The following is a 57,671-nucleotide window of genomic DNA, read 5'->3' on the forward strand; positions in this document are numbered from 1 at the left end:
GTTCGGTGCGGCGGGACAACGCTGCATGGCGGCGTCGACGGCGGTACTGGTCGGCGAGGCACAGTCCTGGATCCCCGACCTCGTGGCGAAAGCGAAGACGCTGAAAGTCGGCGCGGGGAACGCGGCCGGCACCGATGTGGGGCCGTTGATTTCCCGCGCGGCGCGCGAGCGTGTGGAAGGTTTCATCGCCTCGGGTGTGGAGCAAGGCGCCACCCTCGAACTCGATGGCCGCAAGCCGCATGTTCCTGGCTTCGAACAAGGCAACTTCGTCGGCCCGACCATCTTTTCGGGCGTGCGCCCGGGCATGCGGATCTACGACGAAGAGATCTTCGGGCCGGTGCTGGTGATCCTCGCCGCCGATTCGCTCGACGACGCGATCGACCTGGTCAACGCCAACCCGAACGGCAACGGCACCGCCGTGTTCACCCAGTCCGGCGCCGCCGCACGGCGCTTCCAGGAAGACATCGACGTGGGCCAGGTGGGTATCAACGTACCCATTCCGGTGCCGGTGCCGCTGTTCTCGTTCACCGGCTCGCGTGCCTCGAAGCTGGGCGATCTCGGCCCTTACGGCAAGCAGGTCGTCATGTTCTACACCCAGACCAAGACGGTGACACAGCGCTGGTTCGACGACGACACGCTGCATGCGGGCGTCAACACCACCATCAGCCTCAAATGATGGCCAGCGACGAACAGCTGGCCTTTCGCGATGCCGCACATGCATTCGCCCTGGCGGAGCTCGCACCGCACGCGGCACGCTGGGATGCGGAGAGCGAGTTCCCGCGCCAGGCGATCGGCAAGGCCGGCGAGCTTGGCTTCTGCGGGCTGTATGTCGACGAGCAGGCCGGTGGCACGGGACTTACCCGCCTCGACGCGGCGATCGTCTTCGAAGAGCTCGCCGCGGTCGATCCTTCGACGGCGGCCTTCATCAGCATCCACAACATGGCGACATGGATGTTGACCGCGCATGCGACACCGCCCGTACGCGATACCTGGGGCCCGGCGCTCGCCAGCGGCAGCAAGCTCGCCTCCTATTGTCTCACCGAGCCCGGCGCGGGTTCGGATGCCGGTTCGCTGACGACCCGCGCCGAGCGCGATGGCGACTCCTACGTGATCAGCGGCAGCAAGGCGTTTATCTCGGGCGCCGGCGCCACGGACATGCTGGTTGTCATGGCACGCACGGCGGACAGCGGCTCGCGCGGGATCAGCGCCTTTGCCGTTCCGGCCTGTTCGCAAGGCATCGGCTACGGACGCAACGAGGAGAAGCTGGGCTGGCACAGCCAACCCACGCGCAGCGTGAGCTTCGACGGTGTGCGGATTCCGGCCACGCATCGGCTTGGCGCCGAAGGCGAAGGCTTCCAGATTGCGATGAAGGGGCTCGATGGTGGCCGCATCAACATCGCCGCGTGCTCGCTGGGCGCCGCGCAGGGCGCGCTGGACGCGGCGCGCCGCTACATGGGCGAGCGCAGGCAGTTCGGCAAGAAGCTGGGGGAATTCCAGGCCCTGCAGTTCAAGCTGGCGGACATGGCCACGCAACTGGTCGCGGCGCGACAGATGGTGCACACGGCGGCACGCAAACTGGATGCCGGCGACAGCGATGCCACCGTCTGGTGCGCGATGGCCAAGCGTTTCGCCACGGATGCCGGTTTCGCCATCTGCAACGATGCCCTGCAGATCCATGGCGGCTACGGCTACATCCGCGAGTACCCGATCGAGCGGCTGCTGCGCGATTCGCGCGTGCACCAGATCCTCGAAGGCACCAACGAAATCATGCGCGTTATCATCGCGCGTCACCTGCTCAATACCGAAGAGGAACTGCGATGAGCGACACCGCGACGCGCTACACCGGGCTTACGCTGGAGATCGACGGCCACGTGGCCGTGGTGACGCTATCCAACGCGCCGGCCAACGCCTGGACCCGCGACAGCCTCGTCGCGCTGCGCAACCTCGTCCACGACCTCGACGCCAATCGCGACATCTACGCGCTGGTCGTCACCGGCGAGGGCGAGAAGTTCTTCTCGGCGGGCGCCGACCTCAAGCAGTTCGCCGATGGGGACAAGGCCGTGGCACGAGAGGCGGCGCGGCGCTTCGGCGAGGCGTTCGAAGCGCTCTCCGCCTTCCGTGGTGTGAGCATCGCCGCGATCAACGGCTACGCCATGGGTGGCGGTCTCGAGTGCGCCCTGGCCTGCGATCTGCGCATCGCCGAAGCACAGGCGCAGCTGGCCTTGCCCGAAGCCGGCGTCGGCCTGCTGCCGTGCGCGGGTGGTACGCAGAACCTCGCCCGCCTCGTCGGCGAAGGCTGGGCCAAACGGATGATCCTGCTTGGCGAGCGGGTGGATGCGGCCACGGCGCAGCGCATCGGCTTGGTCGAAGAAGTGGTGCCGAAAGGTGAATCGCGCGCCCGCGCCATCGCCTGGGCGAGGCAAGCGGGCAAACAGAGCCCGACCAGCGTCGCGGCATGCAAGCGCCTGGTCCAGGCCACGCGTACCCAGAGCCATGCCACCGCCCTGGTCAGCGAGCGCGAGGCCTTCGTCGACCTGTTCGATAGCGACGACCAGAAGGAAGGTGTCCTTGCCTTCCTCGAGAAGCGTGCACCGACATGGAAGAACGCATGAGCGACGCACCGGTTCTTTTCGAAGAGCGTGTCACCGAGGGTGGCAGGCGCATGGGCGTCGCGACGCTCAACGCGCCGAAGACGCTCAACGGCCTTTCGCTGGAGATGGCGCGACGGCTCGACGAGCGGTTACGTGCATGGGCCGACGACGACACCGTGGCCGTGGTCGTGCTGCAAGGCGCCGGCGAGAAAGCATTCTGCGCAGGCGGCGATCTGCATAGCCTTTACCACGCCATGCGCGACTATGAGGCCTTGCGCAGCGGCGATGTACGCGACAACCGCTACGCCAGCGACTTCTTCTCGGTGGAGTACCGGCTCGATTACCTGATCCATACCTATCCGAAACCGATCCTTTGCTGGGGCCATGGCATCGTGATGGGCGGTGGCATCGGACTGATGGCCGGCGCGAGCCACCGCGTGGTCACCGAGCGCTCGCGGCTCGCGTTTCCGGAGATCGCCATCGGCCTCTATCCGGATGTCGGCGGAAGCTTCCTGCTGCATCGCGTGCCGGATCACGCAGGCATCTTTCTCGCCTTGACCGGCGCACCACTGAACGGCGGCGACGCGATCCACGCCGGCCTTGCCGACATACAGCTCCCCGCAGCGAGTCGCGAGGCGCTCGATACCGCCATGCGACTTGCCGCGTGGTCCGACGACAACCAGGCCAACCACGGCGTGCTCACGGAGGTGCTGGAACGCTTCGCCATCCCGCCCACGCCGGGTCCGCTGCAGGACCATGGCCCGGCGATCGCGGTCGCGTGCGCGCACGACGACATGGACGCCGTGATTGCGGCGATCCGGACCATGCCCGGCGACGATGCGTGGCTGGTCACGGCACGACAGACCCTCGACGCCGGCGCGCCGGGTTCGGCGCGGCTGTCGTTCGCGCTACAGCAGCGCGTCGCCGGACTCTCGCTGGCCGACACGTTCCGCATGGAGTACGTGGTTTCCCTGCATTGCGCCGCGCATGGCGATTTTGCCGAAGGCATCCGCGCCCTTCTGATCGACAAGGACCGCACGCCGCGGTGGCGGCCGGCGACGCTGGCCGAGGCGACGCCGGCATGGGCGGCACCTTTCTTCATCGAACCCTGGAGCGCCGGTGAGCATCCGTTGCGTGACCTGGGTACCGACAAGGCAGCGAGGCGTCAACGATGAGCCGCATTGCTTTCATCGGCCTGGGCAACATGGGCGGCCCGATGGCCGCCAACCTGCTCAAGGCCGGACACACGCTGCATGTTTTCGACCTGTCTGCCGACGCGGTAGCGCACGCCGCATCCCACGGTGCGACGGCGGCAGGCACGGCGGTCGAGGCGGTGCGCGACGCGGAGGTGGTGATCTCGATGCTGCCGGCCAGTCGCCATGTCGAGGGGCTGTATCTTGGTGAGTCCGGCCTGCTCCGGCATATCGCCGCTGGGGCGCTGGCGATCGATTGCAGCACGATCGCTCCGGCGTCCGCGAAGAAAGTGGCGACGGCTGCCGGCGAACGCGGCCTGGCGATGATCGACGCGCCGGTGTCCGGCGGCACCGCGGGCGCGGCCGCCGGCACACTCACCTTCATCGTCGGCGGCGAGAGCGACACACTGGAACGCGCGCGACCCATCCTTTCCGCCATGGGCAGGAACATCTTCCATGTCGGCGCCAGCGGTGCCGGCCAGGTGGCCAAGCTGTGCAACAACATGGCGCTCGGCGTCATCATGGCGGTGACCGGCGAAGCCATCGCGCTCGGCGTGGCGCACGGTCTGGATCCCGCCGTGCTGTCGCAGATGATGGCCGTGAGCACCGCCCGCAGCTGGGCGACCGAGGTCTGCAATCCCTGGCCCGGCGTGCTTGAGAACGCTCCCGCCTCGCGCGGCTACACCGGCGGCTTCGGCAACGACCTCATGCTCAAGGATCTCGGCCTGGCGGCCGAGGCGGCGATGGGCGTGGGCGCGTCCATTCCCCTCGGCGAACTGGCGCGCAATCTTTATGCGATGAACGGCCAGGCCGGCAACGGCGGGCTGGATTTCTCCAGCGTCGTGAAGCTGCTGACGAGGAACGGCCGAGTGTCGACGGATGGCGGGTGAGCCGATTAAGGCGTATATTCGGCTCATTTAGTGAGCCGAATAGCGTGACGATTCGGCTCAGCGGCGACGGGAAGCGACATGACCGATCCTCAATGGATATGGCAGCACCCTGACTGGCCGGCCTTTCGCTGGCAGGACGGGCGCCTGGCCGTTCTCCTGCGGGCCTGCCAGCTCGCCCAGGGCCGCTTGCTGGGCGCCATCGGCTCGGCGGGTGCCGAAGCCGGCCTCGAGACGGAACGGGACGCCCTCGTGCAGAACATCGTCGCGTCTTGCGCCATGGAGGGCGAACAGCTCGACACGGCCTCCGTGCGCTCCTCCCTGGCACGCCATCTCGGCCTGGACGACGACGCCGACGGACGGCGCACGCCGCGCAGCGAAGGCATGGCCGAGTTGATGCTGGACGCCACCCGACACTACGCGCAGCGGCTCGATCGCGAGCGCCTGTTTCACTGGCATCGCTTACTGTTCCCGATCCGCGAAACCCTGCTGCCCGTGCGCATGCGCGTTGGAGAACTCCGCGGCGAGGCACCGGTGCAGGTCGTATCCGGTCGCGTCGATAAACCCACCGTGCATTTCAAGGCACCGCCACGCCATGGCCTGGATGCGCAGGTCGACGCCTTTCTCGCCTGGTTCGAGAAGAGCGCGACAACCGGGACACTCGATCCGCTGCTGCGCGCCGGGATCGCGCACTTCTGGTTCGCCGCGCTGCATCCCTTCGACGACGGCAACGGACGACTCGCGCGCGCCATCACCGATCTGGCCCTGGCCCAGGCGGAGCGCCAGGCGATCCGTTTCTACACGATGTCCGCCAGCATCCTCGCCGACCGCGCCGGCTATTACCGCGTGCTCGAACAAGGCCGGAAGGGCGATCTCGACATCACCGCCTGGCTGTCGTGGTTTCTACAAACCCTGCTCGACAGCCTCGAGCAGGCGATGTCGCGCATCGAACGCGTGCTCGGCAAGGCGCGCTTCTGGCGCGCGCATGCGGAAGACGCTCTCTCGACGGAGCAGCGAAAAGTGATCAATCGCCTGCTCGACGGCGGCGAGCGCGGTGTCGGCGAAGGGATCAACGCGTCCCGATACCAGGCCATCGCGAAGGTCTCCAAGGCCACCGCCACGCGCCACCTGGGCGACCTCATGGAAAAAGGGCTCCTGCGACGGCTTCCCGGTGGTGGCCGCAGCACCCGCTACGAGATCGACTGGCCATGAGGACGACGACGAAAACGCCGCGCATGGCGACCTTCGGCTCCGCGGTTCGCCTCTGGTTCGGCATGCTGTGCGTGGCGATGGTCGCCGTGCTCGCCTCCGTCCTGCTCGGCGGCGGCGACTCGACACTGGCGGCATCCTGGCAGGGCCTGGTTTCTTCGGTCGACTCACCGATGCATTCGATCATCTGGGAACTGCGCCTGCCCCGCTCCATCGCCGCCTATGGCGTCGGCGGCCTACTGGCGATGTCGGGCTGCCTGATGCAGATCCTCGTACGCAACCCGCTCGCCGACCCCTACACGCTGGGCCTTTCCGGCGGCGCCTCCGTGGGTGCGCTCGGCGCGATGCTCGGCGGCCTGGGCGCGGTGCTCACCGCGATGGGCGCGGCCTCCGGCGCGTTGCTCGCCTGCGTGGCCGTGTTCGTACTGGGCCATCGCGACCTTCTCTCCAGGCAACGCGCGGCGCAGCGCGAAGATTCGACCGACCTGATCCTGATCGGCGTGATGCTGGCCTCGGGCTTCGGTGCCATCGTCAGCATGATGCTGGTGCTCGCACCGGACAAGAACCTGCGCGGCATGCTGTTCTGGATGATGGGCGACCTCAGCGGCGTGGCCAACCCGTGGTTGCCCGTCGTCGCTCTGCTGCTGGGTGTGCTGGGCGTCGTTCCCCTCGGCCGGCAACTCAACCTGCTCGGTCGCGGCGAGGAATCGGCCAGCGCGCTCGGTGTCCGGCCCAACGTGGTGAAATCCGCGATCTTCGTCATCGCCTCGCTGGCGACGGCCGTGGCGGTGACCACCGCGGGCACCGTGGGCTTTGTCGGGCTGGTGGTGCCACATGCCTTGCGGCGCGTCATCGGCAACGACCAGCGCGTACTGATTCCCGCATGCGCGATCGGCGGCGGCATCGTCGTCGTCGTGGCCGACACCATCTCGCGCATAGTCGCCGATCCCATCCAGCTACCGGTGGGCGCGGTGATGGCGGTGATCGGCGTGCCGACATTCATGTTCCTGCTGGTGAAGCGCCGATGAGCTGCGTCCTCGCCACCGAAGCAATCAGCCTTTCCGTCCGCGACCGCCTGCTCGTGCGCGAACTGAGCATGCGCGTCGAGCCCGGCCAGGTGTGGTGCGTGCTGGGCCCGAACGGCGCCGGCAAGTCGACCTTGCTGCGCACCCTCGCCGGCCTGCGCGAGCCCGAACTGGGGCGGGTCACCCTGGGCGGGCGCGACATCCACGCCTACCGGCCGATCGAACTGGCGCGCCTGCGCGGTTTCCTGCCGCAATCGATCGTCGATGCCTTCAGCCTTACCGTGATGGAGGCCGTGATCGCCGCGCGACATCCCCGTCTGCCGTTCTGGGCGTGGGGCGACGAGGACCTGGCGCCGGCGCAGCATGCGTTGCGTACCTTCGAGCTGGAAGCCCTCGCGGAACGCGATGTCACGACGCTGTCGGGCGGCGAACGCCAGCGCGTGAACATCGCCGCGCTATTCACCCAGGATGTCGAGGTGATGCTGCTCGACGAGCCGTTGTCCTCACTGGACCTGCATCACCAGATGAAGACCTTGCACGAGTTGCTGCGCACCGCGGCCCGCGACGGAAAGTCCGTGGTGTATACGGTGCACGATATCAACCTGGCCTTCCAGCATGCGACGCACGCTGTCCTGCTGGATGGCAACGGTGGCGCGCTCGCCGGCCTGAAGGACGCCGTGATCACCAGCGAGCACCTGTCCGCCGCTTTTCACCATCCCATCCACGGCGTAACGCTCGACGGCGAGCGGTTTTTCCGCGCCGGACGCCTCAACGGAAACGCCCCATGATTCGTTGCCTCGCCCTGCTCGCTCTTCTCGTGACGGGTATCGCCGGCGCCAGCGTCACCGTCACCGACGACGCGGGTCGCACGCTCACCCTGAAGGCGCCGGCGCGCCGCATCGTCAGTCTGGCGCCGAACATCACCGATGCCCTCTTCGCCGCCGGCGCTGGCGCCTACGTGGTCGGAACGTCGCGCTTCAGCGACCACCCGGCCGAGGCGAAGAAGGTAGCCATCGTCGGCGATGCGACGATGATCGACTTGGAGCGGATCGTTGGCCTCAAGCCGGACATCATCGTCGTCTGGCGCAGCGGAACGCCTGCGGCGCAGGTGGAAAAGCTCAGCCGGCTCGGCATCCCGATCTTCTATTCCGAAACGACACGGCTTGCCGACGTCGCCCCGGCGACCCGGCGCTTCGGCGTACTGGCCGGGACGCAGGATCAAGCCGAGAGGAATGCCGCCGCGTTCGACGCCGCGCTGGCACGCCTGCGTGACAGCTACGCGGGCAAGACGCGGCTGAAAGTCTTCTACCAGATATGGGACCGACCCCTGATGACCATCGGCCATGCCCAGATCATCGACGATGCGCTGGATCTGTGCGGCGGTGACAACATCTTCGGCGATCTCGCCCAGGCCGCGCCCACCGTCACGCGCGAGGCCGTGCTGGCCCGCAACCCGGATGTGATCGTCGGTGGCGACGGTGGCCACGACGCCCTGGCCGGCTGGCGCCGGAGCGGCTTCCTGAGTGCCGTGAAGCACGACAACGTGATCGCGATCGACGCACCGACCCTGGCGCTGCCCTCGCCGTCGATCCTGGGCAGTGTGGACCGGCTCTGCCATGCGCTGGACGAGGCCCGCGACAGAGGCAGGCACTGAGCCGTCACGGCGCCGCCCGGGCCTTGCGGTCGCCGTCACGTTTCGCTCCCTAGAATCCTTACGACGAGCCCTTTGGACCGGTGCCGATGATGTCACTTCCTCCTTCCCCGCCCAGCGCCGACGGCGACCTCTCCTGGCTCGACCGCGGTGGCGAGACCGGCGCGCTGATTCGCGCGTTCGACTGGACGCGGACGCCGCTCGGTCCGCTGGAAGCGTGGCCACAGAGCCTGCGCACCATCACCGGCATGTTGCTGCTTTCTCCCGTGCCGATCGTGCTGCTTTGGGGTGAGCTTGGCATCATGATCTACAACGACGCCTATTCGGTCTTCGCCGGCAGCCGGCACCCGCAACTGCTCGGCTCCGAGGTACGCAAGGGCTGGGCGGAAGTCGCCGACTTCAACGACAACGTGATGCGCGTCGGCCTCGCTGGTGGCACCCTGGCCTATAAGGACCAGAAACTCACCTTGGAGCGACACGGCAAATCCGAGCCGGTGTGGATGAACCTGGACTACTCGCCGGTGCTCGATGAGAGTGGCAATCCCGGTGGCGTCATCGCCTTCGTGGTGGAAACCACCGACCGTGTCCGCGCGGAAGAGAACGTTCGCGAAGGCGAGCGACGCTTCCGCGAACACCTCGAAGCCATGGTGGCCGAGCGCACGGTCGCGCTCGAGCGCAGCGAAGCCAACCTGCGCACGATCTTCGAGACGTCGCATCTTTACCAGTACCTGCTTTCGACCGACGGCAGCGTGCTGTATGCCAACGCGACCGCGCTGGCCGGTATCGAGGCCACGCTGGACGACGTGATCGGCCTTCCGTTCTGGCTGACACCGTGGTTCGAAGGCACCCCCGGCATGTCGCAGGCCGTCGAGGCGGCGACCCGGCGCGCGGCGGCCGGTGGAAGCGAAGACATCAGCATGGCGCTGCACTTGCCGACCGGTGTGCGCTCTTTCGATTTCTCCATGCGCCCGGTGGTCAACGAGTCGGGCGATGTCGTTGCGATGGTTCCCGAGGCGGTGGAAAAGACTGCCCGCATCAAGGCCGAGCAGGCGCTCCTGCAAGTGCAGAAGATGGAAGCGCTCGGCAACCTCACCGGCGGCATCGCGCACGACTTCAACAACCTGCTCATGGCCGTGCAGGGCAGCCTCGACCTGCTCCGCGAAAGCATGCCGCAGGAACCGCGCCTCGTGCGGCTGGTGGAAAATGCCATGGCCGGTGCCGAGCGCGGCAGCGCACTCACCCGGCGCATGCTCGCTTTCGCGCGGCGCCAGGAACTGAAGACCGAGAGCATCGACGTGCGTCACCTCGTCGAGGGCATGACCGAACTCCTGCGCCGCTCGCTCGGCCCGACGATCGTGCTCGAGACCTACTTCGGCGCGCGTGTCCCCGCGATCCGCGCCGATGCCAACCAGCTGGAAACGGCCCTGCTCAACCTCGCCGTCAACGCGCGCGACGCGATGGACGGCGTTGGCCGGCTTGTCATCACCACCGACGAGGCCTGGGTGCAGCACGGGGACGCTTCGCTGGCGCCCGGTCGGTACGTGCGCATTTCCGTTGCCGATTCGGGCGCCGGCATGGATGAAGCCATGCTCAAGCGTGCGATCGAACCGTTCTTCACCACTAAGGGTGTCGGCAAGGGCACCGGGCTGGGGCTTTCGATGGTGCACGGCCTGTCCGAGCAACTGGGGGGCGCCCTGGTCCTGCGCAGCCGCGTCGACGAGGGCACCACGGCCGAGGTCTGGCTGCCCGCGGCACCGGAACTGGGGGCGAACGCGCCGAGCGCGGCACGACGCGATCCGGCCGTGGCGCGATGCGCACCGGAAGCCGGCCTGCGCATCCTCACCGTGGACGACGACGATCTGGTTCGCACCACGACGGTCGACATGCTGGAAGCACTGGGCTACCGGGTCATTCCAGCACGCTCGGGTTATGAGGCCCTGCAGGTGCTCGAAGCGACCTGCGTGGACCTCGTCATCACCGACCACGCCATGCCGCAGATGACCGGCGCCCAACTGGCCGAACGCATCCGCGAGCGCTGGCCGGATCTGCCGATGATCATGGCGACCGGCTATGCCGACCTGCCCGCTGGTCCGCAGTTGGAGATCCCGCGCCTGGCCAAGCCCTACTCGCAGGCGACCCTTGCCGACGCCGTGCAGCGCACGGTGTCGCGCGTACGCTGAGGGCGCTTACTTTGCCGGCGTCGCTCCCGGCGGCAGGCGATAGCGCTGCTTGCTGTAGGCCCAGCTTGGCCAGAGCGCGTGCGCCAGCGCTTCTTTCTCCAGCGTCGGATCGACGGGCACCGGATTGAGCTTCTCGCCGTCGATCAGATAGTCGTACTGGGTAGCCGGCTGATCCGGGCGCAGCACGATGAGTCGATCGCCCTTGAGGTAACCGTAATTGTCGCCGTACTGCATGATGGCGCGGTCCGGATAGCGCTGGGTGAGGTCGGCGCCGAGCATGGGGTGCTCGCTGCTGATGCCGATAAGCGAAAGCAGGGTCGGCGCCAGGTCGATCTGGCTGACGATGTGATCGTCCTTCTTGACCGGCACGCCGGCGCCGAGGATCAGCGCGGGAATATGGAAGTGGGTGACCGGCACGAGGTTGGCGCCGAAGACGCGGGCGTCGTGATCGGCCACGATCAGGAAGACCGTGTGGTTCCAGTACGGCGACTGCTTGGCGCGATCGAAGAAGCGGCCGATGGACCAGTCCGCGTAGCGCACCGCGTTGGCGTTGCTGGCGGGCTCGCCTTCCGGCGTGATGCGGCCCTTCGGGTACTCCCATGGTGTGTGGTTGGACACGGAGAAGGCCACGGTTAACGTGGGTTTGTCGCCATCGTCGAGCAGACGCTGGTGCAGCTCGTTGAACATGTCCTCGTCGGACGCACCCCACGAGCCGATGAAGCCCGGCTTGGTCTTGAAGCTCGCACTGTCGACGACTTCGTTGAAGCCGTTGCCGAAGAAGAACGAACGCATGTTGTCGAAGTGCGCTTCACCGCCGTAGAGGAAACGCGTGTGGTACCCGAAGGTGTCCAGCAGCGCGCCGAGGGTGAAGAAGTCGCGCTGACTGCGCGGCAGCTTGAGCACCGCCTCGGCCGGCGTCGGCAGGAAACCGGTGGTGACGGCTTCGAGGCCACGCGCCGAGCGCGTTCCCGTGGCATAGGTGCGGGTGAGCCACCAGCCCTGGTTGGATAGCTTGTCCAGTTCCGGCGTGTAGCCATCGCCACCCAGGCTGCCGACGAACTGCGCGCCCAGGCTCTCTTCGAGAATGATGACCAGGTTCAGGGGCTTTTCGCCTTTCCGCGTCGCCTGCTGACGATGCAGGCTCGGGTAGGTTTCGTCGAGCGGCGGGCCATCCAGTGCGGCCGCCTGACGCACGATCGACTGCATCTCGTCGTCGGGCAGCTTGCCGTACACGGCCGAGGCGGAGCGTTCGTTACCCAGCGCCAGTGCGGCATTGAGCACGTTGTAGAGCGAATCGAGCGGCAGTGTGTTGACCATCGCGTCGCTGGTGAAAGCGACCTGCGAGGCGTTGAGCGGACGATGCTGCAGCGTGCCGCGGCCGGCAAGGAACAAGGCGACGAAGGCGACCACCGTGGCCACCGGGCGTATCCAGCCACGTAGCGGCTTGCGATCGGGCTGGCGCGTCGGCAGGAGGCGGAAGCCCAGCCAGCCGATCAGGGCGAACGCCACCAGGCCGAGGGCGACGGACAGCTTGTAGCCGTTCCAGAGCATCGATGCCACTTCGTGCGGGCTGGTCAGGTATTCGAAGTACAGGCGGTTGGGGCGGGTGTCGTATTCGACGATGAACTGCGGCGTGGACACTTCCAGCAGGACGAAGGCCAGCCACCAGAAACGCAGCCACCACGCGGCGATGCGCGTCGGCCAGGCGCGATGCCCGAGCCAGGGCGACAGCAGCGCCGGCAGGGCGACGATCATCGCGATCAGCGAGAGGTCGATGCGCCAGCCACCGGAGAGCACCGGCCAGAGGCCACCGGCCGTGTGGACGCGCGACCACTGCCATGCCGACAGCCCGAGCCGGGACAGTGTCAGGAAGACGAGGGCGACGACGATGAAACGCCAGGTGAGCTTGCGCACGATGGAGTGTCCGGTATCAAGAGGGGCGGTAACGACCCGAAGACTTTACACTGTGCACCCCCGGAAACGACTTACCGCAGCCTTTCAGGCGCCGCACGAGGACGAACGATGTTCAGACTGGCCGACGCCAAACCGATCGCCAACGGACACATCCGCGAGGTGTACCAGCATCCGGACGACGCCGACCTGTTGATCAAGGTGATCACAAGCGCCTCGATCGAGGAGCGCTGGAACCAGGCTCCGTGGTTCCGCCGCATCGCGCGCAGCGGTCCTTACAAGGACTTCGTGCGCGAGTTCAAGGAATACGTCACGAGCATCTATGTCGGTGCCTATGCCACCTCCCCGCTCGCCCGCATCGTCGGCCTGGAGATGACCGATATCGGGATGGGCCAGATCGTGGAGAAGGTACGCCGGCCCGATGGTCAACTCGCGCCGACGCTGCACAGCTGGGTCCAGTCGGAGGGCTTCAGCGAACGAACGCGGAGTGAGCTTGAGGAGTTCTACGCGCGCCTGCTCAGCCACAATGTCATCGCCGCCGACCTGCACGCGTGGAACGTGGTCTACGGCGAGGACTCCCGCGGTGGTCCACGACTGGTGATGATCGACGGTTTCGGCGAGAAGAACATCGTTCCGCATTGTTCGATGAATCGCGCGCATAACGCGTCGCGCACGAAGAAGAAGTACGAGCGCATGTTGAAGCGGACGATGGCGGAGGCGCCGAAGCGCTAGAGCATCGCCGCTGAAGCGGCTCCCACACAGAGCAGGCCTCTGCACTCTGGGCAGTCCTCTGCACTCTGGGCAGTCCTCTTCACCCTGGGCAAGCCTCTGCACTCTGGGCAGGCCTTTGCACTCTGGGCAGGCCTCTGCACCCTGGGCAGGCCTCTGCAACCTGAGCAGTCCTCTTCACCCTGGGCAGGCCTTTGCACCCTGAGCAGGCCTTTGCACCCTGGGCAGGCCTTTGCACTCTGTGGGAGCCGATTCATCGGCGATGCTTCTTGCTCCGCTTCTATTCCTGCGCCGGTGCCAGCGGCTCCGGCACGCAATCTGCCTTGCTTCCATCGCCCGGCAACAACACCGAGTGCACGCGATTGGCGACGCCCATTTCCACGACCTTCTCGCCGATCACGCAGCTATCGAGCGCATCCGCATTGAGCAGGATCCAGCGGTGCGCGGGATCCGCGCGCTGCCAGGCACGGGCGTCGACCATCTGCAGCGCGGCGTCGCGCGCGAAGCCGAATTCGGTCACCGGACGACGCGCCTGGTAAAGCACTTCCTCTCGCCAGGAAACGAGGCCGAGCTGTCCATCGGCACCGATCCGTGCGTCGGCCTCGCGCATCAACTGGGCCGCCGACTGGTTGGCGTTGAGCAGCGGATACGTCATCACCGGCCAGACGATCCATGCCAACCCGATACCGAGGACGAGTGCCAGGACGCCACGCCGGGAACGGCATACCGCGGCGGCCACCAGGAAAGCGACGCCGACGCCAATCACGCACAGCCACAACGCCTGACCATGATTGGGCAGTCCGTACCCTTCGGCGACGCGTTGTGCCGCCATGGGCGCGGCCTTCCAGGCCCAGATACCCACGGCGGTGAAAACGACGCCGGTTGCCACGGTGAGGCCGAAGGCCAGCCTCGGCATCCAGCGCGTGGCCATCAACCCGCCGATGTAAGGCGCCATCGCCAACGCCAGCATGGGCAGGCCAGGCAGGATGTAGATCGCGCGTTTCCCGCTGGGAATGGAAAAGAACACCAGGGTCAGCGCGAACCACACCAGCGGCATCCACACACGCGGTTCGCGCAGGCGCAGTGCCTCGCGCCAACGTGGAACGAGGACGGGAATCAGGAACCAGGCCGGCATCCACAAGCGAAGGATCACCAGCAGGAAGAACCAGGGCGCCTCCTCGTGCTGCCACGAATGGGCGTATCGGTCGGCGGTCTGGTGGAACAGGATGTCCTGGACGTAAGCCAGGTACTCGGGCGTGCGCAACCCATAGGCCGCGATCAGCATCGGCGCCAGCCAGACCGCGATCGCGAGCAGGAAGGCGACGACGCCGCCGGCCCAGCGCCAGCCGTCGCCCTGCGTCCGGGTGACGCCCGGCCACTGGCGTGCGCGCATGACGGCGTACGGAATGAGCATGAGCAGCGCGATGACACCCACGCCCTTGGTGATCACGCCGAGGCCGGCGGCGAAGCAGCCGAGCCAGTACATCTTCCAGTCGGGACCGCGCAGGCAGTGCAACAGCAGCCCCGTATTGGCCAGCGTGATCCAGAACAGCGAGAGCGGGTCGATCTGGCCGTGCTTGATCACGTCGACGAAGGCCATCGTGGTCAGCACGATGGCTGCGGCATGAAGGCCGACACGCGGGTTCCACAGGCGGCGGCCCAGGTGGGCGACCAGGGCCAGGGTGCCCAGGCCGGACAACAGCGAGGTCAGCAGGAAGGCGCCGCGCCACCCGCCGGTGAGCCACATCCAGACCGCCTCGGTCCACATGAGCATGGGCGGCTTGTCGGCGTAGAGTTCGATACCCCGGTGCGGGAACAGCCACTGGCCCGATTCGAGCATCTGCCGGGCGACGAGCGCAAAGCGCGGCTCGTCCGGCGGCCACGGGTCGCGCATGCCGATGCCGGCTGCGAGCACCACGAGGGCGAAGAGCATGAACCAGCCGAACTCTCGGCGAAGGGGTCGTTCGTCTGGGGGGATCATCGATGACGGGAGCTGCCAGGGCGGACGCCATCCTAGTCGATGGCGGCTGACAACTCCCTTACGATTTGCTGAGGAACAGTCGGTCACCCCTCCCATTTCAATTTTCCGCAGCTGGGACGTCTAGGGTGTTCGCCGGTGCGGAAATCGGCGTTCGTCCTGCCCGTACGGGCGTCGATTTCCCACCGTGCGAACCTATAGTGAACCCCTCCCAGCCCCATGAACGCGGTCAGACAAACCATGGATCCTTCCGAGGCGGCGGGCACGCCAGCGGGCGGTAAACGTGCCGCGCAAGTGGTTGCCCTCTTCCGTGAGCACAATGCGGCGCTCGTGGCATTCCTGCGTGCGCGGCTGAATTCGCTCGCCGACGCCCAGGAAGTCGCGCAGGAGGTCTACCTCAAACTGCTCTCGCTGGATGAGGCCACCCGGATCGATTCACCCCGCGCGTTCCTGTTCCGTGCCGCCTCCAACCTGGCCGTGGACCGCCTGCGCATGCGCAATGTGCGCGCCTCCGCGCCGGTGGACCCCGACATCGACGACTGGCACGTCACGCCCATCCCCGAACAGCACGCCGCGGCGGTCGAGCAGTGGCGCGACCTGCGCCAGGCACTGGACGAACTGCCACCGAAAACCAGCCGGGCCTTTGTCATGCACGTGGTCGACGGGCGCGACTTCGCCGCGATCGCCCAGGACATGCGGCTCAGCGAGCGCATGGTTCGCTATCACGTCGCCAATGCCCTTGCACACTGTCGCGAACGCCGCGATCGCGCGGAGAAGCCCCAATGACCACCCTGTCCGCCGATCGCCATATCGAGAACACCGCCGCCGACTGGTGGGCGCGCCTGCGCGACCCCGCCCTGCCCGAGCAGGCCATGCTGCAGTGGAGCGAATGGCTCGAAGCCGACCCGCGCCACGCCCGCGCCTTCGACCGCGCCTGTGCACTGGCGGAGGGCGCCGCCGCCATGGACGGTTCGACGCGCGAGGCCTTCGTGGCGCGCTACGCGCCGCTGGCAGCCCGTCGTCGCGTGCCGCGACTTGCGCTCGGCCTGGCTGCCGGCGTGGCCATCATCGTGCTCGGCGCCGGCCTGTTCCTGGCCTTGCGCCCTGCCGGCTCCGAATCGACCCGCCAGTACGCCAGCGAGCACGCGAGTCATCGTGACATCGCCCTGCCGGACGGCTCGAGCATCGAACTGGGCGGCGCCACCTCCATCACCGCCCGCTACGGCCGCGACGAGCGGGCAGTCGACCTCGAGACCGGTGAAGCGTTCTTCCGCGTCGCCCATGCCGAGCGCCCCTTCGTGGTGACAGCCGGTCCCCTGCGGATTCGCGACCTGGGCACCGCCTTCAATGTCCGTCGCACCGGAAACCGGGTCACCGTCGCCGTGACCGAGGGCCGGGTGCGCGTTTCGCCCTCCGCGACGGACGGCGACGCCGGTACGGTGGAACTGGGTGCGGGACGGGAAGTCTCGTTCGATCCTGAGACCCAGGCCATGCGGATTCTGGACGTGACGACGGCATCGGCCACCGCCTGGCGCGGCCACCGGCTGGAATTCGTCAACGAGCCGCTGTCGTCGGTCGTCGAAAACGTGAACCGCTATAGCGCACGACCCATCCGGCTGGCCGACGCCGACCTGGGCCGGCTGACGTTTACCGGCACCGTGGAGGTCGATACCATCGACAGCTGGGTGTCCGCGTTGCCGCGGGTCTTCCCGGTTCGCGTGGACAGCTACGCCGACCGGCTGGAGCTGGCTCGCCAGACATCCACGACGCGGAGCCCGAAGCCGCGCTGAAAACTCACCCTTGGGACGGCAGAACTTGCAGTATTCGTTTCGCGGGCGCCGGCGCGCACTCACCGGCGCTCTCGCGCTTGCGTGGGCGGTCCGCGTCGCCTGCGCCGCGGATGCGCCGGCCGAGGGTTCGACGAACGGCGTCATCCCGTTCGACATCGCACCGCAGCCGCTGGCGACCGCCTTGCTGGCCTGGGGTAAGCAGAGCAATGTCCAGGTATTGACCGCCTCCGGCTCGATCGCCAACTGGCGATCGTCCGGCGCCAGCGGCGCGCTCACGCCGAGTGCGGCACTCGACGAGCTGCTTGCCGGTACCGATCTCGAAAGCGAGCGCTACGACGCGCGTACGGTCGTCGTCCGGCAACGACAGAAGGCCGACAACGCGACGCCGGCCCCGCTCGATCCCGCCACCGCGTTCGACCCGGGCAGCGTGGTGCCGCTCGCCACGGTGGACGTCCAGGGCTTGCTCCAGGACAACGGATTCAAGGCGGACACCACGCGCACGGTGACGCGCACCGAGGCGCGCCTGACCGACGTTCCGCAATCGGTCGCCGTCGTGACCCGCGACGTGATCGAAGCGCAGCAGGCGGTGGATATCGGCGATGTGGCGCGGTACGTGGCGGGGGTGCAGTACGTCGACGGCTACGGTGGCTCGCCACTGTTCCTGATCCGCGGCTTCGATGCCGGGCACGGCATGACCGACGGCATGCCCAACGGCATCGCGCGCACCGAAGACCTCCCGCCGCTGATCGGCATCGAGCGCGTGGAAGTGCTTCGCGGGCCGGAGGCGATCCTCGGCGACGCATCGCAGAACAACAATTTCGGCGGCTCGATCAACGTGGTGATGAAGCGCCCGCAGGCCGAGACGGTACGCACGATCGACTATTCGCTGGGCAGGTACGACGGCGCGAGGCTCGGCCTCGACCTCGCCGGCAGCGCCTCGAAAGATGGTTCGCTGACCTACCGCGTCGTCGCCTCGGGCCAGCGCGGCGAGAAAACCCCCCAGGGCGACGGCGGCGGCCGCGGCGCGTACCTCGCACCCTCGCTGGCCTGGCAGGGCGACCATACCCGCGTCATGGGCGGCCTGGAATTCGTCGACAACCGTGTGCCCGGCCCCGAGCACACGGTACTGCTTGGCCCCTCGCTCGCGTCGGCATCGCCGGTGCGCTCGGTACCCGGTAGCCCCGGCGATATCTCCACCTATCGCACGCTGCGCGGTGTGTTCGAGTTCGATCACGACTTCGCGAACGACTGGACCCTGCATAGCCGCGGGCAGTACGTCCGGCAACGCAGCGACGGCCGGAGCTGGTCGTATGTTTCCGATCCGGTCACGGCGTTCGGTGAATCGAATTCCGCCGTGGCCCGGAGCTTTCGTTACTCGGCCACGTATTGGACCTGGCAGAACGATCTCACGCGCACCTTCAGCACGGGCGGTGTCGCCCATACCGTACTGGTCGGGCTGGACCTGGCGCGTACCCACGCCGGCGACAGCGGTGGCGGCAGCATCGTCCAGGGCAGCTCGGCAGCCGAGGTCGACGAGGCCAGTCGCAGCGCGGTCATCGTGACGCGGCCGCTAGCTTACGACCTGCGTACCGGGAGCACCATGTCGGCGAAGTTCAACGCGTTGCTCGCGCCGATCAGCACCACCGTGCAGACGCTGGGTGGCTCCTGGCAGACCAATGCGGGCGTCTATCTCCAGGACCAGATCGCGTTGGGCGATCGCTGGAACATTCTCGCCGCGGTGAGGCGGACCAGCTACGAACTCGACACCCGATGGCCGGACCAGTCGCCGCGCAAGGTGCGCAAACAGCGCTGGGTGCCGAAAGTCGGCGTGGTCTACAAGTTGACGCAAGACGTGTCGTTCTACGCGGACACCTCCACCGGCTTCCAGCCCGATCCCCTGCTCGGCAAGGACGGCCAGCCGCTGCCCGTGGCGACCTCGCGGCAGCTGGAAGCCGGCACGAAGATCGACCTGTTCGATCAGCGGGCGCGTCTGACCGCCGCCGTCTATCGCATCCGCGTCGACCACAGCGTCGACCTCGTCTCGCCGGAACCGCCGTTCTTCGCCACCCCGGGGCCAGGACAGACCAACCAGGGCCTCGAACTCGAATTCACCGGTCGCGTGGCGCCGGATTTCGACGTGCTGGCCAGTCTTACCGAATCGCGCATCCGCAATCACGACGACACGCGGCCGACGGGCGCGCCAAAGCACCAGGCGTCGGCGTGGGCGAGCTACCGCTTCGGCAACGGATCGGTCAAACCGTGGGGCGTCGCCGCCGGCATCCTCGCGCGCAGTCGCAGCGAAGGGCGCACCACCAACGACGGCCAGTACTTCGGCATTCCGGGACAGGCCAGCGTCGAAACGAATGTGTCGCGCTACGGCGACAACTGGCGAATCACCCTGGGCGTCAAGAACCTCTTCGCACGCACGCTGTACGCGGTGAACTTCGATGAGACGTTCGTGCCGATACGGCAAGGCCGCGTCGTCCTCCTCACCGGCACGTACGACTTCTAGCCCGCCGTTCGCACGAACGACTTCAGCGTGACCTCGCAGGCCTCGCGCCGAAACGCGTCGCGCTCCGCTCGCCCGCTGGATAGGGCAAGCCGCGGGATGTCGTAGCAGCCATCCTGCCCCGGTGTGCCGCCGTGTCGTCGCCAGAACCCGTCGTACGACGCCTTGCCCACGCCGGCCCGCCGGTCGAGGGGATGTGCCGCGCGCGATACGCCACGGACCCGCTCGATACCGTAGTAGGTGGCCAGCGCGCGAATCACTGCGAGCAGGAGGTCGCGCGGGCGCAGTCCACCTGTGGCGCGGGCGAATCGGGCCATGGCCCCGCGACCGAGGTAGGCCCACGAGCCACGCATCGCACCCACCAGCACGCCATCCGCACCGGCGAACGTGATCGCGCAGGACGAGATCACTTCCTTGTCGGCGTTGAGAAGATACAGGCCCATCTCACCCGTGGCCTCGTGCTCCGGCGTGCGCGCGTGGAGGTACGCTATTTCGCCGCCGCCGAGGGGGAGCGTGGCCAGGCGGACGTCGTGCCCCTTGAGCAGGCGGCTGCGCAGCCGTTCGGGAAACTCACGCGCAACGAACCGGTAGTGGGCGTCGATCACCCGCGCCCGCGTGGCAAGGCTGAAGGCCTGCGAGATGTAGGGCGTCTGCCAACGTTCGTACACCCTCGGATTCATGTCGGCCGCATCGCGCATGGCCCACGACGAACCTACCAGGCGCAGCCAGGTCGCCTGGCTACGGAAAGACAAAAGCGTTCGCAGCAGGTAAGGCAGCCGTCGTTCCCGGACCGTCCCCTGCCGACGCAGGGCGGCGCGCCGACGGGCATGATCGAGGACGAGCGCCAGGGCGTGCCGGGCTGGCCGGGCAGGTGCCCACCCAGGCGCGGCGTCGTGGACCGTGGTCGGATCGGGGTAATGCGGATGCATACCCCTTAAGACGTTCGGGACCCCGAAAAGTGAAACGCGTTCTTCCACACCACCCAGGCCCCGACCAGTGTCAACAACGCCAGGGCGTACCAGGTGATGGCGTAGCTGAGATGGTTATCCGGAAACGCGATGACCGTCAGGCCACCGACCGGACCGTCGTTACCCTCGCCACGCCCGGGCGAGGACGCCGCGTCCGCGTCGACGAAATACGGCGCGGTATCGCCCAACCCCTTCGCCGCGGCGATCGCCGCCACGTCTCGCGAAAACCAGCGATCGGCGGCCGGGTCGTTCTTCTGCAGGAAGGCACCCTTGGGCTCGCTGATCCGCAACAATCCCGACACCGTGGTGGGTCCGGAGGGACCGGGCGCGCAATCCGCCTTCCCTCCACACCATGTCGGCGAGACGAAGCCCCGGTTGACGATGACGATGTCGCCCGTGCTCATGCGCAATGGCGTAAGGAGCCACGAGCCCATGCCAAGCTCGGTGCTGGCACGCACGCGTACGCTCTTGTCCTGCAGAAAGCTGCCGGTGAGTTTCACGCGGCGGTATTCGTCGTTCGCGGCGCTGACCTGCGGCCACTGGCCACGGCCCGGCGCATCTACGGGTTGCGCATGGACGCGCGTATCCACCCGGGCGATCAGGTCGTGCTTCCACGCGCGGCGATGCACCTGCCAGGTGCCGAGCGCGAGGAAGCCGACGAAAACCAGTGCGCCGACCAGGGCCAGCAGGCCCAGAACGAAGACGCCGCGCGGTGGGCGCGGCGTCCTTGGCTCGTTTGCCGCGTTCACGCTCAAGGCAGGTTCTTGACCTGCTGCTCGGTCATGTCGTGGGACATGCCAGGCATCATGTTCGAGTTGAGGTGGAACATGACCCAGATGGAGCCGGTCAGCGTGATGACCACGAGGATCAGCGTGAACATCAGCGCCAGCATGTTCCAGCCACCCTGCGACTTGGTGTCCATGTGCAGGAAGTAGATCATGTGGACGACGATCTGGATCGCCGCGAAGGTGAGGATCACGATCGCGAGCGTCTGCGGGTTCGGAATGACCTTGCCCATCACCAGCCAGAACGGGATCGCCGTCAGCACCACGGCGAGGAAGAACCCCATCATGTAACCCTTCAGGGTGCTGTGGCTGACTTCCTCTTCACCGTGACCGTGGTCGTCGTGGTGATCGTGCGATTCGATGTGCGCGCTCACGGCAGCACTCCCATCAGATAGACAAAGGTGAAGACGCCGATCCAGACCACGTCGAGGAAGTGCCAGAACATGGACAGGCACATGATGCGACGCTTGTTGGCCGGGGTGAGACCGAAGCGTCCCACCTGCACCAGCAAGGTGATCAGCCAGACGATGCCGAACGTCACGTGCAGGCCGTGGGTACCGACCAGGGTGAAGAACGACGACAGGAAGGCACTGCGCTGCGGGCCGGCACCCTCATGGATGAGGTTGGCGAACTCGTAGAGTTCGATGCCCAGGAAGGCCGCGCCGAACAGTCCGGTGACGATCAGCCAGGCCATCATCGTGCCGCGGCGGTTCTTCTGCATCTCCAGCACGGCGAAACCGTAGGTGATGGAAGACAGCAGCAGCATGGTGGTGTTGATCGCCACCAGCGGCAGCTCGAACAGGTCGGCACCCGAAGGGCCGCCCGCGTAGCTGCGGCCGAGGACGCCGTAGGTGGCGAACAGGCAGGCGAAGATGAGGCAATCGCTCATCAGGTAGATCCAGAACCCGAGCAACGTGCCGTTTTCCGGGTGGTGATCTTCCTTCATCCAGAACTGAAGGTCCTGCTTGTCCGCGACGACCGCGGAAGAGGTGGCGTGCATATCAGACATGGGCGGCGAGCTCTTCCGTGCGGGCGGCCTCGGTCCGGGCCACGACGTCGGCGGGGATGTAGTAGTCGCGTTTGTAGTTGAAGGTATGGCCGATCGCGGTCACCAGCAGACCGAGGAAGGCGAGACCGGCGATGAGGAACATGTGCCAGATCATGGCGAAGCCGATGACGAACGCGAAGCCCGCGATGTACACACCGGCGGCGGTGTTCTTCGGCATGTGGATCGGCAGGTAGCCTTCGGTGCGACGCATGGCGTTGCGCTCCTTCATCTGCCACCACGCGTCCTGCTCGTGGATGACCGGGGTGAAGGCGAAGTTGTACGCCGGCGGCGGCGACGACGTCGACCACTCCAGCGTGCGGCCGTGCCACGGATCGCCGGTGACGTCGCGCAGGGCCTCGCGGCGCTTGACGCTGACGAAGATCTGGATGAGGAACGCGGCGATGCCGCCCGCGATGAGCAGGGCACCGAACGCGGCAATGATGAACCAGATCTGCAGGGACGGGTCTTCGAAGTGGTTCATGCGACGGGTCACGCCCATGAAGCCCAGCACATACAGCGGCATGAAGGCGAAGTAGAAGCCCACCAGCCAGAGCCAGAACGACCACTTGCCCCAGTACGAATCGAGCTTGAAGCCGAAGGCCTTGGGGAACCAGTAGTTGATACCGGCAAAGACACCGAAGACCACGCCGCCGATGATCACGTTATGGAAATGCGCGATCAGGAACAGGCTGTTGTGCAGGAGGAAGTCGGCCGGCGGTACCGCCAGCATGACGCCGGTCATGCCGCCGATCACGAAGGTGACCATGAAACCCATCGTCCACAGCATCGGCACTTCGAACTGGATGCGGCCACGGTACATCGTGAACAGCCAGTTGAAGATCTTCGCGCCCGTGGGGATGGAGATGATCATCGTGGTGATGCCGAAGAACGAGTTGACGCTCGCCCCGGAACCCATGGTGAAGAAGTGGTGCAGCCAGACCAGGTACGACAGCACGGTGATGACGACCGTGGCGTACACCATGGACGCGTAGCCGAACAGGCGCTTGCGGCTGAAGGTGGCGACCACTTCCGAGAACACGCCGAAGACCGGCAGCACCAGGATGTAGACCTCGGGGTGGCCCCAGATCCAGATCAGGTTCACGTACATCATGGCGTTGCCGCCGAAGTCGTTCGTGAAGAAGTTGGTACCGACGTAGCGGTCGAGCGAAAGCAGCACCAGCACCGCCGTCAGCACCGGGAACGCGGCGACGATGAGCACGTTGGTGCACAGCGAGGTCCAGGTGAAGATGGGCATCTTCATCATGGTCATGCCCGGCGCGCGCATCTTGATGATGGTGGCGAGCAGGTTGATGCCGGAGAGGGTCGTTCCCACACCGGCCACCTGTAGCGACCATATGTAGTAGTCGACACCGACATCCGGACTGGCCGCGAGCCCCGAAAGCGGCGGGTAAGCGAGCCAACCCGTGCGGGCGAACTCACCGACGAACAGCGAGGCCATCACCAGCATGCCGCCGGCCACGGTCATCCAGAAGCTGAAGTTGTTCAGGAACGGAAACGCCACGTCGCGCGCGCCGATCTGCAGCGGCACGACGAAGTTCATCAGGCCGGTGACGAAGGGCATGGCCACGAAGAAGATCATGATCACGCCGTGGGCGGTGAAAACCTGGTCGTAGTGATGCGGCGGCAGGAAGCCGGCGTTGCCATTGAAGGCCATGGCCTGCTGGGCGCGCATCATGATCGCGTCGGAGAAGCCGCGCAGCAGCATGACCACGCCGAGCACCATGTACATGATGCCGATCTTCTTGTGATCGATGCTGGTGAACCATTCGCTCCAGAGGTAACCCCAGAGCTTGTACTTCGTGATCACCGCTAGCAGGGCGATACCGCCGATGGCGACCGCGATGAACGTGCCGATGAGGATCGGCTCGTGGTACGGGATCGCCTCGATGGTGAGGCGTCCGAAGATCAGTTTGACTAGATCGGATGTGTTCATTACCGGACTCGGCGAGGCTTGAATCGGAAAAGGCGGCCGCTCAGAGCGGACGTCCGGCAGGGGTCAGCGGCGCACCGGTGGCGCCACGCGCGGCGCACAGGGCGCCCACGTAGCGCTTGCCGTCGTCGGCGAAACCCAGGCGCGATCGGGTACCGGCATCGAGGGAGGTAACGTTGTACGCGCCCACCACACCCTGGCCGCCCTGCTGGTCGATCGCCATCATGTCGCTCATGCACATGCGGTTCGATTCGACGCAGCGGTTGAGGATCGCCTTGTACAAGCCAGGCGCCACGGTGTTGTAGTAGTGCACCGGCTCGCGCTCGCTGGGCTGCTCGAGCTTGAGGTAGTCCTCGCGGCTCAAGGCGTTGCCGTCCGCACGGGCCTTGGCCACCCAGGTGTCGAAATCGGCGTCGGACAGGCTATGGAAGCGGAAGCGCATGTCGGAGAAGCCGGCACCGCTGTAGTTGGCCGAAATACCCTCGAAATCACCGGTTTTGTTCATCACCGCGTGAAGCTTGGTCTCCATGCCCGGCATGGCGTAGATCATGCCCGCCAGGGAGGGGACGAAGAACGCATTCATGACGTTCGAGGCGGTGATATGGAATTCGATCGGGCGGTCCACCGGAGCGGCCATCTCGTTCACCGTGGCGATGCCCTGCTCCGGATAGAGGAACAGCCACTTCCAGTCCAGCGCCACGACCTCGACCACGAGCGGCTTGACGCCTTCGGCGACCGGGCGCGAGGCGTCGATCTGGTCCAGCGAGCGGTAGGGATCCAGCTTGTGCGTGCTGGTCCAGGTGATCGCGCCCAGCGCGATGATGATCAGCAGGGGGGCCGACCAGATCAGCAGCTCCAGGACCGTGGAATGGTTCCAGTCCGGGGCGTATTCGTCATGGCTCTTGTTCGATTCCCGGTATTTCCAGGCGAACATGAAGGTCATCGCGATCACCGGGATGATGATGATGAGCATCAACACCACGGAAATAATGATGAGATCGCGCTGCTGCCGGGCGATATCGCCGGAAGGCGAGAACAGCACGGCGTCGCAGCCCGACAGGAGCAGGACCAAAGCGGGGATCAGCAATCCGCGCATCATCTTCATGGACATTCGCATGATGGAGGCAACCGTGGGGACACGAAAAAGTACGCCGATCCGCCTTTCAAGACCATAGGACACTTTGTCCCATGGCCCTACAAGCCGAGTGGTGCGATCCTTGGCTATCCTGCCATCCATTCCCAAGACCGGGCCGAATACGATGTCGAGCATTTCACACGCCCATCACAATGCCGCGGAAGGCGCCGAACAGGATGTCCGCCGCCAGCACGAGACCAGCCACGCCCCCGTCGCCCCCGGCGAAATCGCGGTCGGCGTCGTCATCGGCCGCGCCTCCGAATACTTCGACTTCTTCACGTACGGCATTGCGTCCGTCCTCGTCTTTCCGTCGGTGTTCTTTCCGTTCCTGAGCCAGCTGGACGGCATCCTCGCCGCCTTCGCCATTTTCTCGCTGGCCTTCATCGCCCGGCCGATCGGCACGACGCTTTTCATGGCCATCCAGCGCAACTGGAGCCGGAGCACGAAGCTCACCGCCGCCCTGTTCCTGCTGGGCACCTCGACGGTGTGTATCGCCTTCCTGCCGGCGAACACGTCGCACGGGTACACGGTCATTGTGATTCTCTCGGTACTGCGCTTCTTGCAGGGCATTGCGCTCGGCGGTTCCTGGGACGGCCTGCCCTCCCTGCTCTCGCTCAATGCCCCGAAGGACCGCCGCGGCTGGTATTCCATGCTCGGTCAGCTGGGCGCGCCGGTCGGCTTCCTGATCGCCGCCTCGCTGTTCCTGTTCCTGCATACCCAGCTCTCCTCGGAAGACTTCCTCGACTGGGGCTGGCGCTACCCGTTCTTCGTGGCCTTCGCGATCAACGTGGTGGCGCTGTTCGCCCGCCTGCGCCTGGTGGTGACCGAGGAATACACCCAGTTGCTGGAAGAGCGCGAACTCGAACCCATCGGCATCATCGAGATGGTGACGGCCCAGGGTTACAACCTGTTTATCGGCGCCTTCGCCGCCCTGGCCAGCTACGCCCTGTTCCACCTGGTCACCATCTTCCCGCTGTCCTGGATCGCGCTCAACCGCTCGCAGGACATCAACGACGTGCTGGTGGTGCAGCTGGTCGGCGCCTTCCTGGCGATCCTCGGCACCATGGCCTCGGGCGTCATCGCCGACAAGTTCGGTCGCCGCAATACGCTGGGCACCATGGCCGTGCTGATCGCGCTGTTCGCCATTGCCTCACCGTGGCTGCTCGGCGGCGGCAAGGCCGCGCAGGACGCCTTCCTGCTGATCGGCTTCGCCCTGCTCGGCCTGTCCTACGGCCAGGCGGCCGGCACGGTCACGGCGAATTTCGCCAAGCGCTTCCGTTACACCGGTGCCGCCCTGACCTCGGACTTCGCCTGGTTGTTCGGCGCCGCGTTCGCACCGCTGGTGGCGCTGGGCCTGTCGACCCGCTTCGGGCTGGGCGCCGTGAGCGTCTACCTGCTTTCGGGCGCGGCCTGCACGCTGCTGGCCTTGCGCATCAACAAGGCGCTGGAGACGGACCGGTCCAAGCCGGTCGGCTGAAGGCTCCCAGAGCATCGCCGATGAATCGGCTCCCACATGGGGGCAGAGGCATCGCCGATGAATCGGCTCCCACACGGGGGGCTCCCACATGGAGGCAGGGGCATCGCCGCTGAAGCGGCTCCCACAAGGGGCTCCCACATTGGGGCAGGGGCATCGCCGCTGAAGCGGCTCCCACAGGATCGCGGTGCTTTGTGTGGGAGCCGATTTATCGGCGATGGGGCCCCTCATCCCGCCACGGGATAGGGCCCCTCATCGAACACCACATCGTGGTACCCCTTCACGCCGATCGCCCGGGCCATCTCACTGCGGAAATCCTCCCCACGGCGCAGGCAGTCGAGGACGAAGGCGAAATCCCGCCGGGGCACCCAGTCCAACGCGCGTGAGGCCCGACCGCTGTCGTAGATACGATCCAGGCTCGGCAGCAGCTTCCAGCCCCGCGCGGCGTAAAGCGCCTCCACGTCAGGAAACAGCTTGCGGACCACGGCCGCCGCATCGGCCCGCAACGCCGCCGCGTCCTCGCGGCTGAAGGGCGGCGTGGCCGACACGATGTAGCGACCGAAGCCCAGGCCCGGCGCCCTTTCGACCGCCAGCAGGTGCGCCTCGACGATGTCCTCGATGTCCGCACGCCGATAGAGCAGTTCGTTGGCCTGCATGTTCAGCGAGTCGTACTCGGCACGCACACCTGCGTTGTCGTCATCTTCGGGGAAGAAGCGCGACGTTCGCAGCACGATGACCGGAAGGCGGTCCCTCCGCGCGACCAGTTCGCACATGCCTTCGGCAGCGATCTTGGTCGCGCCGTAGATGTTCTTCGGGATCGGGACGACGTCCTCGTCGATCCACACTGCCGGCTCCCCGGGTGGCGGCGACAGCGCGGCGCCGTAGCTGCTGGTGGTGCTGGTGAAGACGAAGGCCTTCACGCCACGCGCCACGGCAGACTCGAGCAGGACCACCGTGCCCGCCACATTGGTCTGCACGAAGTCGCGCTGCGCGTGCGTAGCGATATGCGGCTTGTGCAGGGTGGCGCTATGAATGACGCGGGAAGCGCCGGCCATGGCCTCGCGAACGAAGGCCTCGTCCGTGATCGAACCGACGTGATCGGTAAACGGGGAGGGCTTGATGTCGATGCCGCGCACCTCGCGGCCCTCGCTGCGAAGGCGACGAACGATCGCCTCGCCCAGGTGCCCGGCGCTGCCGGTGACCAGAATGCTCATCGGCGGCCGCTACTTACCAGATCAGGTCGTCAGGAACGACGAACTGCTTGTAGTAGTCGTCATCGTCGTCGGCAGGCAGCGGGGCGGTGTCCTTGCGGCCATGGTCGGAGACGACGACGTCGGCGACGCGCATATGGATCTTGTCCGCCGCCGCGCGGGGAATGAGCTCGTAGCGGTCGTCGAGCCTGGCGATGGCCAGCACGCCGGCGGCGAGCTGGGCGCGCAGCGGCTCGCTGACCAGCAGGCTGGTGATCTTGTCGCCGTCGGTGAAGCGATAAGCGATCTCGCCATCGCGCTTGACCCGGGTGGTCTCGACGATCTGGCGTACCTGGGCGCGGATTTCCTTCTTCCGCGCCTCGGCATTGCGCTCGGCGGCGATCGCACGATCGCGTTCGGCGCGCTCGGCCTGCAACTTGCGCGCATCCACCTGGGCTTCGTCGGCAACCACCGGCGCCTTGCCCTGGCGCTGTTTGGCCTGTTCGCGCACGACCTTGGCGATCTTGTCCTTCTTGACCAGACCGGCCTTGAGCAACTGTTCCTGCAGGGGATTACGCATATCGGGGCATTCATGAAGTTCGCGAGACCCACGATTCTAGCGCCGAAGACTTGGTTACATGGCGTTACGTGCCTAGGCTGGGCGACCTCCCCGGAGGTTTCTCGCATGCCCTATCGCACCCGCCCACGCGTCGCGCGTCTCACCCTCGCCCTTCTCGGCCTGGTGGCCGTCGCGCCGTCGTTCGCCGCCGAGGGATTGCCGCCCCGTAGCGCATGGCGGGCGACCAGCTCGTCGCAGCAGGTGCCGGCACTGGCGCCAGCCCATGCCATCGACATGGACGAGACGACTCGCTGGGGCGGCGGCTTCAGTCCCGGACAGTGGTTCCAGGTGGACCTGGGCAAGGTCGCCAGGATCGGCGGGGTACGCATCCATTGGGATAGCGGATTCGCCGCGTCGTATGCCATCCAGGTGTCGACCGATGGCAAGGTCTTCCGCCCCGTCTACAGCGTCACCGATTCGCCGGGTGGAACGGAGTACCTCGTCTTTCCCGCGGCGGATGCTCGTTACGTGCGCCTGGCCGCGCCGGCGCGGACGGCCGACTGGGGCGTCTCGGTGTTCGAATTCGAGCCGTTCTCTGCCGACGACGCGGCGCGCATCGCCGGGCTGGACGGTTCGGACGATGGGGCATCCCTGTGGGCGGACGGAACCACCCGGCGCATCGTCGGCAAGGGTTCGAAGGGTATGCGGCAGCTGGATATTTCCCTGCCGCGCCCCGTGACCATCGCCGGGCTGGAGGTCGAGTGGGCCGGTCCCCGCGATGGGGCCGTGCTTGAAGGACGCGATGCCAGCGGGCGCTGGACCACGATCGACAGCGACCCAGGCAGCGCCGGGGACAGCTCGTACCTGGCTGCCCGCGAGCCACGCGATATCGACGCGCTGCGCCTGCGGGTCACCCCCAAAGACGGCGCAGCGCCGATGGTGAAGCGACTTCGGATGCTGGGGCCCCTACGCGTGCTGACGCCCATGAAGCGCTACCAGGTGGTCGCTTCCCGGGCTAACGCGGCGTTGTTCCCGTCCTCGCTGCACATGCAGCAGGTGTACTGGACCGCGGTCGGCGTGCCTGCCGGCTTGCAGAAGTCCATCTTCGACGAGTACGGCAACCTCGAGCCCTACAAGGGCGGACCGCAGGTGCAGGCGATCTGGCGGGACGCGTCGGGACGCGCCAGTGTCTCCGACGGATCGGTGCGCACCCACGCGTTGCGCGACGGCTGGAAGCCGATGCCTTCGGTGGGCTGGATGGCGCAGCCCGGGCTCGCCGTCAGCAGCGAAGCGTTTGCGTTCCATGATGGCGCACAGCCCGTGGTCATGCTTCGTCATCGCCTGACCAACACCGGCAGCGTGCCGGTGGACGGAACGTTGTCGCTGGTCGTGCGGCCGATCCAGGTCAATCCACCCTGGCAGAACGGCGGCGCCTCGCCGATACACGACATCGCCATTGTCGGAGACGCGTCGACCGCCGGTGTGCGCGCGGAGGGTCGAAGCCTGCTCGCGTCGTTGACGCCGGTGGACGCCGCCGGCGCAGCCCCGTTCGGTGCGCATGGCGAGACGGAAATCACGGCGACGATCGCCGCCGGAAAGGTTCCCGCGGCGCGTGAGGCACACGACGACGACGGACTCGCCGCCGCCGTGCTCGATTATCGCGTGCACCTGGCCCCAGGCACGCAGCGCGACATCGTGCTCGCGTTTCCGCTTGGCAATGCGCCGGCGGATACGAACGGACATCTGCCCGAACCGCCCGCGATCGATCGCGCCACCCTCGACGCCGAGGCATTCGATGCGCTCTCCGCGCGCGTTGCCGACGAATGGCAGAAGCGCCTGGGCGGTGTCGCCATCTCGCTGCCGGACGAGTCGCTGGTGAACATCCTGCGCTCGCAGGCCGCGTACATGCTGGTCAACCAGACCGGCCACGCGATGCAGGCAGGCCCGCGCAACTACAACCGATCCTTCATCCGTGACGGCGCGGCTACCGCATCGATTCTTCTGCGCATGGGCGAGACGAAGACGGCGCGCGACTATCTCGACTGGTATGCCGCCCACGCCGTGCACGAGAACGGATTGGTCTCGCCCATCCTCAACGCCGACGGCAGCGTGAATCGTGGCTTCGGTTCCGACATCGAATACGACAGCCAGGGCGAATTCATCAACCTCGTCGCCGACGTCGCGCGTTTCGGTGGCGGCGCGGCCAGTGTGAAGAACTATGAGCCGAAGGTCCGCGCGGCGATGCAATTCATGCAGGCGTTGCGCGAGCGGACCATGGTCTCCGGCTATCTCGCCGACCTTCCCGCGCCCGAGCGCTTCCACGGCATCATCGCACCGTCGATCAGCCACGAGGGATACTCCAGTCCCACGCACAGCTACTGGGACGACTACTGGGCGCTGAAGGGCTGGCATGACGGCGCATGGCTGGCCGAACAGTGGGGCGACAAGGAACTCGCCGCTTACGCGCGGGCGCAATACGCCGCGCTGCGCGACTCGCTGCGCACGTCCATCGAGACGACGATGGCCTGGAAGGGCGTCGATACGATTCCCGCCGCGGCGGATCTTGGCGATGGCGATCCGACCAGCGTTTCGATCGCGCTCGACCCGACGGGACAGATGGATGTTCTGCCCCGCGAGGCACTGGTGCGCACGTTCGATCGCTACCTCGCCGATGTGCGCAAGCGCGAGGCTCCGGGTGAATTGTTCGCCTATACGCCGTACGAGCTGCGCAACGTGCTGACGTATGTCTACCTGGACCGGCCCGGAGACGCCGAAGCGCTGCTGACGGACATCGTGCGCGACCGACGACCGCCCGCGTGGAACATGTGGGCCGAGGTCGTGCATTCGCGGCTTCGACATCCGGGCTATCTAGGCGACATGCCGCACACCTGGATCGGATCGGAGTACGCACGGACCCTCTTCGGCATGTTGATGCGTGAAGCCGACGACGGCCTTTACCTGCTGCCGGGAACGCCACCTTCCTGGGTTGCCGGCAAGGGGTTGTCGGTGACACGCCTGCCCGTGGCCTACGGATCGTTGAGCATGACGGCGCGGCGCGATGGCAGGCGACTGACCGTCACGCTGGGCGAAGGCATTCGTCCGGGAACGGCCATGCGCGTGTTCTGGCCGGAGCGGACGAAGCCGACGAAGGTGACGGTCGACGGCCGCGCGGTCTCCGACTACGACACGGACGGCGTGCGGCTGGACAAACCGTTCCATACGCTCACCGCGGACGATTGATCCCGGGCCTCACAGGAAGTCCACGCGAATGGTGACCGGGCGGGTGAACGCACCGGCACCCACGCTGTACAGCGTTTCGCGCAAGCGCACGTAGAAGTCGAAGTCCTCGCCGGTGGCCAGCGCGTTCGCCTCGTAGGGCTTGCCCGGCTCGATCGTATGCTTGCCGGCGCTGGCGATCTCCAGGCCCACATGGGACGGTCCGGTGCCGAGCATCCTGAAGAGATCCCTCGCATCCGGATCGGCATCGGTCGCACTACCGAAGGTGAACCGCGCGATCTGCCCGACAGGTTCCTTGCAATCCTGCACCGTAAGCTTGAAGTTGACCCAACGGGTCGCCCTGTCCGGGTTCTTGAAGTCGGCGAGCGAGTAGCTTCCCATGGAGACCGTCTGGTTGAGGGTCTCCGCGCTGATGCTGCACGTCGGCCGCTTGAACCATAGTTCGTAGATCTGCATGTGCCGGAACGGCGGCGTGAAGCCGCCTGTCAGCGAGCTGGCCGCCTGCTCGGCGATCTCCCCCGGGTCGACGCGACCATAGCGGATATTTCCACTCATTCGCTTCACCCGGTAACCCACGTTGATATCGTCACTGCGAATAAAACCGCCTTTGCCGAAGTTGCGGTGATACGAGTGCGGAAATCCATAAGTGGGACCCGCACCGAAGTTCTCCTCCACGTAGATCTCGAGGCCGAAGCCGGAAAGCTCGCCGCCGACCATCAACGGAATGAGGCCGTCGGTGAGGACAGCGGTGTACTTGCCCTCGAGGGTCACATCGCCAACGCAACTCGCGACGACGTTGCCGTCGCCGTGCGCCTTCTCGTCGCGGACGATCGTTCCGGGGGGAATATCGTTGGTGACCTCGATCTCCGCGGTCTGACCGATCTGGTAGTTCGTATTGGCCGACTTCGCACAGCCGTCGGCAGCCAGTGCATCGCCAGCGTATGTCGTCGCCAGCAGCAGCAGAAGATGGCCAGCCGGACGTAGATTTCTGTAGTTCATGGGTTACCTCGTTCCATAAGGGTGGGTGTCCACCACCGCATCGTGGGTGGGGAAATGATCGTCCAGCCAGGTCGTCCAGCGGGACGCCCGGCGCATGAGGTCCGAGCGGTAGACGGCGTTGTAACGTGGCGTACGCGAGTGATAGTTCGCCGCGCGTGTCCACACGTCGCCCGTGTCATTGCGCAGATGCCCGCGAATACGCCAGGCGGCGAGAAGGAAGGGATAGCAACCGGGCGCCGCCACGTCGGCCGCCGAGATGCCGTAACGCGAAAGATCGCCCAGGTAGCTGGTATTGAACTGCAGCGTGCCGACGTCGTAGCTGCCGTTGGCATTTCGCACCCACTGGCCCGGCTTGCCGGCCTCTTTATCCGCCACGGCAAGGAGGATGTTGGCCGGCACGTCGTACGCGAGAGCCGCGCCCAGTGCGCAGCTGACCATCTCCTGGCGCTCGGGGGGAATATCCGGAAGCGCCTCGATCATGGGGTGTTCTCTTCGTCGCGGTCGCGACCGGGGTCGCGATCGTTGTCGTCATGGCTGTCGGCCGTTGCGGATGGCATCGCATCCGCCGGCAGCCCCGCCGGCCTCTCAACGGCCGCAGGAGCCGATGCATCGGCGATCCCTGCGACGCGCGACACCGAGGATGCCGCACCGGCCTCATGCTCCGCACGCACGTCGACGACGACGCGCTCGACATCGGGCGTCCGTGTATCGGCGTGCACCTGGATGTCAGCGACTACCGGGTGCGCCTGCGCCTGGATTTCGTCGGCCACCGGATTCGCCTGCGCCTGGATTTCGTCGGCTACCGGATTTGTCTGCGCAGGCGGCTCGGCAAGCTCCGGAGTGACGCGAACCCGACCGTCCGCGTCACTGCCCTTATGAGCCACGGCGACCTTGGGAGCGATCCCGTCGACCGGGCTCCCATCGGCAGCGGGCAAGGCCTGAGCCTGGGCCCTGCCCTCCTTACTGGCGGCGGTATCCGGGGTGTGATTCGCCCCTGCATCGGCCACGGGGGCGAGGTCCTGCGATACGACGGCGCCCGGGACCGGTAGGCCTTGCTCGGCACCGGCGCGCTGCGCATGGGAGCCGACGCCGTGAAGAACCGCGTGGGTGGCCGATCCCGGCGTGTCCGTGTGGCGTTCGTCGGCATCGGCCGAGGCGTGGATACTGCGTCGCCGCTCGGTGCCGACGGCCGTGACAGGCTGCGTCGTCGCCGGAGCCATGGGAACGGTGTCCTGTGACGGGATCGACGCAAGCGTCGTGGACTCCGGCGTGTCGATGCTGGACGTATCGAAGGACTGACTATCCGTATGGATCGTTGTGGAAACGGACCCCGCGCTGTCGACGCGGTAGTCGTCGGTCGTATCGCTCAACGTCCGCGACGCGGAGGTCTCATGCAGGGCATCGTTCACGCTCACATCCGCGTGAGACCCTTCATGCGCGACTGCGCCGGGCACATGCATCGCTGAGCCCGCGTGGGTATCGTCCTGCGCACCCGCGGAAACGGCGGTCGCGGTCTCGCGACCGGGAACCGGCGCGTGCATGTCGCTGTCGATTCCGGCAAACGTCGTTGCCTGCGACTCGATGGCCCCGGCGCCCATGTGAGCGCCGTCGGTACCTATGCTGGTCGTCGTCGATACGTGATCCTCCGCCGTGCTCTCGTGGATCTGCTGATGCGTATTGCCGTCATCAGGCACATGGCCGTCATGATGAGCGGCGTCGTACGACGGCAGTCGCGTTTCACCCTGCGCCGCGGCAATGGCCGCCGTCTCGGCCAGATAATCGGGCCGCGGCGGGATCTCGCCTTCGTCCATGCGCATGGTCGCTGGCGGGCTTGCGGCGTTGCGTGCGGTCGCATCGGCGTTCGATCCACTCGCCGCACGCTCGCCCTCTGCGGTGGCCACCGGAGGTGTGGGTGAGCCCTCGCTCCGACTTGCCACACGGGAGGGCTCCGGTCGAGAGGTCGGCAACGGCACCGATGGCGCCGACGCGCCGCCCGCGCCGCCGCCGACTGCACCGAACACGCTGCCCCCGTGCGAACTCCGGTGCGCGTCCCGGCCGCGTGGCACGCCGAAGGGATCGGACCCGCTGGCAACGTGAAAGGGATCGGCCATCGCGCTTGCGGATACCGCCGAACGTTCGATGGCCTCCATGGCCGAATTCGAGCGGCCGGCAGACCCACCGGGTGGGCCACCGACACCGTCGCTCGTGGGGGATCGACCGGTCGCCGAGGCGAAGGCGGCGCCACCGCCGGCCGCGATCGCCGAGCCGACCATGCCCGCTGTGCCGGCGAAGATGCCCAGGGACGAACCGGTCACCAGCGTGTACAGCAACTGCGGCACACGCAGACCGAGAACGAGCATCAGGATCGAGATGGTCAGGATCAATCCCAGCTTGATGTAAGTCAGCTCGGTGCGTTGTCCGAGTATGGGAGAAACCTGCCCAAAGAAGTTCTCACTGACGGTGCCGATGACGCTGAGGGCAACGATGGCGATACCCAGGGCGACGACATGCTTGTAGTAGTTGATGGCGATCTGCGAGGTCCAGCGAGCGCCGCCGAAACCCAGCAGGAAGATGCCACCGTAGCCAAGGAACCAGGCCATGACGAGGGCAAGAAGGAACTGGGCGGCGAGCAGCGTCAGCGCAATGAGGATGACCACGCCCATCAGACCACCGACGATGCGGTCGGGGTCCTCGCCGGACGAAGTATCGTCGATGACCTGGAGATAGACGTTCATGGCCCGCGTGATGGCGCTATCCCCGGCCGTCCGGAACGACGCGCCCGAGGTATCGCCGCTGGACAGTTCATAGAACGACTCGACGATGCGCCGAATGAAATCGTCGCCTCCCGCGTGACTGGACGCATTGATCAGCAGCCAATACAGCGTTCCGGTAACGATCGTGAAGCGGAGAAGTTCCATCAGCGCCTCGCCGATATCCTGCCGAAGTATCTGCAGGCCCATCGTCCAGACGAGACTGATCGTGGCCAGCGCCGCGAACAACCGCTTGGCTGCATCGAGGATGCCGTCGTCCATGAAGAACTTGCTGAGAAACTCCTTCTCCACGTCCGTCACGATGCTGCGGACGTCTACGGGATCTGCCCATGCCGTGGAAACGACAAGGGCAAGGGCGACACCCAGCCCGAAGCGGGTACGAACACTGAACTGCATGATTCACCGTGGGACAAGATGAGGTTACGACGCCAACAGGAGAAAGGGCGGCGACCGATGTCGCTGCCCCAGGAATCAATAGGCAGGCTGATTGCGCGGCACGATCGACTGGATCTGCGCGCTCAGGCCCGAACGCAAGGCCTTGCTCGTGGCGATGGCCCGTGCTTCCTTGTCCGCTGCGGACTGGGCCTCGGCGACACGTGCCGCGTCGGATGCCAGCATCATCGAGCGAAGCTGCATCAGCTGGCTCACCTGCGTGGTGGCCAGTGTGTTGGCCACCTGCAACTGATGCCCATGGCCTGCTGCGTTTATGTTCTCTTTCATGATGGTCTTGAGCGATACGGCGTCGTCGCTGAGTCCTTCCTGCTCCTTCTCGATCGCCTTGACCAGGGCATCGTTCGCCGCCTTGCGGGCGCGTGAACCTTCCAGGCCCACCTGGCCGAAGTCTTCCTGTGCGCCGTCGCCCTGATTTGCGGCCACGTAGTCCTTGGCGGAGCGGAACCTCGCCACATAGTCGTCGCTCGATTGCCCGCCGAGGACAGCGTTCAACGTACCCAGTACACGGGGAATCGGAACGTCTTCGTCTTTCCCGTTGCTGATGATCCAGGTGAAGTCGCCCGTAATCTCCGTGTTGAAGGCGATCGACTTATCTATGTTTGTCGTCGTTTCACTGATGATGCTCGTCGATTGGTCGATGTTGCTGGTGTAATGATTGACTGTGTCGCCACCTTTGTCCGTGAGCGAGCGCTTGATGGCGGCCAGCTGGAAGTTCTGAACGATGTTGGAGAAGTCGTTCAGGGCATCGATCACCGGAACGACGGCATGTGCCGTGTCCGTGCAACACAGTGCCCCGGTCAAGGCGATCGCCAACGTGGTTTTCCTCGATAGCTTTCTCATCGTGTATGTCTCCTTGGGTTTACTGAAGGCCGGCGAGCGTGTACCAGCCGGTCGATTGAACAATCAATAGTCGAAGGCCTGGTACGGGCCATTGAACGTGAGGTCCTTCACCGCCATCACGTTGAATCGGTAGCCGGGACGGATCATCAACGTCGGTGCGTAGCTCATGTTCTTCTTGATCATCTGCGAGGCGACCTCGCCGATCTGCTGCGCGAGTGCCTGACTCAACTGCGCCGCGTTCGACGAACCGAACGGATCCTGATCCGGACCGACGCGTGACGATGTCAGGCCCGCGGTGATGCCCGACATCAGGATGGCCGAGCCGAACAGGCGCAGGTAATGACGGTCCACCTTGTCGCCAAAGCCGGCGTAGCCTGCGGAATCGACACCCTCCATGGCGCCGATATCGAGCGCCTTGCCATCGGGAAAGACGATGCGTTGCCAGGCCACGAGCAGGCGCGACTGCCCATCGACGACGTTATGGTTGTAGCGTCCGACCAGCCTGGAACCCTGCGGAATCAGCCGGTGCCGACCGGTCGGCGTGTCGAAAACGTCCTGGCTGACCTGCGCGATGATCTGGCCCGGAAGATCCGAGTTGATGCCGGAGATCATGGTCGCGGGAATCACCGAGCCGGCACGTATCTCGAAGGCCGTTCGCGGCGCCTCCACGCTGTTGCCGAGCAGCCAGCGATCCGCTCCCTTCTGGCGCGCGTCCGCACCGGCGAACTTCTCGTAGTCTCCATTGGCATGCACGGGGACGCGCGTGTCCGGCGGCGTCGGCGCGGTGGGCAGTCGCGATTCGTCCGCACCCGCGGCGGACGCGGCGGCCGGGCCCGCCGGCTTGCCCTCGTTGGGCGCTGCCTTGGCAAGGGCGGTCTTCGCATGCATCGCCGTCTGGAACAGTTTCATCCTTTCGTTGGCCACGGTGTCGTCCGTCGCCTTCGCGCCACCGGCTCGATCCGGCTGTGGGGGCGCATCCGGATCGGCGACGCGCGCGACCGGGAAGGAAGCCACCGGCGTGTTGTCGTCGGGGTCGCCGACGAGACCGCCGACCGCGGTACTGGCCAGCATCTGATCGAGCAGGCGGCTACTCTCCGGCAAGGAGGCGGACGATGCTTCGACGATCGGCTTCTTCTCGCCACGTTGGGCGGCGACCATGGCCACCAGGACCACGAAGATCAGCAGCACACCGCCGATGATGAGCAAGGGCATGTTGTTTACGCGACGTACGCCTGTCGGCGATTCACCGGCCTTCGGCAGGATGTCCGCACCGAGTGCGAGGTCGTCGTTTTCCGGGCGAGCTCTGTCCATGTCGCTCACTCCCGCCGCGCCCAGGCACCGCCCGAATACGCGTTGCTGCCGTCGAGCACCCACAGGCGCGACATCGTCGACGCACCGACACGCACATTGACCCGATAAAGGGTTCCGCCGATCGAGTCGACCACGCAGTCGAACGACGTTCCCCGCCCGCCCACCGCGGCCAGGGTGTAGCCCTTTGCCCGAAGTGCCGCGTACAGGGCGTTGTCGAAAGCCCCTCCGGGCGCGTGCGCCGGGGCCAGCGTGGTGACGCTGGGCGCCATGACATCGGCCATGCCAAGGACGACGTCCTCGACCACCGCGCGTCGGAGGGGATCCGCATCGGCCACCGAGTTCTTCACGGCCACCGGTGCGCAACCGGTCAGCCACACCAGGGCCAACCCTAGGTGGAAGCACGCGGCCCTCATCGGCGCCTCTCGATCGTGATCTTGCGCTGGCCGACGCCGACACCGGCGACGAGCACGGCCTTCTCGAACAACGTGTCCACGATGTAACGTCCATCCTGAAGGCGATAGTTGACCATCACCTCTTCGTTCTTCTTAAAGACGCTTCCGCTATCCCGAACGACAAGCAGGGTCGGCGCTTCGCCCTGCGAGAACGTGGTTGGCATCTCGATGATCGTTTTCACGCCATCGTTGTAAACACGCGACGGCTTGAACGGCGCGTTGCCCGACACCCGGTAACCGAAGTCGAGGTTACCCAGGTACTCCTTCTTCGGACCACCGGTGGTCGCCTTGCGTTGCTGCTCGGCCGCGACCTTCTTCTTGACCGCCGCCCATTTGGCGTCGACCGATTCGGAATAGGAGAAGGCCACGCGCGGCATGTACTCCGTGCGATGGGAGCGAAGGCGCAGGTGATAGGTACGACGGTCCGTGGTCACCATCAGCGAGGTTTCCAGACCGACATCCAGTGGTTTGATCACCAGATGCTGGATCGCGTCGTCGCCCGAGCCGGAGAGTGCGGGCTCGACCAGCCAACGCACGGCGTCACCAAGGTTCACCGAACTCACTTGCTCGCCAGGCTGGAGTTCGACGTCACACACCTGCATGACGGCACACACGATGCTCGGCTGCGACTGGCCGAAGAGAAAGCGGATCGTGCCATCGGGCCCCGGCACCGGCTTCACGGAAGCCGACGTGCTGGCTATCCACTTGCGCGAAATGTCGAGCCCTGCCTTTTCCTGGGCCGTGAGCTTCGGGTTGTCGGCGGAAAAGAATTGATTGGCGAGATCCGTCTCGGTGGTAGCGGCGGCGATGCCCGGCAAGAGCATCGCCAGCAAGGCGAAGAGAGATGTCTTAGTCATGTCGTGCCTGTCAGAACTGCTTCGACCAGGAATAGTCGGAGATATAGATACCCATCGGGTTGAGGCGGAGTTGCTCCTCATTGACCTCGGCCGGGAGCGGGCGCGCCTCGATATTGATGAGGGCGCGCATGCGGTAGGGCTTGCCCTGGATCTCGCCCTTGCGGGTGCGTTGGGTCTCGATCCAGTCGACCTGCCAAGTCGTCGCCGTCTGCGGAATGGCCGAGGCGATCTCGACGCCGACGGTCTGCTTCTCGGCACGCTTGAACGGATTGGTCTCGGGTGCACCGTTGAGGTACGCGGTCATCTTGCGTACGGCCACGCTTCCGGACGACATCAGCGCATACACCTTGAAGATGACCCGGCGCTGCATGGCGATGTCCGGCGTGACCGTGCGCGCGTTGACGATGAACTCGGCGACCGCCGCGCGGACGACCCGTTGATCGACCTTGTCGGCCTGCGAGGCCGGTGCCACGGCCATCGCCTCGCCGAGCTTGTTGACCTCGACCACGTAGGGCACGAACTTGGATTGGCTGCCGATGTAGACGACGCCACCCACGGCGGCGAAGACGATCAGCAGACTGAGCAAGGCCACCGCCTGCCACAGCGTGCGTGACGCGATGAGGCTGCCCACGTGCGAGTTCCAGGTGCGCCGCGCATTGAGATAGGGGTGGGCTTGCCCCTCGTGGGGCAGCGGCCGTGGCGCACCTGCCCTCCTTTTCTTCGGTTTCATGTTCAAACTCCGTAGTCCGCCAGTCGCAACCCTTTCAGTTGCAACCACTCGTGCACCCAGTCGTCGCCGTAGCGCGCTTCGAGGGTGCGGATCGTGGCGAGGGATTCCTTGTCGGTGCTGCCGATGAAAGCCAGGGCGAGCGGTCCGAGCGCAAGGTCGTAGAGACGCCGGCCCTTGTCCGACATGTAGTAGTAGTGACGCTTCTGCACCGCGGTGGCGAGAATCTCGATCTGGCGCGTGTTCAGGCCCATCCGCCGATACAGCACCGCGGCGTCGTCATCGCGGGCAAACGGATTGGGCAGGAAGATCTTCGTCGCCGTGGATTCGACGATCACATCGAGGATCCCCGAGTTGGCCGCATCGGAAAGACTCTGCGTGGCCATGACCACCAGGCAGTTGGACTTGCGCAGCACCTTCAACCACTCGCGGATCTTCGCCCGGAACACCGGATGGCCGAGCATCAGCCAGGCCTCGTCGAGGATGATGGCCGCCGGCTGCCCCTTCAGCGACGTCTCGATGCGACGGAACAGGTACAGCAGCACCGGCAGAACGAACTTGTCGCCGAGATTGAGCAAGTCTTCGATCTCGAACACGGCGAAGTCCGAGAGGCGCAGACCGTCGATCGACGCATCGAGCAGGTGCCCCATCGCGCCGTCGGCCGTGTAGACCTTGAGGGCTTCGCGGATCGACTCGTCCTGGATCATCAGGACGAACTCGGAGAGCGTGTTCGCTCCCGAGCCATGCATCGAGAGCATGGCGCTGCCGATCTCGTTGCGCTGCGCTGGCGTGGTCTGCACGCCGTTCAAGGCGAGCATGGCATCGATCCACTCCATGGCCCAGGCACGGTCCGCCTTGCTCTCGAGGAACTGCAGCGGACAGAAGGCCAGCGTGTCGTCGTCGCCGGCCACGTCGAAGTGCAGGCCGCCGCAGGCCTTGACCAGGGGATAGAGCGACCGCCCCTTGTCGAAGCAGTACAGCGACATGCCGGGATAGCGACGCAGCTGCGCGGCGAGCATGCCCAGGTGCGTCGACTTACCCGCACCGGTCGGGCCGAAGATGAAGGTATGGCCCAGGTCGTTCACGTGCAGGTTGAGGCGGAACGGCGTGGCGCCCTGCGTCACGCACTGCATGAGCGCCGGCGAGTTCGGTGGATACATGGGGCACGGGGCTTTCGCCAAGCCGGTCCAGATGGTCGAGCTCGGCAGCAGGTCGGCGAGGTTCAGCGTGTTGATCTGTGGCCGACGGACATTCTCGACACCGTGTCCGGGCATGCTCCCCAACAGCGCGTCCATGGTATTGACCGTCTCGATACGCGCCGCGAAGCCGCGCGCATTGATGGCCTTCTCGATCTGACGAACCGACCGGTCCAGGCGCGAACGGTCCTCGTCCGAAACGACGACGACGCTGGTGTAGTAGCCCTGGGCGACCACGCCGCTGTTGATCTCCGCGATGGCCGCCTCGGCGTCATGCATCATCGACAAGGCGTCGTAGTTCACCGAGCCCGTGTTGGTCTGGAATATCTGGTCGAAGAACCCACGGACCTTCTGCCGCCACTTCTTGCGGAACTTCTCCATCTCCTTGAGGGCCTGGTGCGGGTCCATGAAGATGAAGCGGTTCGACCAGCGGTACTCGCTTGGCAGCTCGGCCAGCGAGGCGAGGATGCCCGGATACGACTCCATCGGAAACCCTTCGATGGCGACCACGTGGACGAAGCGCCGGCCGATCCGCGGCGCGACACCGGCCCAGATCTCCTGACCGCCGACCAGGGCATCGATGTAGACCGGGTTGTCCGGCAGCTGGATCGGATGATCCAGGCCGGTCACGCAGAATTGCAGCCAGCGAAGAAAGTCGTCGTGCGTGACCTCGCGACCTTCCTCGGTGACGCTCTTGTGTCCCTTCAAGCGCGTCATCCGGAACACGCTGGAGAGCCGACTTTCGAACGACCGGCACTCGCGCTGGAAATCGCCGATGAGGGCCGTCGTCCGTTCGGTCTTGCCGGCGACCTCGCTGTCGTCGTCGAACATCAGTTCGACGAACTTGCGCTGGGCGAGTTGGGGCGGGAACCAGGTGACCGTCATCACCAGGTGGCCTTCGTACGTGGCCCCCAGGCTGCGGAACAGACGCCGGCGTTCCTCGTCCATCGCCGCGGAGACGGGGTCCGGAAAATGCGAGCTCGCCGCCGAGGCGTAATCGTGCGCGGGACGGCGAACGGCATCCACGTGGATCATCCAGCCGTTGCCCAGGCGAGCGAGCGCCTGGTTCACACGCATGGAGGCGGTCTCGCGCTGTTCGTCCGTGCTGCTGGCCGCGTCGTCGCCCTCGAAGATCCAGGCCGCCATGAACGCGCCGTTCTTGCACACGATGACGCCGTCGTCGACCACGGCGGCATAGTTGAGCAGGTCCGCCACGGCCTGGCCGTGGGGACGGCGATGATCGAGCTTCGGCTCCGCATCCAGGCGACGGATGCGGAACAGCAGGAGGACGACGAGGATGACGACGATCGCCAGCATCCCCGTCAGGATCGCGGCCATCATCGGTACTGGGCCTCCTCGGCCGGACCGTTCGTACGGAACGGCGTCGACCGCGCGGCATAGTACGGCCGGTAGCGACGTTGTCGCAGATAGACGAAGCGCATCTTGGGATCCGCCTTCGCCATGACGCGAAACACCTGGACGGCGGCGATCCACATGAACGTGCCGAAGATTGCGGCCTTCATCTCCTGCGCGGAGAAGATCAAGGCACCGGCCAGCAGGCCCGCAAACATCACCAACTCTCGGTCGCCACCGAGTACGAGGTTGTCACGGTTTCCCGCCCGCCTGATAGGTACGGTGCGGATTGCCATCAGCTCAGCTGCCCAATGGCCGGCAGTAGCACAGCTGTCCTCGAGCTATCCGGCTGCCAGTTAAGACCGAGAAGCGAGACGACCGACTTCGCCTGGACGATGACTGAAACAACGAGAACGATGAAGATCATCGTTCGCATGAATCCGCTGATCTCGCCACCGAAGATAAGCATGGCGCCGCATCCCACAATACCCATAAGGGAGATGATGAACGGGACGGGTCCGGTCATGGAAGCATAGAAAACATCAATGCCTTTTTGATACGGGAGCACGTCGTCTACGGCGAGAGCCAATCCGGGGAAGAGGATTGCAAGCGTTGCTAATGCAGTGACCACGAGTGAAGGAAGCGAGTTCTTCCTGCTAACTGCGGATCTAGGGACGAAATTCATGGGCATTTCCTGATCTTTCAAAGATTGCGCAGCACATAACGCCCATCCTCGAAGCCTTCGACGGCAACGATTTCCTGGACGCGACGGCCGCTCGGGGTGCGCGAGATATGAACGAGCAGATGAACGGCTTCGCCGATCAGGGGCTCGATGGGCCGCGGCGCATCGCGGTGCATGCTGATGAGCATCGACAGGCGGGAGAGGCCTGCGCGTGCATCGTTGGCGTGGAGTGTCGCCGCGCCACCTTCGTGACCGGTGTTCCACGCCATGAGGAGATCGAGCGCTTCCGGCCCGCGCACCTCGCCGACGAGGATGCGGTCCGGGCGCATGCGCAGCGAAGTACGCAACAGCTGGGTCATGCCGACCTCGAACGAGGTGCGGTACTGGACGAAGTTCTCGGCCGAGCACTGGATCTCGCCCGTGTCTTCGATGATGAAGACGCGCTCGCGGGCGTCGGCATCGACCATCTCGCGGATGAGTGCGTTGACCAGGGTGGTCTTGCCCGACCCGGTGCCGCCGATGACGAGGATGTTGCGATGGCTGTGAATGGCCTTCATCAGCACGTCGCGGTGGGACTCGCTGAGCACGCCGGTCGCGACATAGTCGGCCAGGGTGAAGATCGACACGGCCTTCTTGCGCAGGGCGAAGGTCGGCCCGCTGACGATGGGCGGCAGTTGCGCGGCGAAGCGCGAGCCGTCGAGCGGAAACTCGGACTCGAGCACCGGGTTCGCTCGCGTGATTTCCTTGCCGTAGTAGCCGGCGGTGGTCTTGATCACGGCTTCGGACTGACTGGGACGCATGCTACCGATGCAGCGCATGCCCTCGCCTAACCGCTCCTGCCACAGGCGGCTGTCGGCATTGAGCATGATCTCGACCGTCCTGGGGTCGTTGAAGGCGTTCATGAACGCGTCGCCGAGATCGCGTAGCAGTTTCTCTCGTGCGCGCTCTTTGACGACGGCTGAAACGCCGGCGATTGGTCCCTGGTCCATGTGTGTTGCGGTCACCCTGGCACCGGCGCGCCCGTCATGGTCGCCACCGGAGATAGTGCAAACGGGCGCCTCCGCGTCCCGAACGTTGGTGCAGCGGTCGTTACGCTGCCTTCTTGAGCGGTTGCGGCCCGATGGCCTCGGATGTGACGCACGTCGCGCGCACCGCGCGGTGCATGCCATGCATATCCACGGTGTCCAGCGACGCCGGCAGGTCGACATGGCAGGCCGAGAGCGACTGCTCGCCCCAGCGCACCGTCAGGCGCGCGCCGGCGGCGACGCCCCGGGTGAATATCTTGCTGCCCTGTCCCACCACGCCGACGACCTGGCCGTCGGCGTCGGTCACCGAGGCGCCGAACGGCAGCGGCTCGCCGTCGGCGCGGGATGCCTGAATCAGCAGGGCGCGTGAGACGGTGGTGCGGTAGTCGAGCCGAGCGAAGGCACCCGCGCGCGGCGCGACGCTCTCGCTGGTGCTTTCCAGCTCGACGTCCTGCGAGGCGCCCTTGGGATTGATGGAAACGGTATTGAGTTGATAGGGCTGCAGGCCGCGCACCACCGCATTGCCGCGACCGTCGAGCCGGGCGCCACTGTGGCTGTCGATCCTCGCGCCCGCGGCACCCGGCGCATGGATGATCGCGTTCGTTTCGCCCAGTTCCTGCGCCAGCGTCAGGCCATCACGATGGGCCACCAGGGCACCGGCGGTACCGAGCGAGTACTGGGATGTTCCGCCGGTGCGGCCGACGCCAATGCGGTATGTGCCCGCGTAGGTGCGATAGGCGAGGCTTGCGTTGCCGCCGTGGATGGCGCTGCGGGCGGTGCTCTCCGAGCGGCTGCCGGACAGGTTGTACGTGAGGTCGCTCGCGCTATCGAGCGCGCCCGTCAACGATGCCTGCGCCGTGGCGTATCCGCCGACCGTCCGGTTATGACTGACGTTGAGATTCGGCGAGCGCGGCGAACTTCCCAGCGGCACCGATAACGCCAGGTAGATCGTCGTGTCGATGCCGTCGTCGCGGCGCCCGTTCGCGCTGCCGAACCCGGCACCGAACCCGGCGCCGAATGCGTTACCGAGGCGCGAGCGCTGCACCGATACGTTGTACGACAACGTACGCCAGCTGCCGCCGTAGCCAAGCGAATAGTTGACGCCCCGCGAACGGGATCCCCAGTAGCCGATCGACGAACCGGTCGCGACCAGGCGTCCGCCGCCGATCGTCTGGCCGACGGTCACGTCGAACCGGCTTCGCTCGCCACCGATGCGATCGCCCGGTGCGCCGCGACGCAGGCGCTCGCGCAGGTTGGCCGCGTCGGTGACACCGAGGTAGTCGCGCGTGGAGAATCGGTAGGCGGCGATACCGATACTGGTCCCCGTGGCATTGACGGTGCGGCTGTAGCGAAGGCGCGTGCTGACGCCGCGACGCGTTCCCGCCGCACGAAAGGCCGCGCGCGAACCCGTGACATCCAGCGAAACGGCACCGAAGGGAAGATTGACCGCGGCGCCGAGAAGACCGGCTACGTAGCTGTTGGAGGCAGTCGTTCCACCATACAGCGTGGTGCTGTTGGTGACGCCGCGCTGCACGGTCGCCTGAAGAATGAAGGGGGTGGCGGCAAGGCTCGTTTCCGACACTTGGCCGGCGGCGACGGCGAAACGTGTCGTGCCTTGCCGCAGCATCTGCGGCACCGACGTGTACGGGACCACGATGGTCTTGGTCCGGCCGTCGGCCTCGGTGATGACGACTTCAAGGTCGCTGCCGTAGCCGGTGGGATACAGATCGTCGAGTTCGAAGGCACCTGGGGCGACCGTGGTGCTGGCGATGACGTAACCGTTCTGACGTACGGTGACCTGGGCATTGCTTTCGGCAACGCCGCGGATGACCGGAGCGTAGCCGCGCTGCGACGCCGGCAGCATGCGTTGGTCGCTCGCGATCGACACGCCGCGGATACGCACGCTGTCGAGAATCTCGCCGCTGGTGTAGCTGTCTCCCAGGGTCAACTGGGCGCGCGCATCCGTCAGGTCATGCTGGGCGTAGGTGAGGCTGTTCTGCCACTGCCTGTGCCCATCGGCCACGTTCAGCGCACCGTTGTGGCGCAGCCGCCACCCGCCCAGGTTCGCACCGGCGTTCACCCCGAGAAAGGTCGACGTCGACCGCCGTCCATCGGAGCGGAGCTGAAAGGTGTTGGCGTTGTAGTTGAGCATGAACGCCTGCTCGCCTTCGTCCCACAGATCGGGGCTCACGTAGCCGCGTGCGCGGCTTGCCATGAAGATCTGCGGCAGCGTGACGTGCAGGATCTGATCCGCGTCGTCGAAGTCCACGGTGGCACCGGGGATCGCGGTATCGAGGTGACCGCACAGCAACGTACTGCCGTCGAGTTGTCGCCGCGACTCGCTATCGCCGCGCGTCTCGAGCTTGTCCATGTCCAGGCCGAAGGCGACCAGCATGTCGCGGTTGAAACAGGGCTGCGCGCTGGTACTGTCCGCGACCTGCCGGAACGTGACCTCGCGTCCTCCCGGGATGGGCTGGCCGTTGACCTGGATCTGCGGCCGATAGATACCCGCCAGCGTGACGTTGCCCCGCTCGAAGCGCGAGAGGTCCAGTCCGGCCGCCGATGAATGGATGAAGTCCGAGTTGAATACCGCCTGCGGATCGAGTGCGGCGGGAGAGGGATCGGGCTCGACGGGATCGATCGCCGCCTCGGCGACGCCTGGGAGCGCCAATGCCAGCGCCATCACCAGCGGGTGGCGGGCGAGCATGCGGGCGCCGTTGGCGCGGGGAATGGTCGTTGGGAGGTGGTTCATCGTGGTGTCACTGGCCGAGCGTCGCTTTATGCGCTACGAAGCCGCCGTAATCGTTGATCGTCTGGAACTCGACATCGACCTTGCTACCCGGTTCGACGACGGTCGTGGTGGGAACCGTGTAGACACCATGCGGCTCCAGCGCGAACGGCTCCGCCTCGACGTCCTTGCCGTCTACCTTGAGCTTCACGTCGTTGACGGTGACGTGGAATGCGCTGTCGTTGCCTACCGAAACACCGCCACCGCCGGGGATGCTCCAGGCGAGCCTTTCCGCCGCCGCGTCGGCCGAACCGGCCAGGCCCTTGGGCCGATAGAAAAGCTTGAGCCGGTAGCGAAACGCGAGTTGCATCTGACCGACGTCGTCCTCGGTGGCTTCCGCCTTGGGCGGAACTTCGAGGATGTTCAGCCAGAACTGCGATTCGCGGTCGGTCGGGAGCTCGCCGCCGGTGTATGCCACGCGCAGCGTCTGCGCCTTTCCAGCCTCGACCCGCGAGATGGGTGGGGTCACGTTGAACGGGACGTCGATCGTTTCCGGCTTGGCATTCGCATTGCCGTCGTCGAGCCATGCCTGTGTAAGCGCCGGCAGCTTGCCGACGTTGCTCACCTTGACGACGATTTCCTTCTCGCCCGCCCGGTAGACGAAGCGGGTGCCATTCATCACCACGCTTGCAGCGGCAGGGGTGGTGCTGGCGGCGCAGAGTATGGCCGCGCCGATGCGGAGCCACCGCGAGCGGCAGCTGGAAGAGTGCTTGTTCATGACATCCCTTTGGGCGGGTCGGTCGCCAATGGAGACCGGCGACCGACGTATTGCTTACGGCTCGAAGCGGATCGTGTACTTCACCGAACCCGTTGCCTTACCCGGCGCAACCGTCGCGCCGGTCTGCTCGAACGCCACCACGTGAGCAAGGACCGCCTGGTTGTTCACGATATCCTTCTTGATGGGCTTCTGGTCACCCCAGATGTCGATCAGTTCCTGGTTCTCGTTCATGAGGCGGAACTGCACGCCGGTCGCCGTGCCGGAGGTGACCTTCACCATACCCGTCGTGCTGTCGACCAATGCGCTGTCCGGGTCGAACGATGCCCAGACCTTCGTGGTGTCGGTGCAGTTGGTCTCGCCAGGCTTGCCGATGTAGATACGGAAGCCGGTCTCACCGACGCGTGTGCCGATACCGGTGAACTTCGATGCATCCACACCGGCAAGGTTGACGGTGAAGTTCGGGCCAACGCCGCCCTCGCCGCTGACGCTGCAGGAGACGTTGGTGATCTCGCCGTCGAAGGTAATCGTGCCGGCCGATGCGAATGCCGATGGAGCCGCCGCGCCTGCGATCAGCAGGGCGGAAAGTGTTGCCTTGAGGTTCATCCAGTTAACCTTTTACTGTTTGTGTCGATCAACGACCAAAGCGGTCGCCGGGCTTGGGGAGACACGGGGTCATCCCCGCGCATCACGCAGCCGATGCTCGACCAACGCGAGCGCCAGTAGAAGTTTGTAGGAGTTGACCTTCAATCTATATGGAAGATTACTCAAAAATGGCGTTTTCCTACGTACGACGAAGGGCTCCGCCGCAGCGTTTGGGCGCCATTCTCAAGACAGCGGACGCGCGAAGTGATACGAGTCGATCGCTCCGCGACGAACCTATCGACCGATCCTGCGCAGCGGCTTGCCACTCATCAGGTTGCTCTCGATCTCTTCCAGCGTCACACCCTTGGTCTCCGGCACCAGAAGGAAGGTGATCGCGATGAACACGGCATTGAGTCCACCGTAGAGCCAGAAGGTCTGCGCGTTACCGATGCCGCTGAGCAGGCTGAGGAAGGTCACGCCGACGACCCAGTTGGTGGCCCAGTTGGTGAAGGTCGATGCGGCGATGCCGAAATCGCGCCCCTTCAGTGGCTGCACTTCGGAGCAGAGGGTCCAGATCAACGGACCGGCGGACATCGCGAAGCCCACGATGAAGAGCAACAGCATGCCCACGGTAAAGAACTGCTCGCCGCGGGAATGGATCCCCAGGCCCATCATCGTACCGACGACACCCAGGCCGATCGCCATGATGGCGAATCCCGCATACAGGATCGGCTTGCGCCCCAGGCGATCGACGAGGCCGAAGGCGATGAGGGTGGCCAGGACATTGGTCAGGCCGACAGCCGCCGTGAACCACATCTGTGCGTGGGTGTCGTAGCCCATGTCCTTGAAGATGCGCGGCGCGTAGTACATCACCACGTTCATGCCGGTGAACTGCTGCATGGCCTGCAGAAGGACGCCGAGCCCCACCGAACGACGGAAGTTGCCGTTCTCCCGGAACATGCTCCAGCCGTGCTGCTTCGTCTTCAGCTGTTCGTCGATCGCGGCGATTTCCTGCTTCACCACCGCCGCGTCACCGCGGAGTTTGGCCAGCACCACCTCGGCGTCTTCGCGACGACCCCGCATGAGCAACCAGCGCGGGCTATCCGGAAGGAAGAACAGCCCGACGAGGAACAGCACGCCGGGTGCCGCGATTATCCCGAGCATCCAGCGCCAGTTTCCGGTCGAGCTGAAGGCCGTATCCGAGAGGAAGGCGAGAAGGATGCCGGTGGTGATCATCAGCTGGTAGGTGGAGATCATCGCGCCGCGAATTTTCTCCGGCGCGACTTCGGCAAGGTACAGCGGCGCGGTGAATGTCGCGACGCCGATCGCCACGCCCAGCACGCAGCGGGCCACGATCAGAATCGCCGGCGACCAGGCTACCGCGCAGAACAGCGAGCCACCGATGAACACGATGCCGGCGAACATGAGCGAGCGCTTGCGCCCCAGCGTGGCGGACATCCAGCCGGCGCCCAGCGCGCCGACACACGCACCCAGCATCATCGAGCTGACGATCCATTCCACCGCGCTGTCCGACACCTTGAAGTCGGACTGGATGAACTGGGTCGCGCCCGAGATGACGCCGATATCCAGGCCGAACATCAGGCCGGCGAGTGCGGCGAGGATGCACGTGGTGACGATTGCCGCCTTCGGATGAGCGGCTTCGAGTTGTTGCTTGACGGCGGCATCCATGGAATCGGTTCCTTCGCGATGAATGTAGACGCCCGGCATTGAATGCCTCGACATGTATCGGACCCGTATGCGATGTGTCGGCGGCGAGTGAGTCCGCAAGAAAATGTGCGGATTCGGCAAACTCCATCGAGGGAACGGCGGAAGCGATCGGTAGCCTTCATGATGGCAACGACGGGATCGCCGGTTCGTTTGCGTACCGCGTCGGTCCCGCGTCGCTGCGGGCGATCTCCGACATTGACCACCGAAAGACGTAAGCATCGCCAAGCGTGACAAGCATTCGCCTGTGTTAGCGTCGATTCGTTAATCCTTACGCACGTAGCCGCCTTGGTCATACATCCTGCAAGCTCATTGAACGACGACCCCACGCTCACCACGCGCGATGCGGCGCGCCTGCTCGGCATTTCCGTCAGCACCGCACAGAAGTGGATCGAGAGCGGCGCGCTCGAATCCTGGAAGACGCCGGGCGGTCATCGCCGCATGCGGCAGAGTGCGGTCATCGCCCTGCTGGAAGAGCGCACGGCGATGTCGACCGACAGCCAGCCCCCCATGCCTCACGAACTGCGGGCGGAGCGTGCGCCGGGCTATCCGGTGGCTCGCGACGAGGCCGCTCGTCTTCGCATGGTCGGGCGCACCGGGCTGCTCGGAACCGCCGCCGATCCCGCGTTCGATCGCCTTACCTGGCTCGCCACGCTGATAGCCGGCACATCGACCGCGGTCGTCTCCCTGCTCACGGCGAAGCGCCAGTGGTTCAAGTCGGCAAGGGGAACGAATCTCACCGAGACGCCGCGCGAGTGGGCGTTCTGCAATCACGCCGAGATCGACGAGGCCATCCTCACCGTCGAGGATGCGCGCGAAGACGCGCGCTTCAAGGCGAATCCGCTGGTCACGGGCGCTCCCCACATCCGGTTCTATGCAGGATGCCCCTTGCGCGGGCCGGAAGGCCACCTGCTGGGCACGCTTTGCGTCGTCGACAGCACGCCGCGGCGCCTGGACGCGACACAGAAACAAGGACTGCGCGCGCTGGCGGATATCGCCGAAGACGAAATCCGCCTGTACATGGTCCAGCACGGTCGTCGCTGGACGTGACCGCGACGCTGGGAATCGCCGCGAGCACGTCGCGGTAGCTGGCGCCTGCGTCAGGCCAGTTCGGCGACGGCGCGGCGCACGTTGTCGATCCCGCCGGCCTGCGTGTTCGTCGCCCGCGCCACGTCGGAAACCCGATCGAGCAACGCGCTGACCGCGGTCAGGATATCGCGCATGGCGGCCCCGGCCTCTCCGCTTCGCGCGCTGCCTTCGCGGACACGGTCGAGCGTACTCTCGATCAGGCTGCGAATCTCCCGGGCGGAATCCGCACTCCGCTGCGAGAGCATGCGCACCTCCTGTGCCACGACGGCGAAGCCCTTGCCATGGCTTCCCGAACGAGCCGCCTCGATGGTGGCATTGAGCGCGAGGATGTTCGTCTGGAAGGCGATCGCATCGATCAGGCCGACGATCTCGGCCATATCCTGCGCGCCGCCCTGGATAGCCGCCATGGTTGCGATCACTGCCTCGACCATGGCACCGCCGTCCGCCGCGGAGCGACTGGCATCGTTGGCCAGCGCGTTGGTCACCCGTGCCTGTTCGGCAATGGCGGGCACGGTGTCGGCGAGTTCCGTGAGCGAAGCATGGAGCGTTCGCGTGGCGCGCGTCTGTGCGGTGACGTCCGTCGCGTACTTCACCACCTTGAACGGACGACCCGCCATGTCGAGGATCGGGTTGTAGCTACCCTGGATCCATACTTCGCGGCCATGCCGGTCCACCCGGCGATAGAGCGACGAATCGTATTCGCCGCGGCCGAGCTTCTCCCAGAATGCTCGGTACTCATGGCTTTCGCGGTCGGCGCGGTCGACGAACATGCGGTGGTGCTGGCCGATCACTTCGTCACGCGTGTAACCCATGGTCGCGAGGAAGTTGTCATTGGCCTCGAGGATGATCCCGTCCAGGCTGAAGCTGACGACCGCCTGCGCCTTGTCGATCGCCGCGAGACGACCTTCCATGTCGGCGGCACGAAGACGCTGGTCGGTCACGTCGGTGGCGAACTTCACCACCTTGCACGGGCGGCCGTGGCGATCCAGTACCGGGTTGTAGCTCGCCTGGATCCAGACCTCGTGGCCCTGTGCACCGAATCGACGGTACAGGCCCACATCGGGCTCGCCGGCACCCAGGCGTGCCCAGAACGCTGCATACGCTGCGCTTTCCGCTTCGATGGGATCGACGAACATGCGGTGATGCCTGCCGACGATGTCTTCCCGTGCGTAGCCCACCGCGGCGAGGAAGTTGGCGTTCGCATCGAGGATGGTCCCATCGAGCGAGAACTCGATGACGGCCTGGGTGCGATCGATGGCGGCGATCTTTCCGCGCATGGCGGATCGCGACGTTCCGAGGCGAGAGCGAAGGCGAGTGATGAAGTCGATGCCCATGAGAGGTTCTACCCGGTCGGGGTGGTTCGAATGTCCTTATCGACCTGGCCTTCATGGGGCTTTATATGCAATGCCGATTACGCGTAGAGGTTATCGGGTATCGCCGCTGAAGCGGCTCCCACAGGGGTGCGGGAAATGGCTCCCATAGGGGTGCGGGAGATGGCTCCCACAGGGGCGGCGGGAAATGGCTCTCATAGGGGCACGGGAGATGGCTCATGCAGGGGTGCTGAAGCGGCACATTTGTCGAATTCGTTTTATTCGACGGCGCCGATGCTCAGATCGCGCGAATCGGTGCGGCCGTGATCGTCGACCACGCGGATGAGAAAACGTCCCGTACGTTCCGGAGCCCACATCAGCGGTTGGCCGCTGGCTACGCTGCCCAGGTAGGCGTCGTCGACGAACCAGTACAGTGTGCGTGAGCCGGCGTCCGTCGTCGCGGTGAATCCGATGCGTTCACTGCCCAGGCGCGACACACGGATCTGGTACGTACTTCCCCTCAGCGGCGAGGTGATCTTCGGTGGATCGCCGGCGAGCTGGCCGCCCCCCTGGCAATCGGGCAGCGGCGGTGGCGTTCGGCGTGCCATGCCCGCCTGGGCGAACACCCGCGCGAGATCGGACGGCCAGTATTCGTAGATCTCGGTCCGCGTGCGTTCGGGATCGTATGGCGGACAAGCGGGCTTGCCGGTTGCCTTGTCCACCACGACGGGCCGGTGAATGTTGCTGACGCGGATCGGCGACTTGCCGGGGATGAACCAGGTGCTGCCGACCTGCGGACACCACGCATTCGGGAGATCCCCACTGGCCAGGCAGATCGGCACGCGCCGGAGGTTGGGCGGATTGCGCCGGATGGGTTCGACCAGTCCGGGGCGTTCGGCACGCAATGCGTCGGCGATGCGGAAGAACAACGGCGCGGCCGCGTCGACGCCGACAAAGGCCGGGTTGCCGCTGCCGTCGAAGTTGCCGATCCACACCACCAGTACGTAGGGACCAAAGCTGCCGGCGGTCCACGCATCGCGAAAGCTCCACGAGGTGCCTGTCTTCCAGTACAGCGGCAATCGCGAAGGCTGCGCGGCCACGGCATCGTCGGGCCGCGGATTCTGGCGAAGCATGTCCATGACCATGAAGCTGGCTTCCTCGCTCAACAGGCGCGTGCCCTTGCTCCGCGGTTGCTCGGCCAGCGTGCGCAGGGGGCGCAACTCGCCGCGATTGGCCAGCATCGCGTACAGGCCGGCCAGCTCCTGCATGGTCACTTCGCCGCCACCGAGGACCAGCGCAAGGCCGTAGTGCTTCTCGCTGGCCATGCGCGAGACGCCGGCGTCGTGGAGGAACTGGTAAAGGTTCGGGTTGGCGAGCCGGGAGGCGATCTGCACGGCGGGAATATTGCGACTGCGCACCAGGGCCTGGGTCGCCGTCACCGGACCGAGGAAGTGACCGTCGAAGTTCTCCGGCGTGTACGGACCGAAGGCCGACGGAACATCGCGCAGGACGGTCTCGGGGTGGAGCAGACCCTGGTCGAAGCCGAGCCCGTAGATGAACGGCTTCAGCGTCGACCCCGGCGAGCGCTTGGCCTGCGTCCCATTGACCTGACCGAAGATCGACGAATCGAAGTAGTCGGCCGAGCCGACCATCGCCTTGACGCCCATATCGCGCGTGTCGATCAGGATCGCCGCGGCGTTACGGATGCCGCGATCGCCGCTGCGCTCCACATACTGGCGAACCTGGCGCTCCAGGCTGTGTTGCAAGCCAAGATCGAGCGTGGTCGTGACACGCATGTCCTCGTTGCCATCGAGCCGGCGTTCGGCCAGCACCTGCTCGACGAAGTGCGGCGCCTCGAACGGCAGCCGCGACAGCGGGCGGAGTCGCAGCGGCAGCTCGAACAAGGGAGCCGCTGTCGCATCGGCGGGATGCCTGGTGACCCATCGGGCGAAGAGGCGGTCGCGCGAGGTCTTCAGCGCCGTGTCGATCACGGTGCTGCCATTGACGTTGCCGGGAAGGCCGCGCGATGGGTCCTGCGGGATGACCGCAAGGGTCAGCGCCTCGGGAAGGCTCAATCGGCCGGGCGCCTTGCCGAAGTAGGCAAGGCTTGCCGCTCCCACACCTTCCACGTTGCGACCGTAGGGCGCCGCGTTGAGGTAGGCCTCGAGAATGTCGTGCTTGGAGTATTCCGCTTCCAGCTGCAACGCGCGCATCGCCTGCACGAGCTTGCCGCCGGGGTGACGCGTGTCGAGATGCCAGATCAGCCTGGCCAGCTGCATGGTGACGGTGGATCCACCCTGCGGACTGCCGTGCCGGACATAGGTCACCCAGGCGCCGCGCAGGAGGCCCCAGGCGCTCACTCCCGGATGCCAGCGAAACCAGCGATCCTCATGCAGCAGCACGCCATCGACGAGGGCGGGCGAGATGTCTTCGAGCGGCACCCATAAGCGATAACGGTCGTCGCTGGCGAGGGTGAGCCGCAGGAGGCGGCCGTCCGCGTCGTAGACGGCCGTGGACGAAGGGAACCACGCGCGCAGCGGCTCGCGCGGCCAGATCCGGCAGGCCACGGGTAGCGCCGCAAGCAGCAGCAACGCCACGAGGACGTTGTGCCATTTGAGCCAGCGAAGTCGGGGGATGACTGTCATCTGCGTGTTACCGGACTGCCCTTGCTCTATGTAGGAGCAGGCTGCTGCTCCATGTGGGAGCCGACTGCCGTTTCATGTGGAAGCCGGCTGCCGTTCCATGTGGAAGCCGGCTACTGCTCTATGTGGGAGCCGGCTACTGCTCTGTGTGGGAGCCGGCTGCGCCGGCGATACGGCCCCACCGCGGCGATGATGTCCGAGGCCAGCCATCATCGCCGCTGAAGCGGCTCCCACACTACGGGTTGCGTCCTAAATGGGAGCCGGCTACTGCTCTGTGTAGGAGCCGGCTTCTGTCCTAAATGGGAGCTGGCTACTGCTCTGTGTGGGAGCCGGCTGCGCCGGCGATACGGCCCCACCGCGGCGATGATGTCCGAGGCCAGCCATCATCGCCGCTGAAGCGGCTCCCACACTACGGGTTGCGTTCCACGGTGATGCTGCCACCACCGGGCGCGCGTGCCTGCACGCCACGGTCGTAGAGCGATTCGATCAGCGCCGGCGGGATGACGAACGTTCCCGCATTGGTCGCCTTGATCCGGTAGACGAACTCCTGCACGTCGGTGCTGGCGCTGCCATAGACCACCACACGATCCTCGCGGACGTCCGCATAGTCGGGCTTCCATGTGGATTCCGGATTGCCGATCGGCGAATGCCACGCGGGCGTGTTGTCGGCAGCACCGTCGTCGGCTTCCGCTTCCACGGCGTCCTCGCCATCGCCCGCCGTGTTCGACGAGTCGGACGTCGCTTCGTCCGACGATGGCGTGGCCGCGGCGGCATCGGCTGGCGCGGCCGTATCGAGCACCGGCTCGAAGCCACCCGGGAGCAGATCGACGATGGCGACGTTGTACACGTCGTGGTCGCCGGTCGAACGGACCCTGACGTGGACGTCGATCTCTTCGCCCGTGGTCACCTTGCCGACGGACTTGCCCTTGGTGTCCGTGTACGTGCGGGTGATCTCGACGCCGTCCTTGCGCGTATCGGTGGATGGCTTGCGGTCGAAACCGGTCTGCGCCACGCCGTACCAGGCCATCGCGTCGGCATCGTTGACCAGGCGCAGGCGCTGTGTGCCGGCGACCCAGTGCGCGTCCACCAGCGACCCCTTTACGGCACCGATCGGCGTCACCGTGCCATTCGCCGCCACCGAGCCGATCGAGAGCTTGCTCACGTCGCCGCCGGCCTGCGAGGCCCACGCATCCAGCGCCATGATGATCATGCCGGAGGAAAGCGTGTTGTAGTGACCCTTGGCAAGCGGACGCACGAGATTTTCGATCGTCTCCGGCGGCAGGCCCTTCGCCTGCTCCGGAAAATGCCTGGCCAGCAGGTAGAGCACCGAGGCGTCGCGAATCGGGGCGTCGTAATAGTCGCCGTAATCGTAGGTCTCGTCGGCCGGCTTCCGGCTGAGCAACTTGCGTGGGCGCGACATCAGGTCGTTGGCCAGCTTGTCCTGGTGCAGCAGCTGGTACGAGGCAGCCAGCCATGCGGCGGCGAGATCGTCGTGCCATTGCTTCGGATAGACCTCCTCGAGACGGCGCTGCACCGAGGCAAGGTCGTTGGTCGTGACGTTGCCCTGGCGCGTGAGCAGGTAGATCGCGTACGCACGCTGGCGCATCTGCACCAGCGTGTCGCCACTGTCGTCGGCGGCGATCTGGCGCAACGCGTTGTCCGCCGAGGCGAGAAGATCGGCAGGCACGGCCACGCCGTGATCGCCGGCTTCGATCAGGTAGTGCACGGCATAGTCGGTGGCGAACACATGGGTATCGGGTGTCGCGGTCCACAGGCCGAAACCGCCCTGCCCGTTCTGGCGTGCGCGCAGCACGTCGAACAACGCAGCCACCGGATCGGCCGGAGGCGTGTCGTCGCCGATCATGCGTGCCGGCTTGATGTCGCCGAACTCCGTGCGCTTGCCGAGGATGAGCGCCGGCATCGCCGCGCTGATCACCTGCTCGGTGCAGTAGTGCGGAAAGTCGACCAGGTAAGCGGCGAGGCCACGTGCCAGCACGACCGGTACGGTCGAGAACGATGCATCGCGCTTGGCGTACTCGTCGTGCATGTCGCGCAGGGCGGTCACGTCGTTTCGCCCGTGGGCCTCGACATGACCGAAGGCAAGGTCCGTGCGCAGCGGCGAGGCCGGACGCACGGAGAGATCCACGCTCT

At 65.9% G+C, this 57,671-nt stretch carries 45 protein-coding genes and 2 pseudogenes (2 of these 47 running past the window's edge); 17 read left to right on the top strand and 30 right to left on the bottom strand.

Annotation, left to right across the window (positions count from 1 at the left end):
• From VM621_RS16530 to VM621_RS16575, 10 genes are all read left to right on the top strand, one after another.
• A protein-coding gene (locus VM621_RS16530; RefSeq protein ID WP_325470052.1) for a CoA-acylating methylmalonate-semialdehyde dehydrogenase crosses the window boundary here: on the top strand, positions 1-676 show its final stretch. 848 nt of this gene lie to the left of the window's left edge; only the last 676 of its 1,524 coding nucleotides appear in the window; its start codon lies off the left edge, out of view; the stop codon is at positions 674-676.
• Positions 673-1,821 (top strand): acyl-CoA dehydrogenase family protein, encoded by a 1,149-nt coding sequence (locus tag VM621_RS16535; protein ID WP_325470053.1) that lies wholly within the window; start codon positions 673-675, stop codon positions 1,819-1,821. The genes VM621_RS16530 and VM621_RS16535 overlap by 4 nt, the downstream gene beginning before the upstream one ends.
• Positions 1,818-2,612: an enoyl-CoA hydratase gene (locus VM621_RS16540; RefSeq protein WP_325470054.1), complete on the top strand. Its 795-nt coding sequence runs from the start codon at positions 1,818-1,820 to the stop codon at positions 2,610-2,612. The genes VM621_RS16535 and VM621_RS16540 overlap by 4 nt, the downstream gene beginning before the upstream one ends.
• Positions 2,609-3,766, top strand: a complete 1,158-nt coding sequence (locus VM621_RS16545) for an enoyl-CoA hydratase/isomerase family protein (RefSeq protein WP_325470055.1) — start codon at positions 2,609-2,611, stop codon at positions 3,764-3,766. The genes VM621_RS16540 and VM621_RS16545 overlap by 4 nt, the downstream gene beginning before the upstream one ends.
• Positions 3,763-4,674: a 3-hydroxyisobutyrate dehydrogenase gene (gene mmsB / locus VM621_RS16550; protein WP_325470056.1), complete on the top strand. Its 912-nt coding sequence runs from the start codon at positions 3,763-3,765 to the stop codon at positions 4,672-4,674. Before VM621_RS16545 ends, mmsB begins: the two co-directional genes overlap by 4 nt.
• 78 nt (positions 4,675-4,752) lie before the next feature.
• A complete protein-coding gene (locus VM621_RS16555) occupies positions 4,753-5,883 on the top strand; it encodes a Fic family protein (protein WP_325470057.1) in 1,131 nt (376 codons plus the stop codon).
• Positions 5,880-6,908, top strand: coding sequence for an iron ABC transporter permease (locus tag VM621_RS16560; RefSeq protein ID WP_325470058.1), 1,029 nt, complete (start codon positions 5,880-5,882; stop codon positions 6,906-6,908). Before VM621_RS16555 ends, VM621_RS16560 begins: the two co-directional genes overlap by 4 nt.
• Complete coding sequence (locus VM621_RS16565; protein WP_325470059.1) at positions 6,905-7,693, top strand: ABC transporter ATP-binding protein; 789 nt, start codon at positions 6,905-6,907, stop codon at positions 7,691-7,693. The genes VM621_RS16560 and VM621_RS16565 overlap by 4 nt, the downstream gene beginning before the upstream one ends.
• Positions 7,690-8,559, top strand: coding sequence for a cobalamin-binding protein (locus VM621_RS16570; RefSeq protein WP_325470060.1), 870 nt, complete (start codon positions 7,690-7,692; stop codon positions 8,557-8,559). Before VM621_RS16565 ends, VM621_RS16570 begins: the two co-directional genes overlap by 4 nt.
• 89 nt (positions 8,560-8,648) lie before the next feature.
• On the top strand, positions 8,649-10,736 hold the full coding sequence (locus VM621_RS16575) for an ATP-binding protein (RefSeq protein ID WP_325470061.1): 2,088 nt from the start codon (positions 8,649-8,651) through the stop codon (positions 10,734-10,736).
• 6 nt (positions 10,737-10,742) lie between these two features.
• Here VM621_RS16575 and VM621_RS16580 read toward each other — a convergent pair whose 3' ends face one another.
• Positions 10,743-12,650, bottom strand: coding sequence for an LTA synthase family protein (locus VM621_RS16580; RefSeq protein ID WP_325470062.1), 1,908 nt, complete (start codon positions 12,648-12,650; stop codon positions 10,743-10,745).
• A gap of 108 nt (positions 12,651-12,758) precedes the next feature.
• On the opposite strand from VM621_RS16580, the gene VM621_RS16585 reads away from it, so the two are divergent.
• On the top strand, positions 12,759-13,379 hold the full coding sequence (locus tag VM621_RS16585; RefSeq protein ID WP_325470063.1) for a YrbL family protein: 621 nt from the start codon (positions 12,759-12,761) through the stop codon (positions 13,377-13,379).
• A 277-nt stretch (positions 13,380-13,656) separates the two neighbouring features.
• On the opposite strand, the gene VM621_RS16590 is transcribed toward VM621_RS16585, so the two are convergent.
• On the bottom strand, positions 13,657-15,309 hold the full coding sequence (locus VM621_RS16590) for a glycosyltransferase family 39 protein (protein ID WP_325470064.1): 1,653 nt from the start codon (positions 15,307-15,309) through the stop codon (positions 13,657-13,659).
• 285 nt (positions 15,310-15,594) lie between these two features.
• Here VM621_RS16590 and VM621_RS16595 point away from each other — a divergent pair, with 285 nt between their 5' ends.
• Genes VM621_RS16595 through VM621_RS16605 form a run of 3 tightly spaced genes read left to right on the top strand, consistent with a single transcriptional unit; the run spans position 15,595 to position 19,656 of the window.
• Entirely contained in the window at positions 15,595-16,140 is a 546-nt protein-coding gene (locus tag VM621_RS16595; protein ID WP_325470065.1) for an RNA polymerase sigma factor, read from the top strand.
• A complete protein-coding gene (locus VM621_RS16600; RefSeq protein ID WP_325470066.1) occupies positions 16,137-17,144 on the top strand; it encodes a FecR family protein in 1,008 nt (335 codons plus the stop codon). Before VM621_RS16595 ends, VM621_RS16600 begins: the two co-directional genes overlap by 4 nt.
• A 25-nt stretch (positions 17,145-17,169) precedes the next feature.
• The gene (locus VM621_RS16605) at positions 17,170-19,656 is read left to right on the top strand and encodes a TonB-dependent receptor (RefSeq protein ID WP_325470067.1); all 2,487 of its coding nucleotides are present in this window, start codon (positions 17,170-17,172) and stop codon (positions 19,654-19,656) included.
• Here the strand turns inward: VM621_RS16605 and VM621_RS16610 are convergent.
• From VM621_RS16610 to cyoA, 6 genes are all read right to left on the bottom strand, one after another.
• Positions 19,653-20,582 carry a DUF535 family protein gene (locus tag VM621_RS16610; protein WP_325470068.1) on the bottom strand — a complete coding sequence of 310 codons (930 nt, stop codon included), beginning with the start codon at positions 20,580-20,582 and terminating at the stop codon, positions 19,653-19,655. The genes VM621_RS16605 and VM621_RS16610 overlap by 4 nt on opposite strands.
• A gap of 5 nt (positions 20,583-20,587) precedes the next feature.
• Entirely contained in the window at positions 20,588-21,370 is a 783-nt protein-coding gene (locus tag VM621_RS16615) for an SURF1 family protein (protein ID WP_325470128.1), read from the bottom strand.
• 2 nt (positions 21,371-21,372) lie between these two features.
• Positions 21,373-21,780, bottom strand: coding sequence for a cytochrome o ubiquinol oxidase subunit IV (gene cyoD, locus VM621_RS16620; protein ID WP_046965717.1), 408 nt, complete (start codon positions 21,778-21,780; stop codon positions 21,373-21,375).
• Complete coding sequence (cyoC, locus tag VM621_RS16625; RefSeq protein ID WP_325470130.1) at positions 21,777-22,352, bottom strand: cytochrome o ubiquinol oxidase subunit III; 576 nt, start codon at positions 22,350-22,352, stop codon at positions 21,777-21,779. The genes cyoD and cyoC overlap by 4 nt, the downstream gene beginning before the upstream one ends.
• A 55-nt stretch (positions 22,353-22,407) precedes the next feature.
• The gene (cyoB, locus tag VM621_RS16630) at positions 22,408-24,381 is read right to left on the bottom strand and encodes a cytochrome o ubiquinol oxidase subunit I (RefSeq protein WP_325470131.1); all 1,974 of its coding nucleotides are present in this window, start codon (positions 24,379-24,381) and stop codon (positions 22,408-22,410) included.
• Between the two features lie 67 nt (positions 24,382-24,448).
• Positions 24,449-25,510, bottom strand: a complete 1,062-nt coding sequence (gene cyoA / locus VM621_RS16635) for a ubiquinol oxidase subunit II (RefSeq protein WP_325470069.1) — start codon at positions 25,508-25,510, stop codon at positions 24,449-24,451.
• 154 nt (positions 25,511-25,664) lie between these two features.
• Between cyoA and VM621_RS16640 the strand changes: the two genes are divergently transcribed.
• Complete coding sequence (locus VM621_RS16640; protein WP_325470070.1) at positions 25,665-27,017, top strand: MFS transporter; 1,353 nt, start codon at positions 25,665-25,667, stop codon at positions 27,015-27,017.
• A gap of 224 nt (positions 27,018-27,241) precedes the next feature.
• Here VM621_RS16640 and VM621_RS16645 read toward each other — a convergent pair whose 3' ends face one another.
• Positions 27,242-28,228, bottom strand: coding sequence for an NAD(P)-dependent oxidoreductase (locus VM621_RS16645; RefSeq protein WP_325470071.1), 987 nt, complete (start codon positions 28,226-28,228; stop codon positions 27,242-27,244).
• Positions 28,229-28,241: 13 nt separating this feature from the next.
• Positions 28,242-28,784 carry a DUF2058 domain-containing protein gene (locus tag VM621_RS16650; RefSeq protein ID WP_325470072.1) on the bottom strand — a complete coding sequence of 181 codons (543 nt, stop codon included), beginning with the start codon at positions 28,782-28,784 and terminating at the stop codon, positions 28,242-28,244.
• 105 nt (positions 28,785-28,889) lie between these two features.
• Between VM621_RS16650 and VM621_RS16655 the strand changes: the two genes are divergently transcribed.
• Complete coding sequence (locus VM621_RS16655; RefSeq protein ID WP_325470073.1) at positions 28,890-32,003, top strand: discoidin domain-containing protein; 3,114 nt, start codon at positions 28,890-28,892, stop codon at positions 32,001-32,003.
• A 9-nt stretch (positions 32,004-32,012) separates the two neighbouring features.
• On the opposite strand, the gene VM621_RS16660 is transcribed toward VM621_RS16655, so the two are convergent.
• The 16 genes and pseudogenes from VM621_RS16660 to VM621_RS16735 form a co-directional block, all read right to left on the bottom strand.
• Positions 32,013-32,999, bottom strand: coding sequence for a fimbrial protein (locus VM621_RS16660; protein ID WP_325470074.1), 987 nt, complete (start codon positions 32,997-32,999; stop codon positions 32,013-32,015).
• A gap of 36 nt (positions 33,000-33,035) precedes the next feature.
• Positions 33,036-33,479 (bottom strand): annotated as a pseudogene (locus VM621_RS16665) (muramidase); the annotation flags it as partial.
• On the bottom strand, positions 33,476-36,166 hold the full coding sequence (trbL, locus tag VM621_RS16670) for a P-type conjugative transfer protein TrbL (RefSeq protein WP_325470075.1): 2,691 nt from the start codon (positions 36,164-36,166) through the stop codon (positions 33,476-33,478). The gene trbL and the pseudogene VM621_RS16665, both read right to left, overlap by 4 nt.
• A 75-nt stretch (positions 36,167-36,241) precedes the next feature.
• Positions 36,242-37,063 carry a hypothetical protein gene (locus VM621_RS16675; RefSeq protein ID WP_325470076.1) on the bottom strand — a complete coding sequence of 274 codons (822 nt, stop codon included), beginning with the start codon at positions 37,061-37,063 and terminating at the stop codon, positions 36,242-36,244.
• A gap of 63 nt (positions 37,064-37,126) precedes the next feature.
• A complete protein-coding gene (locus VM621_RS16680; protein ID WP_325470077.1) occupies positions 37,127-38,374 on the bottom strand; it encodes a TrbI/VirB10 family protein in 1,248 nt (415 codons plus the stop codon).
• Positions 38,375-38,379: 5 nt separating this feature from the next.
• Complete coding sequence (locus VM621_RS16685; RefSeq protein ID WP_325470078.1) at positions 38,380-38,787, bottom strand: hypothetical protein; 408 nt, start codon at positions 38,785-38,787, stop codon at positions 38,380-38,382.
• The gene (gene trbG / locus VM621_RS16690; protein ID WP_325470079.1) at positions 38,784-39,683 is read right to left on the bottom strand and encodes a P-type conjugative transfer protein TrbG; all 900 of its coding nucleotides are present in this window, start codon (positions 39,681-39,683) and stop codon (positions 38,784-38,786) included. The genes VM621_RS16685 and trbG overlap by 4 nt, the downstream gene beginning before the upstream one ends.
• A 10-nt stretch (positions 39,684-39,693) precedes the next feature.
• Positions 39,694-40,413: a VirB8/TrbF family protein gene (locus VM621_RS16695; RefSeq protein WP_325470080.1), complete on the bottom strand. Its 720-nt coding sequence runs from the start codon at positions 40,411-40,413 to the stop codon at positions 39,694-39,696.
• 2 nt (positions 40,414-40,415) lie between these two features.
• On the bottom strand, positions 40,416-42,947 hold the full coding sequence (locus VM621_RS16700; RefSeq protein WP_325470081.1) for a VirB4 family type IV secretion/conjugal transfer ATPase: 2,532 nt from the start codon (positions 42,945-42,947) through the stop codon (positions 40,416-40,418).
• Positions 42,944-43,255, bottom strand: coding sequence for a conjugal transfer protein TrbD (locus tag VM621_RS16705; RefSeq protein WP_325470082.1), 312 nt, complete (start codon positions 43,253-43,255; stop codon positions 42,944-42,946). Before VM621_RS16705 ends, VM621_RS16700 begins: the two co-directional genes overlap by 4 nt.
• Positions 43,255-43,644, bottom strand: coding sequence for a TrbC/VirB2 family protein (locus tag VM621_RS16710; protein WP_325470083.1), 390 nt, complete (start codon positions 43,642-43,644; stop codon positions 43,255-43,257). The genes VM621_RS16705 and VM621_RS16710 overlap by 1 nt, the downstream gene beginning before the upstream one ends.
• A 17-nt stretch (positions 43,645-43,661) precedes the next feature.
• Entirely contained in the window at positions 43,662-44,630 is a 969-nt protein-coding gene (gene trbB / locus VM621_RS16715) for a P-type conjugative transfer ATPase TrbB (protein WP_325470084.1), read from the bottom strand.
• Positions 44,631-44,730: 100 nt separating this feature from the next.
• Positions 44,731-47,418 (bottom strand): fimbria/pilus outer membrane usher protein, encoded by a 2,688-nt coding sequence (locus VM621_RS16720; protein WP_325470085.1) that lies wholly within the window; start codon positions 47,416-47,418, stop codon positions 44,731-44,733.
• 7 nt (positions 47,419-47,425) lie between these two features.
• The gene (locus VM621_RS16725) at positions 47,426-48,172 is read right to left on the bottom strand and encodes a fimbrial biogenesis chaperone (RefSeq protein WP_325470086.1); all 747 of its coding nucleotides are present in this window, start codon (positions 48,170-48,172) and stop codon (positions 47,426-47,428) included.
• Between the two features lie 54 nt (positions 48,173-48,226).
• On the bottom strand, positions 48,227-48,775 hold the full coding sequence (locus VM621_RS16730; RefSeq protein WP_325470087.1) for a fimbrial protein: 549 nt from the start codon (positions 48,773-48,775) through the stop codon (positions 48,227-48,229).
• Between the two features lie 273 nt (positions 48,776-49,048).
• Positions 49,049-50,443 (bottom strand): sugar porter family MFS transporter, encoded by a 1,395-nt coding sequence (locus tag VM621_RS16735; protein WP_325470088.1) that lies wholly within the window; start codon positions 50,441-50,443, stop codon positions 49,049-49,051.
• Positions 50,444-50,791: 348 nt separating this feature from the next.
• Here VM621_RS16735 and VM621_RS16740 point away from each other — a divergent pair, with 348 nt between their 5' ends.
• Positions 50,792-51,529 carry a helix-turn-helix domain-containing protein gene (locus VM621_RS16740; protein WP_325470089.1) on the top strand — a complete coding sequence of 246 codons (738 nt, stop codon included), beginning with the start codon at positions 50,792-50,794 and terminating at the stop codon, positions 51,527-51,529.
• A 50-nt stretch (positions 51,530-51,579) separates the two neighbouring features.
• On the opposite strand, the gene VM621_RS19650 is transcribed toward VM621_RS16740, so the two are convergent.
• From VM621_RS19650 to VM621_RS16755, 4 genes and pseudogenes are all read right to left on the bottom strand, one after another.
• Positions 51,580-51,999 (bottom strand): methyl-accepting chemotaxis protein, encoded by a 420-nt coding sequence (locus VM621_RS19650; RefSeq protein WP_414674560.1) that lies wholly within the window; start codon positions 51,997-51,999, stop codon positions 51,580-51,582.
• Between the two features lie 126 nt (positions 52,000-52,125).
• Positions 52,126-52,902, bottom strand: a pseudogene (locus tag VM621_RS19655) (PAS domain-containing protein); the annotation flags it as partial.
• Positions 52,903-53,156: 254 nt separating this feature from the next.
• Positions 53,157-55,523 (bottom strand): penicillin-binding protein 1C, encoded by a 2,367-nt coding sequence (gene pbpC, locus VM621_RS16750; RefSeq protein WP_325470091.1) that lies wholly within the window; start codon positions 55,521-55,523, stop codon positions 53,157-53,159.
• Between the two features lie 406 nt (positions 55,524-55,929).
• On the bottom strand, positions 55,930-57,671 hold the final stretch of the coding sequence (locus VM621_RS16755; protein ID WP_325470092.1) for an alpha-2-macroglobulin. Its footprint extends 4,279 nt past the window's final position; the window shows 1,742 of its 6,021 coding nt (coding positions 4,280-6,021); the start codon falls outside the window, past its right edge — the gene reads right to left on this strand; it ends in the stop codon at positions 55,930-55,932.

The organism is Luteibacter sp. (assembly GCF_035539195.1).
GTDB lineage: Bacteria > Pseudomonadota > Gammaproteobacteria > Xanthomonadales > Rhodanobacteraceae > Luteibacter.

Coding starts and splice junctions, on each gene's coding strand:
- VM621_RS16535 (WP_325470053.1), top strand. CDS start 673: ATGATGGCCAGCGACGAACAGCTGGCCTTTCGCGATGCCGCACATGCA.
- VM621_RS16540 (WP_325470054.1), top strand. CDS start 1,818: ATGAGCGACACCGCGACGCGCTACACCGGGCTTACGCTGGAGATCGAC.
- VM621_RS16545 (WP_325470055.1), top strand. CDS start 2,609: ATGAGCGACGCACCGGTTCTTTTCGAAGAGCGTGTCACCGAGGGTGGC.
- mmsB (WP_325470056.1), top strand. CDS start 3,763: ATGAGCCGCATTGCTTTCATCGGCCTGGGCAACATGGGCGGCCCGATG.
- VM621_RS16555 (WP_325470057.1), top strand. CDS start 4,753: ATGACCGATCCTCAATGGATATGGCAGCACCCTGACTGGCCGGCCTTT.
- VM621_RS16560 (WP_325470058.1), top strand. CDS start 5,880: ATGAGGACGACGACGAAAACGCCGCGCATGGCGACCTTCGGCTCCGCG.
- VM621_RS16565 (WP_325470059.1), top strand. CDS start 6,905: ATGAGCTGCGTCCTCGCCACCGAAGCAATCAGCCTTTCCGTCCGCGAC.
- VM621_RS16570 (WP_325470060.1), top strand. CDS start 7,690: ATGATTCGTTGCCTCGCCCTGCTCGCTCTTCTCGTGACGGGTATCGCC.
- VM621_RS16575 (WP_325470061.1), top strand. CDS start 8,649: ATGTCACTTCCTCCTTCCCCGCCCAGCGCCGACGGCGACCTCTCCTGG.
- VM621_RS16585 (WP_325470063.1), top strand. CDS start 12,759: ATGTTCAGACTGGCCGACGCCAAACCGATCGCCAACGGACACATCCGC.
- VM621_RS16590 (WP_325470064.1), bottom strand. CDS start 15,309: ATGCTCTTCGCCCTCGTGGTGCTCGCAGCCGGCATCGGCATGCGCGAC.
- VM621_RS16595 (WP_325470065.1), top strand. CDS start 15,595: ATGGATCCTTCCGAGGCGGCGGGCACGCCAGCGGGCGGTAAACGTGCC.
- VM621_RS16600 (WP_325470066.1), top strand. CDS start 16,137: ATGACCACCCTGTCCGCCGATCGCCATATCGAGAACACCGCCGCCGAC.
- VM621_RS16610 (WP_325470068.1), bottom strand. CDS start 20,582: ATGCATCCGCATTACCCCGATCCGACCACGGTCCACGACGCCGCGCCT.
- cyoC (WP_325470130.1), bottom strand. CDS start 22,352: ATGAAGGAAGATCACCACCCGGAAAACGGCACGTTGCTCGGGTTCTGG.
- cyoA (WP_325470069.1), bottom strand. CDS start 25,510: ATGAAGATGATGCGCGGATTGCTGATCCCCGCTTTGGTCCTGCTCCTG.
- VM621_RS16640 (WP_325470070.1), top strand. CDS start 25,665: ATGTCGAGCATTTCACACGCCCATCACAATGCCGCGGAAGGCGCCGAA.
- VM621_RS16645 (WP_325470071.1), bottom strand. CDS start 28,228: ATGAGCATTCTGGTCACCGGCAGCGCCGGGCACCTGGGCGAGGCGATC.
- VM621_RS16650 (WP_325470072.1), bottom strand. CDS start 28,784: ATGCGTAATCCCCTGCAGGAACAGTTGCTCAAGGCCGGTCTGGTCAAG.
- VM621_RS16655 (WP_325470073.1), top strand. CDS start 28,890: ATGCCCTATCGCACCCGCCCACGCGTCGCGCGTCTCACCCTCGCCCTT.
- VM621_RS16660 (WP_325470074.1), bottom strand. CDS start 32,999: ATGAACTACAGAAATCTACGTCCGGCTGGCCATCTTCTGCTGCTGCTG.
- trbL (WP_325470075.1), bottom strand. CDS start 36,166: ATGCAGTTCAGTGTTCGTACCCGCTTCGGGCTGGGTGTCGCCCTTGCC.
- VM621_RS16675 (WP_325470076.1), bottom strand. CDS start 37,063: ATGAGAAAGCTATCGAGGAAAACCACGTTGGCGATCGCCTTGACCGGG.
- VM621_RS16680 (WP_325470077.1), bottom strand. CDS start 38,374: ATGGACAGAGCTCGCCCGGAAAACGACGACCTCGCACTCGGTGCGGAC.
- VM621_RS16685 (WP_325470078.1), bottom strand. CDS start 38,787: ATGAGGGCCGCGTGCTTCCACCTAGGGTTGGCCCTGGTGTGGCTGACC.
- trbG (WP_325470079.1), bottom strand. CDS start 39,683: ATGACTAAGACATCTCTCTTCGCCTTGCTGGCGATGCTCTTGCCGGGC.
- VM621_RS16695 (WP_325470080.1), bottom strand. CDS start 40,413: ATGAAACCGAAGAAAAGGAGGGCAGGTGCGCCACGGCCGCTGCCCCAC.
- VM621_RS16700 (WP_325470081.1), bottom strand. CDS start 42,947: ATGATGGCCGCGATCCTGACGGGGATGCTGGCGATCGTCGTCATCCTC.
- VM621_RS16705 (WP_325470082.1), bottom strand. CDS start 43,255: ATGGCAATCCGCACCGTACCTATCAGGCGGGCGGGAAACCGTGACAAC.
- VM621_RS16710 (WP_325470083.1), bottom strand. CDS start 43,644: ATGAATTTCGTCCCTAGATCCGCAGTTAGCAGGAAGAACTCGCTTCCT.
- trbB (WP_325470084.1), bottom strand. CDS start 44,630: ATGGACCAGGGACCAATCGCCGGCGTTTCAGCCGTCGTCAAAGAGCGC.
- VM621_RS16720 (WP_325470085.1), bottom strand. CDS start 47,418: ATGAACCACCTCCCAACGACCATTCCCCGCGCCAACGGCGCCCGCATG.
- VM621_RS16725 (WP_325470086.1), bottom strand. CDS start 48,172: ATGAACAAGCACTCTTCCAGCTGCCGCTCGCGGTGGCTCCGCATCGGC.
- VM621_RS16730 (WP_325470087.1), bottom strand. CDS start 48,775: ATGAACCTCAAGGCAACACTTTCCGCCCTGCTGATCGCAGGCGCGGCG.
- VM621_RS16735 (WP_325470088.1), bottom strand. CDS start 50,443: ATGGATGCCGCCGTCAAGCAACAACTCGAAGCCGCTCATCCGAAGGCG.
- VM621_RS19650 (WP_414674560.1), bottom strand. CDS start 51,999: ATGGTCGAGGCAGTGATCGCAACCATGGCGGCTATCCAGGGCGGCGCG.
- pbpC (WP_325470091.1), bottom strand. CDS start 55,523: ATGACAGTCATCCCCCGACTTCGCTGGCTCAAATGGCACAACGTCCTC.